Genomic DNA, 57671 nt, shown 5'->3' with positions numbered 1-57671 from the left:
GGAAAAACGCCGAACGCATTCAGAAAGAAACCGATCTTGCAAACGCAAAATTGCTTGCACTTCTGGAGGACGTAGAGAGAAAACAACGCGAGCTTGAATTGCTAAATACAGAGCTTGAAAAACTTGCCGCTCATGATGAGCTAACAGGTTTATATAATCGACGCGTTTTCCAAAAAGAACTGGCATTGGCAGTGCAGCGTGTGCAGGCGAAGGAGCTTCCAGGGTTTTCTTTGGCCATTTTGGATATTGATCATTTTAAAAAAGTGAACGATATTTACGGTCATGCCATAGGGGATAAAATGCTCGTGGAACTGACGCATAAAATGCGAACGATGATTGAAAAACCACATCTCCTTGCAAGAATTGGCGGCGAGGAGTTTACCATCATTCTCTATGAACCTGATCCTCATAAAGCTGTTGCGCTTGTAGAAAAGCTTCGCGAGCATGTCGCTGTGTCACCGTGGGAAAGTATTGCAGCAACTATCTCACTTGGCATTACGCCTTTTAGGGAAGACGACAATGCAAACAGCTTGTTCACCCGTGCGGATGATGCGCTCTATGAATCTAAGCGGAACGGCCGAGATCGCGTTACGTATTTGTAAGTTGCTTCAATGAAGGATATAGCGCATTAAAGCAATTTTCTCTACTAATTTTTTTCTGAAGCTGGAACAATAAAGTTGATACACCTCGGCTACGAGTACCACGACAACCTCCATAAAGACATGTATTCTAAACAGCAAAAAGGGAAACTCCGTAGTCGGCAGTTTCCCTTTTCTCATTAGTCCTCAATCAATTCTTCATTTAATGTCAGCAAGGCCACACACTCCACATGGACAGTGTGCGGGAACAAGTCTACTGGTTGAACGGTTTGAAGCGTGTAGCCGAACGGCAGGAGTTCTGCTACGTCTGTTGCAAATGTTTCCGGTTTGCATGATACATATACAATCCGTTTAGGCTTTGCGCGGCCAATTCTTCTCATTACTTTACCGCCCGCCCCGCAACGTGGTGGATCGATTAAGAGGATATCAGCAAATCCGAATCGCTCATGCATCTCGTCGAGTCCATGGCGTGCATCTCGAGCGAGGAATGTCGTGTTGTGTAAATCATTATCGACAGCATTTCGTTTTGCAGATTCGATTGATGTTTCAACAATTTCAATACCTGCCAATTCCTTTACGCGCGCGGCAAAAGGCAATGAAAATGTACCGACACCACAAAACAGGTCGATCATCTTTTCATCTTCTTGCGGCTTGCCCATTTCCAATGCGAGTTCAACTAGCTTTTGTGCTTGCAAAGGATTCGTTTGGAAGAACGTATCGAACCATAGACGGTAACGGTACCCTGCCATTTCATCATAGATGAAGTCACGACCAGCAAGCAGATGGGTATCTTCGGATTGCGTGCGGTCCGCCCAATCCGTATTGACGAGCCAGAGTAAACTCTTAACGTTCGGAAACTTGCTCGTAATCCGCTCCACCAAGTTTTCGACTGCGGACGCCAATTCACCATCTGGTGTTTCGGTCGCAAATAGCGCCAACATCATTTCCCCTGTGGCAAACGATTCACGTACCATCAAATGGCGCAGAAGTCCTTCATGCGCATCTTTGTCATACCCTTTCAGGCCGAACTCTTTTACCCAATCCCCCACTTCCAACATGCCATCGACCATGTTTTTTCCTGCGATAAGACACGTTTCAAGTGAAATGATTTTGCGGAAATTCCCTTGTTCGTGGAGCCCGATCTCTCCTTCAGGCGAGAAGGTGAATTCCATTTTATTGCGATAATGCCACGGATCGTCCATTCCAATTGTATCTCGAACAAGTTCAGGATCCAGCCCTTCACCGCTCAATGCGGCCTTCACCTTTGCGGTTTTGTGCTTCAATTGCCCTGCATACGACCAATGTTGCCAGACACAGCCACCACAACGTTCGAAGTGTGGACAAGGGGCATCCGTCCGGTCAGGATTGGCTTTTAGAATTTCTTGCGGCATCACTTTTCGTCTCCGCTTATCTGGATTGTCCACAACAACTTCTACAGACTCTCCAGGCAGTGTCTGTGGTATCGTCAGCTTTAATTTCCGTGGATTGTTCCCTTTATCACTTTCACGCCAGATGACAGCCTGGCCGTTTCCTTTATCATCTACATGATCAATTTCAGCAACAAGTGTTACATTTTTTATTTCAGTCAAGGAATACTTCCCCTTTCAACAATCAATTCACGCAGTATTTGTTTAAACTCCCTACAGCTTCTACTGTACATAACAAGTACACGCTTTGCTATTATAACGAAAATAATGGTCTATGAACATGCGCAGGTGAAATTCTTGAGTGGACTTTGCTTGGTGAGGACAGGTGTGGTTCTAGTTTGATGTAGGGGGCTGGATTGGACACAGATGCCCTGCTTGTAAAAATTCCAGTGAAACAAAAATATTTACAAACAATTGAAACTATATTTAGCAGATTTCGTATAGTTAACTAGACATATAATGAATGAGGAAGGGTTGTGATCGATGATGCGTTCAGCGAATCCAAGTTTAGGAGAAAACACTTTTAAGAACTTGAGTCGTAACGATGGAATGGCGATGACGATTCACGGTACGGTGAACAAAACGTTCATCTTGTTTTTGTTGCTCTGTTCAACAGCGTTGTTCACGTGGTACCAATTCTTCTCTGGCAGTTCAATTGAGTCGCTTGTTTGGATTGGAATTGGCGGAGGATTTGTCGTGGCACTCATTACAATTTTTGTGAAAAAAGTGGCTCCGTTTACCGCTCCCCTTTATGCACTCCTTGAAGGTTTTGCTGTAGGTGGAATTTCGGCCATGTTCGAGGCACAATATGCCGGTATTGCCATACAAGCAATTTTGTTAACACTTGGGACGTTGTTCACTCTCTTGCTCGTCTATCGGTTAGGCATTATAAAAGTAACGGAGAATTTCAAACTTGGTGTTGTGGCAGCGACAGGGGCAATTTTCTTCGTCTATTTAGCCGATATCATTTTGCGATTCTTTGGAATGAGTGTGCCATTCATTCATGAAACTGGTCTCATTGGCATCGGCATTTCGGTCGTCATTGTCATTGTTGCAGCTTTAAATCTTGTACTCGATTTTGATTTTATCGAAAAAGGCGCGGAGCAAAGGGCACCAAAGTATATGGAATGGTACGGTGCATTCGGTCTTATGGTCACACTCGTCTGGTTGTATTTTGAAATTCTACGGTTGCTCTCTAAGTTGCGAAGCAAGTAAGAACTACCCGCTAATACATTGTAAAAAAGATCTACAAACTTAACTATTTTACAGAAATGATCAACTTGCAAAATTTCGTTTTCATTCACAAGTTTTCTGAAGGAGGTATGTCTAAGTGGACTTCTATGCATTCGATGGTACGATGTCATCAGTCGTTCCGGTTTTCATATTTATTATTTTCGCTATCGTCATCGGCACAATCCTCGTCAAAACGGTGACAGGGGTTAGCCAGTGGTCAACAAACAACAATTCTCCCCAACTTTCGGTTTCTGCGCAAGTAATGACAAAACGGACAAATACATGGGGAGGCAGTGGTGATTCCTCTGCACGCACTGATTACTACGTCACTTTTCAAGTGGAAAGCGGTGATCGAATGGAGTTCACTGTGAAAGGAAAAGAGTACGGTTTATTGGCGGAAGGTGATGTTGGGCTATTAAACTTTCAAGGAACGCGTTACTTAGGATTTGAGCGTATGAGGGATGAATCCCTTTCGACAGAAGTTGAGTGATCAAGTGATTGCTTGTTGTCATTGACGAATCATGCAAGTCTTTGCTTCTCTAAGCATTTCTGTTTTCACCAAAAGGTTCATAGGTCTTCGTCGCTTCCAATGACGGAGAGTACTTATTCGTACGCTGATCGTTATTAAATTATATGTATTGTAGAAGAAAGAATAGTGTTCTCAAGATAAGGTTCCATCAAACCCTAAACGGATTTGATGGGACTTTTTTATTCAAATGAATCCAGCAAAACTAGTAGGTACCTCCAACATTAGCATATCAAAAGCTCAGTGAAATGGAGCTAGGTCTATGACTCTTTTACTATAATCATTTAAAATATTATTAAAAAATAATATTGATTATTTTCTGTCATTTTGGTAGATTGAACACAGACATGTGCTTCTTTGGTATTTCGACAAAATCGATTGGGGGATCTATTTTGTTTTAGACAAGGAAACAGATGAATTTTTTATAGACAAAGGAGATGGGAGTTAGTGACAGTCAAGTCGAGAGAACAGAAAAAACTTGGTAAAACGTCTGGTCCGTTACAACAGTCTGATTATGAACGGATTATTGAAACGCCCGAGTTCAAGCAGCTCGTCAAGAAGAAAAACCGCTTTTTAACACCTTATGTCATCGCATTCTTTACCATTTATCTAATGTTGCCTGTGTTAACTGGCTATACGTCGATACTCGAAACACGCGCAATCGGTTGGATGACGTGGACATGGATCTATGCATTCGGTTTATTCGTCATGGTATGGGTGTTTACACAAATTTATGTAAAGAAATCGAGACAATTCGACAAAGAAGTAGACCATGTACTTGACAAGCACGTTCGACAATAAGGGGGAATTGGACTATGAGCTTTTTTTCTGTTGCAATCTTTTTTGCGGTCATTTTGCTAACACTTTACATTACGTATTGGGCTGCCAAACAAACAAGGACAGCCAGTGATTTTTATACGGCTGGCGGTTCTCTGACCGGCTGGCAGAACGGTATGGCGATTGCTGGGGATTATTTATCGGCAGCTTCTTTCCTAGGTATTGCCGGTGCAATTTCTTTAAATGGCTTTGACGGGTTTTATTATAGTGTCGGTTTTCTAACTGCCTATTTGGTTGTTCTATTTCTAATTGCAGAACCGCTTCGTAACCTTGGGAAGTATACGATGGCCGATATGATTGGTTCTCGTTTTGGTGCGAAAAAAGTTCGTGGAGCCGCTGCACTAAATACGATTACGATTGTACTTTTCTATATGCTTGCCCAACTTGTCGGTGCTGGTGCGCTTATTAAACTACTATTCGGTATTGATTATATGCTTTCTGTACTCATTGTCGGCGTGATGATGCTCATTTACGTCTTATTTGGTGGTATGACAGCAACGAGCTGGGTACAAATTGTAAAGGCCATTTTGCTTATGATTGGGACAATCGTCATTTCATTCCTTGTGTTAATGAAATTCAACTTCAATTTCGTTGGAATGTTTGAGGTTATGCGTACTGCGACAGATCACGGAGAATCCTTCCTTCATTCCGGAGTCGTCTACAAAGATCCAATTGGACTGATCTCTGTTTTACTTGCACTCGTTCTTGGAACAGCAGGACTGCCACATATTTTAATGCGCTTCTTTACAGTGAAAGATGCAAAGACCGCTCGCTCCTCTGTCGTTTATGCAGTTTGGATTATCGGTATTTTTTACGTACTTACAATCTTCCTAGGATTCGGCGCAGCAAAGTTTGTCGGTTCGAAAGCCATCATTGCTGAAAACCCGGCCGGAAATATGGCTGCTCCTATGCTTGCAGGAGTCCTTGGCGGAGATCCACTTGAATCTTTCGTAGCTGCCGTTGCATTCGCAACAATTCTTGCCGTAGTTGCAGGGCTAGTACTTTCGGGTGCATCCGCTATTGCGCATGACATTTATGGTGAAATTATTATGAAAGGTAAAGTGTCAGAGAAACAACAAGTGTTAGCAGCCCGTATTGCGGCAATCAGTGTCAGTGTCGTTTCAATTCTTTTGGCGCTTGGTTCAGAAAAATTGAATGTCGCATTCCTTGTTTCTCTAGCGTTTTGTATAGCGGCATCCGCCAATGTTCCAACGTTATTGATGACGATTTACTGGCGATAATTCAATACAACGGGTGCAGTCGCTTCGATGCTGACCGGGTTATTTACGGCGCTTATTCTCGTATCTGTCAGTCCAAACGTCATTAACCCAGTTCCTGGAGCTGCATTCTTCGTAGGCGAACCACTCTTCCCGTTCGTCAATCCGGCAATCATTTCCATACCTGCAGGATTCATCGCTGCAGTTGTCGGTACGTATGTTGGCGCCAAACGTCACGAAGCTGAAGAAACTTCCTATGCAGAAGTGCGCTTTAAAGCAGAAACGGGCTATCGCGGTGTAGAGAGCTAACCATTCAATATTTCTATACTAATTAGCCCCTCTAGCGATTAATTCGCAGACAAGCTCTATCAACAATCAAAAATACTATACGATTATGACCTACAATGCATGAGCCGATTCGTACTGATTCGGTTCATGTATTTTCATTTTGTCCATCATCACGCTTCTGCTGTAACTGATCACCAAAATATTTCCACGTTAAGACTCACACGATTTGTAAAATCTTTTTAATGAGCAATCCACCATTCCACTCAATGAATATACCCATATCTTCAACAATTCTTTTTAATGAATTGATTCAATCGTTCAGTACATGTATGAAACCGCGAATAGAATGATAGTGTAATCTGCAGATTATAGAGCCTATTAGAAGGAGGTGTATTGAATGCCTTATACAACTGGACCGATCGAAAACGTCGGGAACTTGCCATCTAATGCAACTTCCGTTCAAATAAAAATCCTGAATCGCACAGGAGGTATGCTTACAGGTGTTGTCCGAGTTTTCCGGCTAAACGGGACAAGACAACTCATTACTTCCACAAACTTTGCCACTGCGGCTAATGCATCGACTGTTCGCAACTTGGGTTTAGGTGCAGGAACGCTTCAATATGAAGTGGAAATTGTTCCAAATCAAAACGGTGGAATCTATTCCGTTTACGGCTTAACAGCTTCAGGTGTAATCCTTCAAGCCCAAAGGGTACTGAATTCAGAATTGACGCAGATTCTCTAATTCAATAAGTTTGTGGCGAACATTTCTATATGTACTGTCATCTCCTACAAAATAATTTAAGGGGTTGTTCCTTAGACGATTGCTATCGTACTTTGGGACAACCCCCCTCTTTTTTGCTAAATCATATAAGAAATATCGGATGCAACGGTAGGATAAGCAAATGCCATTTTCTTTAGTTCTTTAATGGGCAACTCAAAACGGATCGCCGTTGCAAAGTGATTGATGAGTTCATGCGCTTCACCACTTAAAAGATGTGCCCCTAGAACAACTCCTTTTTGCGAATCCGTAATGACCTTAAACGCTGCATGCCTTTCATTTGTCCGTCGATACGTAAACCAATCAGACACTTCTTCGAAACGTATGTCTACTTCCCTTCCACATTCTTTTGCTTGTTGTTCCGTCATGCCTACTGAGGCGAGTTTTGGAGTGGTGAAAACGACAGATGCAACAGCTGGGTATTGCGCTTTTTTCTGATTGCCCCTTAGTAAATTTGCCGCAACAATATGAGATTCGGTTGTTGCAATTGGTGTCAAAGGAGGACCGTCCGTTGCAGCAACGTCACCAGCTGCATATACACGTGGATTACTCACACTTTGCAAATACTCATTGACACGGACACCATTCTTATCGCTTTCTACATTCCCCTTTTCCAAGTCCATATCTAGTGCAGGCGAGCGACCAGCTCCATGAACGACTAAATCAGCTTCCCATTCATGTCGCTTCTCCCCCGCTGCTCCGATAACGGTATATTGGTCACCTTCTCTTTCGATTTCTTCCACAGAGACGCCTAAGTGTAGGTGTACGCCAATGTCTCGCGAACGTTTCAACAATAGTTGGACAAGATCTTGATCAAACTGCTTTAAGGGATCATCTCCTCTATGGATAATATGGACTTCAGCTCCTGCGCGAGTGGCAATATGCGCAAATTCAAAGGAGATGTATCCACCACCGACGAAGACGATTTTTCTCGGCAGTTCTTCAAGCTCTAGAAAATCGTCGCTGGACGCTAAGTGCTCCTCCCCTTGAATCCCCATCTTTACAGGTTGAGCTCCTGTGGCAATCAAAATATGCTCGCCCACCAACAAGTGCTATCCAACTTGTATTTCCGTTTCACTTTGGAACACCGCTTTGCCTGTGTACATCTGAATGCCTAGTTTTTTAAACTTTTCTTCTGTTTGTTCAGGAACCGGTTGTGTAAAAGTTTGCTTGAATGCCATCAACGCTTGCCAATCAATCTGTGCATGTCCAGCAAGACCATTCCCTTGCATCCGCTCGTGCCAATCCATTAATTCTGCTGCACCTACAAGAACTTTTTTCGGATCACACCCACGGATTGCACAAGTTCCTCCAAATGGTCGGTCGTCAATGATCGCAACACTCCATCCTGCCTCTGAACATTTTTTTGCAGCAACTGCGCCTGCACTTCCTGTTCCGATGACAATTAAATCGTATTTGTTATCCATCTGACTCTCCTCCTTGTCACGAATATACACTTCTCTAATCGTACCCTCGTTTGAAAGGAGTAAATCATTTATCCGCATAAGAAAAACGCCAGCACAGAGTAAGTGTGCTGACGTTTCTCATTTCGCAGTCATACGCTTTGTGTATGGTCGTCTTGTTTATCAATTTTTGCATGATCGTCTTCAGTGCGAACAACCTGTTGCGCGACAGGAAACTGTTCACGCGCTAAAATCCCCGCAACTTTCGGGGCTGTCCAAAGCAACGGAAGTAGAAACAAGGAAACCGGAACAGCCGCCACGACAATGAATGATTGGATGGCAGTGATGCTCCCTTCTCCAATTGCTAAAAGTACAATTGCGACTGCTCCCATAATCATCGCCCAAAAGATCCGCAACATCTTTGGTGGCTTAGAATTTCCTCGAACTGCTACTGAAATTGTATAGGACATTGAATCTGCTGTTGTCACAACAAACAAAATCGTAACAATTAGAAATGCAGGTGCAATGATGACACTGAACGGTAACTGCTGCGTAATTGCGATCATTGCTGCTGGCATGCCTGCACTGTTCAGCGCATTAGAAATTACACCCGGTTGCAGTAACTCGTAGAAAATTCCTGATCCACCAACAACCGTAAACCAGAAGCACGTTACGACAGGAGCAATAATGGATATTGATACAACAAGCTCTCTAATTGTCCGTCCTCTTGAAATCGTAGAAATGAAAACGCCCATCATTGGACCGTAGCCTAAAAACCAACCCCAGAAAAAAACCGTCCATAATCCAAGCCATTCAGAATCTCCATGGTACGTACTAATGCGTAGAAATTCTTGCAAATGCACACCAGATGCAGATAAGAAATTCGTAAGAATAAACCCACCTGGCCCTAATAAAAGGACGACAACCATTAATACTAACGTTAACAAGATATTCAGATTGCTTAAAAACTGGATCCCTTTTCGGAGCCCTGTGATTGCTGAAATCATTGCAATCGCTACAACACCTAAAATAATGAGGATTTGCGTAAACATATTATTCGGTATACCGAATATCGCTTCCATGCCGTATGCCGCTTGCAAACCAAGAAATCCAATCGGTCCAATTGTTCCAGCTGCTACAGAAATGATGGCAAATGCATCGACCGCTGTCCCAAGTGCACTCTTCGTCATAATTTTCTCTCCGAATATTGGATAGAGAAGCGAGCGAGGCTTCAGCGGCATTCCTTTATGATAGTGTGCATACATTAAAACGATCGTGCTCAGTGTACCGAGGATCGACCATGCTAGAAACCCCCAGTGCAAATAACTTTGTGCAAGTGCCGGAATGACCGCTTCCTTTGTACTTGGCTCAACGCCATTAAATGTTGGCGGCGTACTAATGAAATGATACATCGGTTCCGCAGCGGCCCAGAACACACCGCCCCCCGCTAATAAGGTTGTCATAATCATTGCTAGCCATTTAAATTTCCCTATCTCAGGTTTCTCTAATTTCCCAAGACGCACGCGTCCATAACTTGATAGGGCAATACCGATTGCGACAAAAAAGACACCTAACAGAAGTGCTTGCCAAAATGCTCCAAAATATTTTACAGCAAACGCAAATGACGTATCGACTGCGTTCGTGACGAAATCTAAATTGAGTAACGATGCGACTACGAATGCAACAAGTAGTCCACCACTAATCATTAATACGGGCCAGTCCGTTTTTGGCTGGTCTAACTTCATGCCTTCACTCCTCTCAACATTACTACTAACACCGGTTGAATTTCTTCTGATGCTAATAAAGGCATTCCAAGTAAATATATTGTTTACCTAAAGTGGTTAAATTACGCTACTATCGTCTATACGTCAACTGTTTAAGTTTATTTTTACATCAAATTAAAAGGTTTTACTTTCTTAAATCACAAGATATTAATCGATATTCCCCTATGCATCTTCAACAATTTCAGGTAATACATTATTTAATTTTTACATACCTATCAGTTGTTTACGTCATTAAGTGAGAAAATTCAATAGATGAATTTATTCGCTTTATAAAAAAATACAACGCGCTAAAAAAAATGTTCATCATTTAACTTTTATATTCACATAAAAACGTTCATTTTTTCATGTAACGACGATCGTCATACTAAACGCAAACACTTCTTCTTCTATAGAATGGTTGAACACGGAAAAATCATGCTTCTTTGTCACATGAAAATAGTTGGTAATATACTAGAAAAAACACATACGGGGGAATGATGTGGGAGCGATAAATGGCAGTGATTTTCTTAAAAAGATCAATTCACTCAATAATGAAATTTGGCTTGACGGTATGCAAGTAAAAGGACCACTTTCTGACAATAGTGCCTTTAAAGGAATTCTGCGCACAAAAGCCGCTTTGTATGATGCCCAAGTATCCCCAGAGTTGTTACAAAAAATGACCTATACGTCACCAACTACAAAAGAACGCGTCGGTTTATCTTTCATGCAACCTCGCACAATCGAGGAATTATGGTTGAGAAGACGTATGATTGAACAGTGGGCTCGCCAAACTTGCGGGCTACTCGGTAGAAGTCCTGATTATTTAAATACAGTCATGATGAGTTTTGCCTCTTCGCGTTATTTATTGGAGGGAAAGGAGAATTGTTTTCCTCAACATATGCTAGCTATGTATGAAAAAGCGAGAGATAATGATCTTTCATTCACCCATACTTTCATTACACCTCAAGTGAATCGATCTCAAGCTTACTTCGAATGTAGCGACGAACCAATTGCTGCAAAAGTTGTAAAGAAAACAAATGATGGGCTTATCATTAGAGGAGCACGTCTTCTTGCGACTCAAGGTGGATTGACAGATGAAATTCTCGTATTCAGTACACCGAAACTACTTTGTGAACCTGAGGAAGCTTTCGCATTTTCCATCCCCTCAAATTCAAAGGGGTTGCGTTTCATTTGCCGAGAATCTTTTGTCGGAGGCACGTCAACGTTCAACTATCCACTCAGTTCCCGATTCGATGAGATGGATTCACTAGTCGTGTTTGATAACGTCCTAGTCCCTTGGGAACGTGTATTTTTCTACGATGCTCCCGAAGTCGCCGCAACCTTTTTCGGTGCAAGTTCCTTTCAACCTTTCACGTTTCACCAAGTCATCACGAGACAAATCGTCAAAACCGAATTCATGCTAAGTGTCGCCGAACTGCTTGTACAAACGATTAACATCAGTGAATATCAGCACATTCATGAAAAACTATCGGAAATCATCATCGGGCTTGAAACGATGAAAGCATTGCTCGCAAAATCCGAAATGGACGCAACAGTCGATACAGCAGGTTATATGCGACCAAGCCTGTTACCTTTGCAAGTTGCAAGCAACATCTTTCCGAAACTCTATCCACGATTTAGTGAAATCATTCAGCTGATCGGAGCGAGTGGAATGGTTACATTGCCTACCGAAAAAGACTTTCAATCTGAGCGCATTCCTGACCTCCACCACTATTTACAAGCTGCAAACCAGTCTGCAGAAGACCGGGTGAAAATCTTCCGTCTCGCTTGGGACCTCACCATGAGCGCATTCGGCACAAGACAAACCCAATATGAACGCTACTTTTTCGGAGATCCCGTTCGGTTAGCCAGTTACCTGTATAAGTCGTATCCGAAAGATGCACATATGGAGATGGTTGAAAAATTGATAGGGATACAAGTTGGAAAGCGGTAATTGAAGTGATTAGGAAATGCCATCTTACACGTGTTGCTTGTGTGAGGTGGTATTTTCTACTTGAAGCGAGTGTTGTGTTGTGAGCGGGTTACGTTTTGTACGAATGAGGTATGTTGTGATGCGCCATGAGTGTTGCGATGCGAGCGGGTTACGTTATAAGCCGTTATTGTAAAATCAAAGAATTCTTGTAAATTGTATTTTGTATCTAGTTATCAAGCGTGGTATTCTATACAAATAAGTAAATTCTACCTAAATAAATAGTAACTTTGGAGGCAGATAGGTTTAATGATGAAAACAAAACTGATTCATACGACTACCCGACGACTAACTTTCATTGTTCTCATTGTCGGTGTGATATTTTCTTTCTATTCTCTTTTAACCAATCCAACATCCAGATCTTCCTCCTCATTAAAACTTGGCCCTTATTATGAGATATTCCGTGATTCGTCTGCATCACTTACGATCGACGACTTATTAACCGACGATTATCATTCATCCTTCACTGCCAGTACCGAAAACTACTTAAATTTTTGGCATACAGATGATGTCGTTTGGCTTCGCTTACAAGCAGATGAATTACTGTTGGAGCACGATAAATCCTACTGGCTCGAACTAATTGATAAACTAGAGAGTATTACAATGTATCTTGTAAATGAGGACGGTTCTTATGAAATACAAACAGGTGGTTTTTCGAACTTAGAAAATCGGCCAATTCATTTCCGCTCGATTTTATTTACCATCGATAATCCATCAACTGTCTCAGAAATCTATCTGAGATTAGAGGGTTCCCTTCCATTGACAGTGATTTCTTCTCTGTATACAACGAATGAATTCATACAAAAAATTATTTCCTACAAATTTTTCACCGGAGCATTTTACGGTTTCTTAACGGCATTATCTATTTATAATTTATTCTTATACTTTTCACTACGAGAAAAAGCATATCTGTTTTACGTTTGTTACATGTGGAGCTTCATGGTATTTCAAGCTACTATGAATACATTTGACATTGAGTTATTAGGTCAACTTGTACCCGAATGGTTTTTTACGCGATCATTGGTGTTAAGTTGCAACTTATTAGTGTTGTTCATGATTCTATTCGGAAGAGAATTTCTTGAATTAAAAAAGAACTTGCCAAAGTTTTACCGTTTATTGACCATCGCCTTATGGCTAAACATTCTATTGTTTGTTGCAGCAATACTTACCCCAAATGTCAGTATGATTAATGACGTAACAACTGTTTTTACGATGATTGTCCTCGTTTTACTATGGATATCAGGATTCCAGTTGCTTAGGAAAGGCCTTAAATCCGCACGCTTTTACATGATTGGGTGGACGATTCTCTTAAGCTCCATTGTTGTACAGGGTTTAGGTTTCTTAGGGATTATCCCTCTGCACCCGCGTATATATGAAGATGTCCCTGCAATTGGGGCAATTTTTGAAGCGTTATTTTTATCGCTCGCTTTAGGCGATAAAATTAGTATTATTAAAAGTGAAAATGAACGCATGCAACAAGCGTTGACTGAAACGCTTGAGGATAAAGTGTTGGAACGGACGCAACAGTTAGAAAAAGCAAAAAGGGAACTTGAATACTTAGCGAATACGGATAGACTGACACAACTTGCCAATCGTTTTCGACTGGATTCTATGATGGATGTCGCTTTCAAGCGAGCAGCGAATGACAATCAACCGCTCTCGATTATTTTACTAGACATCGATAAGTTTAAAACGGTCAATGATACATACGGTCATCAAGTCGGAGATGCAATTTTAATTGAAACGGCAAAATTACTTACAAGGATTCAGCGAGAAAAAGATGTAATTGGCAGATGGGGTGGTGAAGAATTCCTAATCATTTGTCAAGAAACTACAGAGGGTGAAGCACTACAACTTTCCGAGAAGATTCGATCCTTTATGGAGCAACACGCATTTCCTATAAATGAACCGCTAACGGGTAGTTTCGGAATTGCTTCGTATCTTCCAGGTGACACCGTCCACACACTCATATCCAGATGTGATAAAGCTTTGTACCAAGCAAAACTGAATGGCCGAAATCGAGTGGAGGTTTTCTAGATTTCTGAGTGTTCATGTCGATTTTAATAGTATGGGGTGGCTCGAGTGTTGTGATGCGAGCAGGTTACGTTGTGATACGAGAGAGGAATGTTGCGATACGAAGCTATTACGTTGTGATGCGGCTCGAGTGTTGTGTTGCGAGCGGGTTACGTTGTGATACGAGAGAGGAATGTTGCGATACGAAGCTATTACGTTGCGATACGGCGCGAGTGTTGTGATGCAAACGGGTTACGTTGTGATACGAGAGAGGAACGTTGTGATACGGATGAAGCATGATAACGTGGCAAGTGCTTTCCCTTCCCACCGCTCGCTTTTCTTCTGCTTAGTCTTCAATATTCACCATGAAAAAGTGGCCTTAAGTTCTCAGGCCACTTTTTCACTTTTTCCGCTCTGCATTCAACTGCTCTTTGTTTTGTTTTATCAGCTTTTCAAAGTAAGAGAGTTCATTTTCTGCAGGTTCTGCTGTCACATTTGAAATTTCACTATCAACGTTGTGACTATACTCGTACGGAATACTTTTCTCTACTTCTTTATTCTCGCTTTCTTCTTCACTCATTTCTTTCGTTTCGGACACTGTTCGTTGTTCTGAAGACTCCTCTTCTATTCGCTCATTTTCATTGGCTTCTTGCTCTTTAACCTCAACACAGTTTACAGCATCCATGTCCTCTTCCCGAACTTCAGAACTATGAGAGATTTCGTTCGTAACTTCTTTAAATTCTCCATGTGCATGCTCACCCTCCGCCTCTGGAAGTTTCGAGTGTTCACTGTCCGTCTCTTCCCAATCAAACCGTTCGTTCACTTGAAGATCACCCTGTTGTTCAATACCATCTTTCACACACGCCAATTCTGACAAGGACTCAAACCATTCCATAACTTCTTCAATAACTTTTTTATAGTCAGCTGAACCCTTTACTAATCCTAAATTGGGTTTATGGTAGAAACGAATTGGATGAAAGGGATATTTTTCGTCTGTCACTTGAAGAAGAAGTGTAATTCTTTCCACTTTTCCACTCTCTGATGTTTGCTCATCACCTGTCAGCTCTGTTTGGTTTGAAGTGGACAGTACGTGGTCGTCTGCAAGGACAGAAACCGATTCGAGTAATTCAGTCTTATAACTAAATGTCTCATACGACATATTTTTCTGTGGTTTCTCCAGTAGTTCCCCTTCATGACTTAGAGCTCTCCACAAATATATCCGTTGCTTGTCCCGATCTAGTGAAACTTTCGTCAATGCATCTGCCGCAACAAATGTACGTAGTCTGGAAGAATCCATTCCATTCAGTTGCAAGGATTGGAGCTTTTTGCGAAGCACTTCTACTTGTTTATCCTCGATCCTCTGTGCTTGTGCAAACAGTCTCATCGCTATCACGTAAGCAATTACAAGCAATAAAAAAGCCTTCACTCCATAGCCATTAAAAATTGCATGAATGAATAGTCCAGCCGCACCTAATGGAAGGAAGCAGCCTAAACACCCAAAGAAATTTGAAATTCTCGTAGCGATGGTTTTCCTCCCCTTTCCATAAAATGAACTCTATTAACTGTACGGTTTGAATGGAGAGAAGTTTCATATTCCTTTCTCAAACGATACAGTCCAATTGCCAGGCACCTAACTCTTCACCGTCTAATATACTACAGTGGAAGGAGTGTCAGTCATGCATTGGCAGCAAAAAGTTCACTATTTAACGGGACAGCCAGTCGGGGTTTCATTTCAGAACGGGCAAGGTACGTCAGGTGTATTATGCGGTTTCTCGGATGGTAAATTGCTACTTATCGAATACCTATACCATACGCAATTTGCTATGAAGCAGTACGATTTACGCACGATCCAAGATATCCATGGGTTTCCGCCATGTCCACATGAACAGCGTCTATATTGAATAAATAAACGAAAAAAAGTGAGAGGAACGGGAAATTCCTACTCACTTTTTTCATTTAATTCATACCTATCCCCTTCACTAGTAGCACGTTGTGGCATCCACTTAAAATCACTTCCTGCAGGATTTTGGAATACACGAAGTCCAAATTGACCCGCTACGGCAAATAGATGGTCAAAAATATCCGCTTGCACAGCCTCGTAGATTGTCCATTGCGTACTATTCGTAAAGGCATAGATTTCTAACGGCAGACCGTTTTCACTTGGAGCCAATTGACGAACCATCAGCGTCATCTCCTGATGGATGCCAGGGTGTCGTTTCAAATATTCATGTACATACACTCGAAATACGCCTATATTTGTAAGCGCACGCCCGTTGACCGCATTGCTCCGATTAATGCTTTTGGTCGTGTTGTATGTTTCAATTTCCACTTCACGTTCCGCAATGTAGTCGCTTAGGAAGTGAATCTCTCTTAAATGATCGAGCAATTCTTTTGAGCAAAATGCAATGCTCGAGGTGTCAATATGCAAAGCACGTTTAATACGGCGCCCCCCGGATTCTTGCATCCCTCTCCAGTTAATGAACGAATCGGATATGAGCGCATAACTCGGTATCATCGTGACTGTCCGATCAAAATTACGGACCATGACCGTGTTTAATGAGATATCGATGACATCCCCATCCGCCCCATATTTCGGCATTTCAATCCAATCCCCGACTCGCACCATATCATTCGCAGACAATTGAACCCCTGCAACGAGGCCTAATAATGAATCTTTGAACACTAACATGAACACGGCTGAGAGCGCACCGATTCCACTCAGCAAGATTAGCGGACTTTCTCCTAACAAATTAGCTATGACGAGGATGGTTCCGATGATGATAATCGTGATTTTCGCTACTTGGATATAGCCTTTAATCGGCTTCGTCTTTGCAATTTCATACGTTTGGTAAATATCATTGAACACTGTTAACAAGCGATTCATCACACTAAACGCTACGATCATAATGTACGTGATTGCTAACGTTTCTATCGCCGTTCGATACGTCGGAAATGACGCAGCAAAGTAATAAATAATGATGGCAGGGACAAAATGCGATAACTTATGGAACACTTTTCGCTCTACTAATACATCATCCCATTTGTACTTATTTTTGCTGACAATATGCGTGATAAAGCGGATGACGACTTTTTTTGTAATGAAGTTTGCAATGACGCATAGAAGCGTAATGCAGGTAATAAGTATGACAAAAGCAACAGGATCAAGCCAAGGTTGCTCCACTCCAAAGCTTGAAAGCTGATTACGAATAAAAACCACTTCTATTCCTCCTAAACTGATTTGACCAATAATTTTCTCTTATAGAATTGTAGCGCAGGAATGCCGTTTTTGTCTGTACGATGACCTATTTTCAGGGTGGATTTACTTGCTTTGAGCAATGGATGAGTCGCTATGAAAATCAGGCATTCTTCTTTTCCAGAAACCCTTTCTATATACCATTAAGGATACGAGAATTTATACGATCTATTCATCTCCAAAGAAAGGACGAATGGATTCTTTTCTTGTTGCACAATGATATACATGTTTTATTCGTATCCCATAGCATAGAAAGTTCGCACGTAACTGATAATGATTTTCAATTAATAGTTGACATTCCATTTTAATCTGATAAAATCAAATTTGTAAGGTAACTGATAATGATTATCACTATTAATCAATATCAATTCCGAAAATCAGAAGATGGAAAAGGAGATAGTCAAGCATGAAAAAATGGTCTTTATTTACACTTGTTTTATCACTACTTTTTGTTCTAGCTGCATGCGGAACGAACAGTGATAAAGATTCCAATACGAATGGAGCAACAGGAACAGATGCTGACAAACCAGCAACTGAAGAAACTACACCAGTTTCCATTAAGCATGAGCTGGATGAAGAAGAAGTTGTATTCGAGAAAACACCTGAGAAAGTTGTTGTCTTCGACTTTGGTGTATTAGATACGTTAGATGAACTAAATATTCCAGTTGCGGGTCTTCCACAAGCAACGATTCCTCAGTACTTGGAAAAGTATAAGAGTGATGAATACGAGAATCTTGGAAGCTTGAAAGAGCCTGATTTCGAAGCAATTCATGCAATGCAACCTGACGTCATTTTCATCTCTGCTCGTCAATCAGATCTATATGAAGAATTCAAGAAGATTGCTCCAACTGTCTACATGGGTGTAGACTACACGAACTATATGGATTCATTTACAAGCAACATGGAAACAATCGGTAAACTTTTCGGTAAAGAAGATGAAGTGAAAGCTGAATTAGCTGAAGTGAACGCTTCTATTGAAGAGATTAAGGAACAAGCAGCAGCTAAAGATGAAAAGACGTTAATTATTATGGGGAACGAAGAGAAAGTCAGCGCTTATGGACCAAGCTCTCGTTTCGGAATTATCCATGATGTTTTTGGATTCAAGCCTGCTGACGTAAACATTGAGAAATCTACACATGGTCAAAGCATTTCATTCGAATACGTAATGGAACAAAATCCTGACATCCTTTTCGTTATTGACCGCGATTCTGCATTTGATGCGAATGCAAGTGTAAAAAATGCGATTGAAAACGACATTGTCAAGAAAACGAACGCTTATAAAAATGGTAAAATCGTTTACTTAAACGGTGGCCCTTGGTACCTTGCAGGTGGCGGATTACAATCCATTAAAATCATGATTGAAGATGTAAAAGCTGGATTGTAAGACAATCTTTCTAACACGCAAAAACTTCTGGTTGTAGAAACTAGAAGTTTTTGCTTTTTTTGCGTTTTCCCCCTTTTATCAAGTTCCCCTCACAGACTTGTGATGCTAATTTAGCACGATTCACAAAATATTGTTATAGTATAGGTAACTGGTAAATCGTTAGGAGGAAATCAATGTTTAGTAAGCAAGCGATCGGACTCTTTTTTTGTCTACTTTGCTCAGGAATGTTGCTTGCATGCTCGAATGAGTCTGCAGCCCCTTCTGAGAAACAAACTGTAGAGGCAGAAGAACCGAAAGATGATTTTGCAATAGCGGTGGAAAAGAAAAATGCTGAACTTGAAATGACACCATTAGAACTGACAAGTTATGGCAATGAAGTTGGTGCTACCCTCTCACAGCCTAGCCACACAAACTTTGCAGTGAATGAACTTGTGACGGTTGAAGGGAATGTGGAACAGTATGAACAGTTACAAGGTCAATATGTATGGATTAAGCTCCAGTATGATGGAGAGGCAAATACGGACAATACCATGGAGTATTATGCACCCATCACAGACGGGAAATTCAAACAAGATGTAACCTTATTTAATGGAGAAGGTGACTATCGGGTTACTGTACTTCTTCCTAGTAAGGACCGAGAGGATTACTATTATGATCTAGTAAAGTTCAATGTATATAATGTGAATCCTACCGTACAACGCGATATCACGTACACAGCATTCGCCCAAGATGCACATTTGACAATTGAACAACCTGCACGTGGTTACGTGGAAGAAAACGAGGTCTTTACCGTTAAGGGCACAACTGCTATTGATCATGAAACGGTTATGATCGAGCTAAAGAAAGACGGTGAAGCTTGGAAACACGTCCTCCCTGTCAAGAATGGAGAGTTCCAATACGACATTCCGTTGTTTTACGGTAAAGGTGTACACAAACTAAATGTGTATGTACCAGACAAGGAAAGAGAGAACTATTACCAGGAAGGAACCATCCTCTATATTGAAAATACGTCCGATCTTTTGACTGAACCCATCACTTATACGACAACTTATGATGAAAGAGGAGTCGCGCTTGAATTTCCTACTTATGGCGGTCAAGAAACGGATCACACGTATCGGATTAAAGGAACCATTGACAAAGATGCTCCCTTCGCAAAAGAAACAACCCATCTATATATTACAACCAAAAAAGATGGAGACGAAGCACTTGCTGTTATTCCTGTAACGGATTACAAATTTGATGACGAGTTTTATTTGCGATTTGGACCAGGAACCTATGAAGTCATTGTGAGTGTACCAGAGATAAAAGAGAAAAATAGTGCCAAGTTCTACTATTACAACGTAGCTGAATTCTCTGTTGAAAGTACCGCCACAGAAGATCAACGTGATACATTACCATCTAGGGGTGTCCAGTCAGATTCCATCGATATACTCGCACTCGCAGATGAGCTCATGAAAGAGTCGATGTCGGATCGCGAAAAAGCGAAAGCCGTATATGAATATACTGCAAAGACGATTTCTTATGACGTGAATAAGATGAAGAATAATGAGTTTGAGTGGGATGATAGTGCGTTAAAAGTACTCGATTTAAAAACTGGAATTTGCCAAGATTATACGTATCTCGCTATTGCAATTCTTCGTGCAGGTGGTATGGAAGCCAGATATATTGCAGGTACGGCGGGATCTGGTTTTAATTTTGCACGACATGCATGGGTCGAAGTGAAAGTTGACGGTGAGTGGCTAACAATGGATCCTACCTGGGGTGCTGGATACATTGACAAAGGTGAGTTTGTAGCAAATTACACAGAAGACTTTTTTGATCCGAATGAAGAATCGTTTAAAACGCACTCTCGTTCTGGAGTAGAATATTAGAATGTGTAAAGCACTACAATTATTGAGGATGTGCCAACATCGAGGGCGTTTCTCTGCACTCCTGAGTATTCACTAAATAATTGACAAAATGCATGAGGGTTAGTTGACCTTCATGCATTTTTTATGAGCTGTCCTAGGCGCCTTGCCAGTTCACTAAAACTAACTACAACTTAGCGCAAATACGGATTGTCCACCATCGGTCCAACCGTCGACATTGTTGTTAGCTGCTTTGCCATGTACGTCGGCGTATGCGGCATATCATTTTTTAACCACCAAATGATGACACCTAAATAAGCAGACGTAATGTAGGCAATTGAAATTTCCATCGGCACTTTAAATATATGCTGATCATTAATCATATATTGAGCACCTTCTCTCACGAACGTCTCAATAATCCGTTTCACCGAGTCAATGAAATAGGGCACTTTCTCATGCGCCAGCATGATTTGATAAAACTGATTCCGTTCAATCATCTTCTCAAAAAGCCTCACAAATATTGGATGAGGATTATCACTGTCGTATTTGTACTCATAATCATTCACTTGAACACTTTTACGTAAATCCGCTAGCGCTTCATCCATCAGTTGCTCCAGCAATTGTTCCTTGTCGTAATAATGTAAATAAAACGTAGCACGATTTAATCGGGAACGTTCGGAAATTTCCCTTACCGTAATTTTTTTGTAATCCTTTTCTTCCAATAACGCCAATAGTGCTTCCTGAAACATCGCTTTCGTTCGTTGTACCCGTGGATCCACCTTTGTAGACACTTCTGCTCCCCCTGTCGATTATCCTTTCACTACTAGACATTTCCCATCAATTTGCCGACAACACAACATTAATCTGAAAAATGTTTATTGTCATAAAAGTATTGTTAGCTATAATTATACCTAACGACACGGTGTCAATAAAGTAAATTAATAAAATAGTCTTAGTTTTACACAGTTATTTTGTTGTTGGTTTCTTCAAACGATTTCCAAATGAATATGGGGGGTATTAAGTTGGTAATTAGAAAAAACGTAAAGTGGGACGTCGAAACAGATGTTGTTGTGTTAGGAAGTGGCGGCGCAGCGTTAACGAGTGCGATTCTTGCACATGATCAAGGTGCTGAAGTACTCATTCTTGAGAAAGCGGACCAAATCGGGGGGACAACTGCTTTTTCTGGAGGGATTCCATGGATTCCGAACAATCGCTACATGAAAGAACTCGGTCTTGGTGATTCACATGAAGAAGCAAAAACGTACATTACGAAGTTAACAGGTGGTAAAGAGCCCGATCCTGAGCTCATTGATGTGTTCATCGAAAACGGCGCGAAAATGATCGACTATTTACATGAGCATACACCTGTGAAGTTTGCGGTGCCTAAAGGATATGGAGACTACTACGCAGATTTGCCCGGTGGAAAGCAAGAAGGGAGATCGCTTGACCCTCTCCCGTTTCCATTAAACGATCTCGGCGAGTGGGCAGATAAAATTAGAAGAAATCCGATTTTCCCACCTCTTACATTGGCAGAAGGCGGCGCAGTCGATCCAGCTGACATTGACTTCAATCTTGTCGCAACACGAATGGAAAACAACATTACAACGATGGGAAGAGCGTTGGCGGGTAGTCTCTTTAAAGGCGTGCTAGATCGTGGCATTCCTGCACTAACCAAAACTCCTGGGAAAGAACTTGTGATGGATGACGAAGGTGCGGTCATTGGTGTTCGTGCAGAGACTGAAGAAGGTACTGATTTATTCATCGCTGCAAAGAAAGGTGTCGTCATTGCTTCAGGTGGTTTTGAATGGAACAAAGAACTTGTCCGTTCCTTCTTGAAAGGTGCCATTACACACCCTCAGTCCCCTTCTTATAATGAAGGCGACGGACTCATTATGGCGATGGAGGCGGGCGCAGCGCTCGGCAACATGAGTGAAGCGTGGTGGTCACCTGCCTATGTGGATCCTACGATTGAATACGAAGGAAAAGTATACAACCAAATAGACAGTCAAGCGCGTGCAATGGCAAATTGCATCATGGTCAATAAACAAGCAAAGCGGTTTGTGAATGAAGGATCGACCTATATGGATCTTCCAAAATCATTTTACACATATGATCAAAACTCACAGTCACATCCGAACGACTCATCTGTCTGGATGATCTTTGACCAACAATTGAAAGATCGCACACTCATCGTCACGATGGCACCTGGAGAAGACGCTCCTGACTGGGTACCACAAGCAGCTAGCATCCGAGAGCTTGCAGAGAAAATCCAACTCGATCCCGACCAATTGGAAGCGACTGTTGAGCGATACAATCAACATGCCGTCAATCATGTAGATCCGGACTTTAACCGTGGCAGTCTCCATTTTGAGAAGTTTGCAACCGGCTTTAAAGGACCTGAAGCGATGATCGGACCCATTGAAAAAGGACCATTTTATGCGATTCCAGTACATGCGGGGTCACTAGGAACAAATGGAGGGCCACGTATTAATGAACATGGACAAGTGATTAGCCTCCGCGGAAATGTTATTCCAGGCTTGTATGCAGCTGGTAACGCAGCGATGGGTGTCCTTGGAGGTGCATATCCTGGTGCAGGCGGGACGATAGGACCAGCTTTAACGTTCGGATATTTAGCCGGAAAGCACGTGGGTAATGTTGAAAGTAGAAGCATACACATTGAAGAGATCGTTTTAGCATAATAGAGGAGGAATTTAGAAATGCCTAGTGGTACACACGCACTTGAATTGGATTTACCGATTGAGAAGATATGGAACTTTGTCAGTGATATGAATCGATGGGCGCCGCTCGTTCCCGGCTACATTGAGCATGAAATTTTAAGTGACACGCAATCGACTTGGACGTTCAAAGGCGATATCGGCATCATGCAAAAAACCGTTAAGCTGAAGATCGACATTACAGAGTGGCAAGAGCCTTCGCTCGTAACGTTCAATTTGACAGGACTGAACGAAAACTTTGCAGGCAATGGTTTTTTTAAAGCAATTGCAGTATCTGAATTCAAAACCGAAATGGTCGGAAACTTGGATATTACAGCAAAAGGCATGATGGGACCGATGATCAATACAATCTTGAAAAACTTTGTGCCTAAAACTGCTGAAGACCTGACAAAAGCGATTGCAGAGGAAATTGAAAACATTGAACTGAAAAAAGTATAAGGCAGAACAAACCGGCAGCCCTCATTAAGAAGGCTGCCGGTTTGTTTACATTTTAATTCTCACTCATTGGTTGCTAATATACTTACAATTAGCTCTTCACGACTTCATCTCTCAAGAATATTTTTTCGTCAATTTTGAAGAAGTTTCTTGATCAACCTTCCACATTCTATCGGCTTCTTCCATGTTCGTCATTTCTTCTGTATGACTAAATTGCTCTTTGTACATGATTCTCGCCGCTTTTGGTGCTGCCCAAAATGTTGGTAATAGTATTAATGAAACTGGGATTGCTGTAACAACTATAAAAGATTGGATTGCATTAATCCCACCTTCACTGATCATTAATAGTACAATCGCTACCGCTCCCATGATGACCGCCCAAAATACTCGCATGCTTTTAGGTGGATGGCCATCTCCTGTAATGGCAACTGAAATGGTATAGGCCATCGAATCACCTGTTGTTACAACGAATAGAATGGTCACTAACAGGAAAAGAGGCGCAATTAAGGCATCTAGCGGGAGTTGTTGAGTGATGGCTACCATTGCTGCCGGCATACCACCTGTACTTAATGCATTTGACACAACACCTGGATTACCCAATTCATAAAAGATACCTGTTCCACCAACGACAGTGAACCAAAATGCCGTGACAATTGGTGCTGTAACGGATACTGCCAAAACCAACTCTCGGATTGTACGTCCACGCGTAATGGTGGAGATAAAAATTGCCATCATTGGTCCATATCCGAGGAACCAGCCCCAAAAGAAGATTGTCCAGGAACCAAGCCAAGCAGAATCACCACGAAATGTACTCATTGCAAGAAACTCCTGGAGATGAACACCACTTGCAGAGATAAATGTATCAATAATAAATCCACCAGGTCCGATTACTAAAATGGCAACCATTAAAATAAGTGTTATGATGACATTTAAATTACTCAGGAATTGGATACCTTTCCGCAAACCAGTGACTGCTGAAATCGTAGCAATGGCAACAACACTACTAATGATAAGGACTTGGGTTGTCAAGTTATTCGGCACTCCATATAGCGCTTCCATCCCATATGCAGCCTGCAGACCAAGGAAACCAATTGGACCGATCGTCCCTGCCGCAACGGCAATTATTGAAAACGCATCAATAATTGTGCCTAATGCACTTTTTCTCATAATCCTTTCACCTAGTAAAGGATAGAGCAAGGTACGCGGTTTTAATGGCATTCCTTTTTGATAATGTGCATACATCAATACAATCGTTCCTAATGTCCCAAGAATTGACCATGCAAGAAAGCCCCAATGTAAATACGATTGTGCAAACGCAGGAATTACTGCTTCTCTAGTTCCTGATTCAACACCTTCGAAAAGAGGTGGACGATCAAGGAAGTGATACATCGGTTCTGCTGCCGCCCAAAAAACACCTCCACCCGCTAGCAATGTAGTCATAATCATAGCCAGCCACTTAAAGTAGCCAATTTCAGGTTTTTGTGCAGCCCCTAGACGTATCTTTCCATACTTCGAAAACGCTAAGAAAAGCGCAATGAGAAACGTACCTAACAACAATATCTGCCAAAATGCACCGAAATATTTTATTGAAAAAGCGAACGATTGATTCACCATGTTCGATACAAAATCAAGATTAATAAATGAAGCAATTACAAAAGCAACTAAAAGTCCCCCACTTATGAGCAGAACGGGCCGATCCGTTTTAGGTTCGTATTTATTCAATGTAAAACCTCCTCGTCCACCATTTTGTAAACGCTTACCTTTTACGAAAGTGTGGAGAAATTATGCCACTTCCACAATGACATCAATTTCTACAGCTGCTCCGCGCGGCAACATCATACCTACCGCAGTTCGAGCGTGCGATCCAACTTCTTCACCAAACACCTCTACTAATAAATCAGAAGCACCATTCATCACTTTTGCCTGTCCCGTAAATTCAAATGCCGTGTTAATCATACCAAGCAATTTTACAAACTTCTTAACTTTTGATAGTTCTCCAACTTCTTCTTTAATGGTCGATAATGCAAATAGAATCGCCTGTCTGGAAGCCGCATAACCTTCTTCAATCGTTAGTGTATCGCCTACCTTACCAATTACGTCATATGAAAGGGATCCTGATAAAAACAATAGATTACCTGTACGCACACAGGAAATATAATTTCCTCCTTTTGCTCGTTTTTCTGGCAACTCTAAGCCAAGTTCCTTTAACTTATCCTCTGGTCTCATTGCTATCATCCTTATCATTAGAATAGTGAGTGTTGAATTTCATTTGTCGCATTCAACAGCTCAGATACATACGATTCCATCGTCTTCCGGTTCCATCTAAACAATGGTCCTGAGATAGATAATGAACCGATTACTCGTCCTTGTTGATCAAATACTGGAGCAGATAATGCCGCCACATTAGGCGTAATCTCTTCTTCGTTTGTTGCGTAACCAAGAATTCTAGTCTCTTCAAGTAATTCCTGTAAACGGCTACGTTCATCCTTTGGCAATGTGAGCAGAAGTCTCTCCTGCAATTCAGCTGACTGGAATGCCAAAATTGCTCGGCCACTTGCACCAACATGGAGTGGCATGCGCTTACCAATTCCAACAGATCGCTTAATTTCTTGTAAACTTTCATATTCTAGTACACAAATACGCATTTGGCCTGTCGGCATATAGAACCCAACTGTTTCTCCTGTGTCATGCCGTAACGACATAAGCCAAGGCTCAATGATTGGCGCAATTGGCATTTCACTCATGATTTTATTGGCATAATCCAAAAAGACTGTGCCTAATGAATACAATTTTGAACGCGGATCTTGAAATACCATACCTTCCATCTTCAACGTAGTGAGTAATCGATGAACGATTGTTGTAGACAATCCTAATCCTTTACTGATTTCACTAACGCCTTGTGGTCCTGACACATCATTTAAATAATTTATGACGGAAATTGCCCGTACAACCGTCGCTGAAACTTCTGGTGTTTTTTTCAAATGAATTTGCTCCTCTACAAATAATATAGATACTCGATTCTTTTTGAATATACTAACATATGCAGATTAGCAGAAAGAAGGGGAAAGACCAAGCTATCCCCTCTATTGAACTTAGTTACTGTTGATATAACGTGTTTTGTTCTGGCAATAGAAATCAACTGCTTCGCTTCCTAGTTCTTTGTACGTGCCCGTACTTGACTGCTTATATCCGCCAAACGGCGCTTGGAAGAATGTCCCTGTCGTTGTCATATTCACTTTCACAATTCCAGCTTGAATATCGTTTAACGCCCTGTTCATATATGTTAGATTTCTAGTACAAATAGCAGCCGACAAACCGTATGCCACATCATTTGCCACATCAATCGCCTCATCAATTGAGGAAATTTCAATAATGCTAATAACTGGACCAAATACTTCTTCCTGTGCAATTGTCATTGATGACTTCACGTTGCCGATTACTGTTGGTTCAACAAAGTATCCTTTTTCTGAACCTTCAAATTCAGGAATCCCGCCGCCAATCAGTAGCTCTCCACCCTCGTCCACTGCTTTTTTAATTAAATCCAATGTAGATTGACGCTCACCTTCACTTACTTGAGGTCCCATCGTTACATCTTTATCCATGCCATTACCGACCTTAATCTCTTTCGATTTAGCCACTAATTTCTCTGTGAATTCTTGACGAATATCTTTATGGACTAGTACTCTGCTCGTAGCGGTACATGCTTGACCAGTTTGTCCGTATCCTCCCGCAATCGCAAGTCCGACTGCCGCATCCACATCGGCGTCTTCCATCACGATTAATGGGTTTTTCCCGCCCATTTCAAGCAATACACGCTTCATACCCTTTGAAGCTTCTGTATAAATTAAGTTGCCTACACGATTGGATCCTGTAAATGTAATTGCTTTTACCGCAGGATGATGAATCATCTCCGTAACAAGGCGTCCAGGTCCAACCAATTGGTTCACAACACCTGCTGGAACGCCTGCCCTCTCAATAATTTCCACAAATTTTTGTGCTGTTAAAGGGGTTTCAGACGATGCTTTCAGGACGACCGTATTACCACTTAAAATGGCAGGAGCAATCTTCCAAGCGGGAATTGATAACGGGAAATTCCAAGGGGTGACGACTAACACCACGCCTAGTGCTTCCTTATGTAATTCAATCTGAACACCCGGCATATCAGATTCAATAATCCTACCCGTCATTCGGCGTCCTTCACCAGCGTAAAACTTTACAATACCGGCTGCATAGTTAACTTCTTTTAATGCATCGGTAAATGTCTTGCCTTCTTCCTGTACAATAATTCGAGCAATGTCCTCCGCTTCTTCTTCCATAATTGCTGCTATTTTAAATAAGTATTCGCCTCTAGCAGGCGATGGCGTCTTACTCCATTCAGGAAATGCCTGTTCAGCTGCTTCAATCGCTGCTTGCGCGTCCTTTTCAGTTGATTGTCGAACCGTCACGATTAGTTCATCATGATTAGCAGGATTTCTAATTTCAAGAATATCTGACCCTGATGTTTCCACCCATTCACCATTAATGAAGTTCTTTAACACTTTTACATCACTTTTAACTGTCATCATTTTCAATCTCCTCCAGTTAGTAAATTCTCTTGTTACGCCATTTCTCCCGCTCCACGCAAACGTGATTGGTCTGTTGATTCTACAAGCATCCGCTTGCCTGTTTCATTTAGTTCAATCCAAAGTTCTTTATTAATTTCAGCTCCATTTTCCCAAGATGACTGCCATTTCTGTTCAAAATCATCACTCGTTGTGATGATGTAAGAGGGATCTATTGTTTGCTGAAAATTTTCTAGCAACTCATCGATTACACCAATAGAAGTAGTACCGAAAATACAAAACTCCGTATATTCATGTGGGAGATTCAGGGATTCATCACCCCGCAAACCTAGTTGTCTATTTATCCAATCCACGACATCTTCATTGTTCCGTTTATGAATCATGATCGGAAATGCATAGCTAGGAGATGAGAGTATCAACGATGAATGGCTTGGCAATTGATATAGAATGATACTTCCAATCTTTTTCTTAGCTAGATAAATCGCTTGCTGTGTCAGCACACGTGACGGTCTTGTATCAGTTACACAAACAGCAGCAACGTGTTGATCTTGCAATTGTGCGACTAAATAATCTGCACAAGCTTTGCCAAGTAGCATACCACTTTGCTTACCACCATCTATTTTCGTAACATGATTCCGTTCCGCCACAATTTTCAATTCATCCAACTGACTTTGCAAGTGCGACAATTCATCAGCTAATTGTTGTAAACCATATAATCCGAGGAATTCAGCATTTGCTACGGTTTCTGCACCTTCTTCTGCATACCCATACGGAACCCCACAAGCCTGGAAGATTTTTTTACAATGGGTGTATAGTTCTAAGTGAGAGACACGCATTTCGCCAACTCCTTCTCCGCCTTAAATCCTTCCGAAAAGAAACGGTACCAATTCCCTCCCATAATTTTCGAAACTTCATCATAGGTCATACCACGCGCGGCTAAACCTTGTGCGATATTCGGGAAATCCACTGGCGTTTGAAACCATGCCGGCCACTCCGGCCAACCTGGACTCGATTTAGAACCCGCACCATAATCAATTTCATGAGTCCATCTTCCCATTCGCATCCAAGCAAGGAAGTCAACCGACATATTATGTGTTAAATCGGTGCCTATTCCGACGTGATCGACCCCCATAAATTCTACAGTTTGGGCAATCATGTCGCAGAATTCTTCTAATGTTGTACTTGCTCCGTTGATTAAGTGAGGGTACGCGCACACCCCTAGTACCCCTTTATTTTCACGTAAGGCAGCTAACACTTCTGCTGATTTGTTACGTTTCGTTGGATAGATCCAGTCTGGATTCGCATGCGTAATTGCAACAGGACGACTAGATAATGCTAATGTGTCTAATGAAGTCTTTGTACCGACATGCGACAAGTCAATGACCATTCCTACGCGGTTCATTTCCCTAATGACATTCTTACCGTATCTAGAGAGTCCTGGATCTACCTCTTCATAGCAGCTGCTTCCGATTAAGTTTTGATTGTTATAGGTAAGTTGCATGATTTTCACACCGAGTTCGTTAAACACCGAAACTAAACCTAATTCATCCTCTAAGGCAGATGTATTCTGTGCGCCTAAAATAATACCGAGTTTCCCAACTGCTTTAGCCGTTTCAATGTCTTCTCCTGTCTTAACAGGCATGACTAAATCTTGATGTTCTTCAAAGAAGCGATGCCAGCCTGCCACTTTACTTAATGTCTCACGCGCATTTTCCCATAATCCACAACAAGCGTGTACACAAGTCACACCACCCTTTTGTAGCATAAGGACAAAATCGCGGTCCCAATTACTTAATTCTAATGCATCAATAATCATCATATCTTTCGTATCTATCATCATTTGACCTCCTCTAAATTTGGTAAATTTGGATAGAACCAATCATCTGTAAAAGTCGAGCTACCTATTTCTTCTACTAATGGAGCCCCCTGAAATAGTGTAATTCTAACCCATCGATTCGATTTAGGATCAAACCGCTCCGCCCCAAAAATAGCTAACTTGCAGCGCAATAAATAGACTGGCAATAAATCTGCTCCCGTTAAATTCGTTTGAACCTCACTGTAAGTTAAGCCCTCCAATGATTGAATACGTCTTACAATCCCTCTTAACTCGGGCTTTTTCAGCAAGAATGAAGCTACGGATTGCTCACCATGACAAGATTCAATCTCAACAGCAAGTTGTTGCACTTGCTCAGCTATGTTCATGGGCATTGCAAGTTCATCGCCTGGGTCTATCCCCCGTTCTCCGATACGAGGTTCCTCTTTCTCTACTGATCGATACCAAAAGTAATGTCGAGCCTCTGGAGTATTAAAGTCATATTGAAAAGCCCAACCATATTGCTTTTTTAGTATTGATTGCAAACGATTAATCGACATTTCAGGCACTAAAAAGATTTGATCATCCGCATTTGTTTGGCTTTCCAAATCTTCAATCACTTTTGGATACAGTTCAATTAGTTGAGAGTTTACAAGTTCTTGCGCTTCAACCGAAAAATGATTTTGTACCTCCTCAACAAACTTTCTCCAGCTTTGACTTGTTCCCTGTCCAGCTTGTAGAACCCTTACAAAAATTTGTTCTGCAAGTTTCGAAATCTGTTTGACTTCTTTCGCTAAGTCCCGTGGATTTTCAAACAGCTCCAGCTCAGGGATAGGTGCATTGATTAAATAAGAATAGGTACGTTTTAGGTTATCGATAAAGCGTTTACAATCTTCTGAGGAAGGCTGTTGTTGCTTCGCACGTGCCAATGCAACTTCTCGAATCCCAATCCACTGATGCAGCAATTTAGGGTGTGAAATTAAAAATGGCACCATGCCTAAACCTGTCGCATTACCCGTTCCTAACAGTTTCTTTACTTCAGGCTGCAATTTAACAGCACGCGGATTTCGCTTACTTGCGATGTGTTCGACCATTTCAAAACTAAAGTGCCGTAGCATATAAACCGCAAACATCTGGGCTTGAAACGCTCCACTAAACGTATGATTGTCTTTCAATTTTTCATAAGGAGCAATTCCGAATTTGCCATTTCCATATACTGCAGTTGTCCTGAAGAGATAGCCAATTTCATAAATAAAATTCAAGTCAGGTTGCTCACCATTTGAGAGCGCTTCCACGACATGGTTAAAAACTCGTTCACTTTTATTCGCTCTTGACCAGACGAGATCTGTCACATCTCCTCGTCCCATTTCTTGCTTGGGTAGTTCCTGTCTCATTTTTTTCAGTTTTATTTCAGAAATAGTTCCTTCACAAAGGGCAAAAGTTACGTCCCATTTTTCGGAAATGACACGATCGCTTCGATTTTCATCACTAATTTCCCGCGACAATGCAACAAACGTATAATGGCCTTGTGGGGTAGTAATTGTATAAAGTGCTTCACCATAACCATCGTTATCTAAATTAAATGCCGTGCGTTCTATTTTCCAATTTTCTCTCATCAATTTGCGTAGCATAATACGTAAAAAGCTGAGACTAGATGAGCGCATTGCTCCAAGTCTTTGGATTTGCATTACTTCAGAAGCGGATCTTAGTACATCACAATCGTTTATCGCATGGTTGACCATCCTAAACATCCTCCATTCTTCTACCCCAACATTATTACGATTATCGGAAAGCGTTTCCGAATTTATAGTTTTATCTTAAACCCGTAAAAATTCTCTGTCAATAGATTTGTTTAGAAAAAACAAAACCCATTAAACCTTCTAAATTTTTGTAGGTTTTTGTAGTTTCGAATAATACACCTAATTAGCCATCACTCTCTACTCGTTGAAGTACTGTATGAACGCATTTGACAAAAAAATCGGAAGCTCTCTGTTAAGAGGGCTTCCGGTTGTAGACACTATTCACCTAGCCTTAATACGGTGCAATGAAAACCGCATTTTCAGAGAAACGGGAAACGTGTGCCTCCCCCTCCTCTACCCATTTTTCGCTATACGGGATGGGAGCATCTGGATCATCCGGTTTTTGGAACTGATCCAACCCAACAGCTGCCAGTACAGGGCTATCATCATCATCCAAGCCAATGTTCAACACATGTCGAATGATGAACGGTTTCCCAAACTCAATCATGGCTGAATCTTCGTCAAGCATCCCATCAATGACGTCAAACGGTACACGTAAATAGATGGAGTCATCTCCATCTTGATGAAGAATTGTATCAAAATAGCCTTTGTCAAAATCCCAGTTCCCACCCATTTGTAAACCATGCTCCCCTAACACGGTGCACGCGTCACCAAACAATGCTTTTTTCCCTGGCATGGATGTTTTCAGTTCAATCATGTTCATTCCTCATTTCTGTTATTTTGTTACTGCCATTTGAAGTCATCACTAAGTTACAAGAAGGTTCTTTCTTCAAATTTCAAATAACGAATAGCTGCCAGCCTCATCGAAATCCGTCACTTGCATCACTCGATCTGAGAATCCCTCAACGGCAGTTGACGTTGTTCCCATTAGAAGTGACAACACTTGAACATTCTTTTCACTTTTCCTATCAATAAAACGTTGTAAAAATTCCTCACTTACATCGTTTTCCCCATCCGTTACGAAAAGAATATCTGCACGTGAAAATTCACTTTCTGCAAGAACTGCTAGTGCATGCTCAAGTGCTAATGAATAATCCGTACCGCCTCCTAGATACGTTTCTGCCATATGAATTAACTGTCGGGCGGTCATCCGGCCTTTTTTGAAAGTAAATCTTTGGACCTCAGTTGAAAACAAGAGGACACATAAATCACGGTTCTGTTTTTTAGCAATCGATAAGAGAGCAATGACGAATCCCTTCGCCTGTGTATCCAACTCACTCATACTGCCAGACTGATCGAAACAAAAAACAATGGGACCTCTCCCCGTATAATCTCGTTTTTTTTGGTCGTATTGCATCGTCTCTCCTTCAGCAAACTTCCGGAGAAACGCTTTTTTCGCCACGGGATGTTTATACATGCCGAGTTCTGCTGGAAGTAATCGTTCCACGTCTTTGCCTTGTACGACCCCTCTCCGTTCTGCAGCATCGATATACGTTGTATGGCTTTTCTTTTGTGCAATGCGCGTAAAATGGCCAGCCCATTCTGCAATGTTTTTCATTTGCAGATCGGTTGCAATTTTTTCAGCAATCATCAGCTTTTCACGAAGTGGCACTTTTTTTAGCTCCGCATCACCTTTGCCAACACCGGTTCCGCCCATTAAAGAAACAAGACTTTCTTTTGTATGGAGCGCTTCATCCATTGCTTCTCCAATTCGATTCGCAAATCGTTGAGGGTTCAGTTCGATAGCCAATTCCAGTTGTTCATTCAAAACAATCGTTTCCTCTTCAAATCCATCTTCTATTTCTTCTATTTCTGATTCAGTTTCGTCCGATACTTCGGCTTGTCCATTTTTTACAGATACACCTTGCAAGCCACCTTCTCTATTTGCCGCCAGTTCTTCCGCCAACCACTGATTAAGTTTTTCTCCCATGATTTCCGTAAAGATAGCAGCCGTAAGAATATTCAATCTCGTATACGTTCTAAAACGTTCAAACTGTTCATGACGCATTACTTGTTTCATAATTGTACGGTTAATATCTAAATCTCTATCCAACCTGCTTCGAACCATCATCGGTTTCATCTTATAGAAGGAAGCCCAAATGTCTTGCAACAAAGACTCAATCGTCGGCAAGTCTGATGCATCCCGAATTCGTTGTAAACCTTCGGACATTTCAAAAACGCCTTGGAAACGCCTTTTTTCAAATGTATCCGTCTTTAGGACCGAGCGCTGATCTCGAATGATTTTGCTAGTTCGCATGCAGCTCGCCTCCTTTTACATTCTAAAGAACACACCCTCTGTCTCATTTTGCTCACTTGTACTGTCAACTGTCCCATCAGTATACTGTTCATCCACTCTGCTATTTTCAACTTCCTTCGATAAGCTTGTCAGCTTGTTCGATAACTCGATAATCTTAGTTGCTTCAGCTGGTTCATCCTCTTTTAATTGTTCTAAATCCCCAACGAGCACTTTCAACTTTTCCATCGCTTCCATCCCCGCTTCAGCTGAATGGTCCCTCACTGCCATGTCATAAATTTCTTCCGCTTCCCTTTCAATAGTTGCGAGCGTCCGTTCTACTGAATGAGTTGTATAACGCCGAATCACGTTACAGACCGTTTCTTTCTGATCGAGCGTCTCCCACAATGCATTTTCTAAAACAGACAAGTCACCTAGTTGGACATGATTCCGCTGATGAAGAACCGCTTTCGCTTTTAACACACAGAGCGCTTGCTTGAATCGTCGATCAGAAGGTCGAATTCCTTCGTCAAACAACGCCTGCCGAATCGTGACTAACGTTTCAAACACTTTGTCAGGCACGTGAACATTGTCTGTAAGCTCTTGCAGCTCGTACAACTCCTTCAAATTCATCGAAGGCAATTCCTCCATCTTCCCCTCGCTTTTCAGCATCGAAAGGAAATTCTGTTCATCTTCAATGTAGGAGATTTCATAGCGTAGAAAAAACCGATCGAACAACGCTTCTAGCCCTTCCCCTTCTTCCGGGTACTCATTGGAAGCACCAATGACAGAAATGAGTGGCGTCTCCACAGGGGCGTCACCGTTGTAGAAAAGACGTTCATTGATGAGTGTCAATAAACTGTTTAAGATTGCTGAATTCGCCTTGAAAATTTCATCCAAAAAGACAATTTCTGCTTCTGGCATTTTATTAGCCGTATTGCGTTTGTAAACACCCACTTCCAGCTCCTTTAACGACAACGGTCCAAATACTTCTTCAGGTGTACTAAACGGCGTTAGTAGCCATTGAAAATAGTTCGTCCCGTCTATGATTTTCGCAAGCTCTGTCGATAAAGCAGATTTCGCTGTTCCGGCAGGTCCAATCATTAATAGATGCTGTCGTGCTAACAATGCCAATAAAATCCCTTCCACTTCATGTTCCCGTTCATAAAACTTGGCATTCAGTGACTGTTTTATCTCTTCCAACTTCCTTAAATTTGGATCCATGTCACACAACCTTTCTTAAATACCAACTCTTTTATACCAAGCGTGCATCACTATACTTCAAGCAAAGAGTGTCTGTTTGTTCTTTCGTACCCTCTTTCGGCTTGTTTCACTCTTAATCGTTCAATGTTTTTGAATTTAAATTAGACAAAGGTAGTACAAGCGTGTCATATCGTTTATCAAACAAAAAACCCTTTCCCTGATGTAGGAAAGAGTTTATCTGTTTACTATGCAATTAAAACACTATTTACACGAGCAACCTTCCACGAAAACCTCTTGCAGCATAATAAGAATCTGCGCCATTATGGTAGACAAAAACCGTTTCGTAACGGTAATCGCAAAACAATGCACCACCAAGTTTACGAATATCCGGTGGAGTCTGAATCCAACTGGACGTCTTTTTGTCGACATGCTCGATTTGTTGCAACATCCGATACTGTTGCTCATCGACTACTTCAATCCCCATCTCAGCCGCCATCGCCATTGCGCTATTTTCCGGCTTGTTTTTCTTCCGCTTTTCAAGCGCTTCTTGATCGTAACAAACACTTCTCCGTCCTGCTGGGCTTTCAGGTGAACAGTCACAGAAAATATATGCGTCTTGGACTTTGTCGAACCCTATCACATCAGGTTCTCCACCGGTTCTCTCCATTTCATGTAGCGACCATAGTTTTTCAGGCATGTTCTCTAACTTAGTTTGAACATCTGCCCATAACAAGTCTTGGTGGCGGTGCATATTAGTTTCGAAACGGTCTTGCAGAGTAGTCAATAGTTCATCACGTTGTTCAGTAGATAGTGTTTGACCAGCCGCTTTATTCGCCATATGAATGACCCCTTTTGTAAATTGTATTTCTTAGAGTATACATCATGAACAGGATGAATAATAAGTATCACACTGAGCACCTCGGTAATTAAAAGGAACGTATGATTAGTATGTAGTTAAACTTTGTTCAATAACTTGCAAATAAGCTATGGTATGATGGAATGAAATGATTACATTGTTCGGAGGAAATTATGAAAAAAGTCGCTATCATCCAAGACCTGTCTTCGTTTGGTAAATGCTCCTTAACTGCCGCGATTCCTGTACTATCCGTGATGGGGGTACAAGCCGTGCCTTTACCGACAGCGATATTCACAGCACAAACAGGTTATCCTAGTTATTTCAGTGAAGACTTAACAACGAAAATGCCATATTTTCAACAAGAGTGGGACAAGCTTCAAGTGACATTTGACGGGATACATACAGGCTATATAACAGGGAAAGATCAAGTACAACATATCCTTCAATTTCTCGATCGGTTTAAGAGTGAAAATACACTTTTACTCGTGGATCCAGTCATGGGAGATATGGGAGAAGCATATACAAACTTTGATGAAGAATTGTTGCAACAAATGCGCGAACTTGTCACTCGTGCAGACGTGATTACACCGAATCTAACAGAGTGCTGCTTGCTAACAGGCTACTCCTATGAAAGACTCAACCGATACGCCGACAAATTGGACTATTTACAAGCTGTCCAAGAAGCAGGCCATCAATTGCAACAGATGACGGATGCACACATTATCATTACAGGCGTCAATGCCCCGAACGCAAAGCACGCAGAAGCAAGCATCGGGAACATGTACATGAACGGCGAGTCGTCCACCTTCACTCTCGTTCCCTATAACGGCAAAAGCTATTCAGGCACCGGAGATTTGTTTGCTTCTGTGATAATGGGGAGTCTGATGAGAGGAGAAGACATGACAACAGCAATCGAGCATGCTGAAACGTTTTTGTCTGCAGCGATACGAGATACGGATATGGAGGGCGTCCCGACTGTTGAAGGGATTAACTTTGAAAGGTATTTGCGGATGTTGTTGTGAGTATCTGATTGTCTTCGATGATAAAAACACATCTCGATGCCATCGCTAAGTAAAGCGGTGGCATTTTTTATTATACTAAGTATAAAATGACCGTGCTTATAATTAATTTATAACTATATATAACTTGTAATATAAATTACGGTATAGAGTAATTTAGTATTGATTTTATCTGTAATTTAAATTACTATATAAAGTAATAGGAGGTGTGTTTAGTTGAGTGATGACAATTTACGCTTAAATGTTTCTCTACTTAGAAGGAGAGTACCAAATCTAACAAGCGCCGCGAAAGCGATTGGCTTGCGAGCAGCAACGGTGTCTAACCTTTGCACAGGGAAGATTTCTGTCGGCAAATCCGAAGTACGTACGCTTGTTGCGTTAGCTGATTTAGCAGGTTGCAGTTTGGATGAATTGATTATCAGAGGGGAGAAGATGGAAATGATCGAAACGAAGATTAAGACGTTGGATTTGTTTGCACCATTAGCAAAAGGCGGTACAGTTGGTTTAGTCGCACGCAAAAACATGGGGCAACTTGTCGTGCTGAGTGAATTGTTCTTTAGACTAAAGAATGAAGGATTTACTACCATCTTGCTACTGCCTAAAGGTGACTATCCCGAGCTGTCAGATGTCCTAGAGAACACGGAAATGACAACACAATCGATTGAAGAAACGTACGAAAAGATTGCTTCGTTGGGTGTCGAAAATGAAATCGCCTTCGCAGCGGATAGAAGTCATGTCGTGTCTGGACAAATCTATGAAATGCAAGAACGGCTACAACAAATTGGAATGGATTCTATCACAACGTTTTTACTGGATTTGACTGGAGATGTTATGGATGAAGATCTTCCGTTTGGTCCACTTGAAACTCTTTGGCAGTTCGATGCAGATTTATCCGCTCGTCATTGCTACCCTGCGGTAGATCCAATCAGTTCAACTTCTTCCGTACTGGAAGGCGCACATATGGATCAAAATCACTTTTTCATCCAACAAAGAGCTCAAAAACTACTTCGACGATACAGAGAATTACGCTCCTTAGTAAACGTAAACGGCATTGAGAAACTACCCGCCGCTGAATTACAAACATATAAACGTGGAGAACGTTTAGAAGCCTACATGACTCAACCCTTTTATGTAGCAGAAGAATTCACAGGAAAAAAAGGTGAGTCAGTTTCATTACAAGAAACGTTAAAAGGTGTGCAAGCGATTTTGGATGGAGCCATGGATACGAAAGATGTTGAAGAGTTGTTGTATGTAGGGAAATGATAGTTAATGCTTGAGAGTTTTATTCGGAAACTCAATCAGCTTAATGAAAATAGACCTTCTAATAACACAAGATGAAAACTATATTATCGTGTTCACAAGCAGCCATTCATTGAAATTAATGTGGTTGCTTTTTTTCCATTAGAATTCTACTAGCATGTTAAAGAAGAGATTTAATAATCTGTGCTTGGACAGGTAAATAGCTCACTTTTTATATCATTTATGTGGTCCTCTCATACACAAGCTTGACTCCTGCGTGTGGTGCATTAACTTCAGCTTCCCCTACCTAGATTCAACTTAATAATTTTCTCAACTTAGTTTCCCCTTAATAGACTAACGTATTTTACTAGTTGTATCGCTTCTCACGCCAAACCGTTTCCCTCCATCAAAAGTCGTAGAAAAGTTCAAGCTTTTCTACGAGGTGAACCCGAATTCTCGTCGATATACTTTAGATAGCAAGAGATAAAGGAGAGTATATCATATGAAAAATAAAGTAGTACTGATTACAGGAGCATCTAGAGGTTTAGGAAGGGCGTTAACAATCGCGTTTGCAAAGGAAGGCGCAAAACTCGCAATTTGTGCGAGATCTGAGGAAAGTTTGCAGATGGTAAAAAAAGAAGCCGAGGCTTTCGGTGTAGATGTGTTGGCCATTACGGCTGATGTATCGAATGCTAGGGATGTGGAACGGTTTGTCGCAACAACAGAGAGTGCCTTCGGTCAGATTGATGTATTGATTAATAACGCTTCGATTCTAGGGCCAAGTCCGATGCCTATGCTTCTTGACTATCCTGAAGAAGATTTTGCAGAGGTAGTAAAGGTGAATGTCAATTCCACTTTTTTAGTAACGAGAAGAGTGATTCCAGGCATGCTTGAGCGAAACAACGGGTCAATTATTAATGTAACTTCCGAAGCGGGCAATACGGGTTATGCGGGCTGGGGAGCCTATGGTATCTCGAAATTCGCGATTGAAGGTCTTACCGAAACATGGGCAGATGAGTTAAGCGAGACAAATGTACGGGTAAACATGGTAGACCCTGGAGAGATGAATACAGAAATGCATCGTTTAGCGGTGCCTGATTGCGATTATCCTTTAGCAGAACCAGAAGATGTCGTGGATGTTTTTCTATACTTGGCATCCGCTACTTCTGAAGGAATTAGTGGAAAACGATTTGAAGCACAGTCAGAAGGTGAATCTTGATGGCCGTTCAGTCACTAGACTTCCACCTTCCTGATGAATTAAATGCCTCTCATCCCCCTGAAAAAAGGGGGATGAGAAGAGATCATGTAAGGATGATGGTACTCGATCGGACAACAGGTGAAGTTCGCCATGACCGATTCAATCATTTACCGAACTATCTTCAATCTGGTGATCTAGTCATTCTAAATAATAGCCGCACGATACCTGCCGTGTTAAAAGGAACGTGGATAAGGAACTCAACAGAACTGGCAGCACAAATTGAAGTTCGTTTGGCAAGACGTCGGACTGAAGATACATGGGATGCGTTACTCATCGCAAACTCCGTTAACATAGGCGATAACATACAGTTTTCATCTGAGTTATCGGCCACCGTTGTCGCCAACAAGGAGCATTCGCCATTAAAAACCATTCAGTTTTCAAAGAAAGGAACGGATTTATTCCATGATATCTATTTTCTCGGCGAACCGATACGCTACGAATATATTAACGAGCCATGGGCATTAGATTGCTATCAAACCGTATTTGGCAGTCATCCGGGCTCCGTCGAAATGCCATCCGCTGGTAGAGCCTTTAGCTGGGAACTCCTCTTTGCGTTAATGCAAGGTGGAGTCCAGATTGATTATATCCAACTGCATACTGGATTGAGCTACTTACTCGATGACGAGTACGAATCAACACCAGAAGATCAACCTGAAGAATATTACATTTCCGAACGCACAATGCAAAGGATTCTCGAAACGAAAGCCTCTGGAAAACGAATTGTTGCAGTAGGTACAACGGTCGTTCGTGCTCTTGAGACTGTTGCGCATAATAACGTACTTTCCGGCACAACAAATCTTTACATCAATCACCATACTCCGTTGAAAATAGTGGACGGAATGATTACGGGTCTCCACGAGCCAAAAGCTAGTCACTTAGAAATGCTCACTGCTTTTGTATCGGAACAGCATTTACGATGTGCCTATAACGAAGCGATAACATCTCGCTACCTCTGGCATGAATTCGGGGATATGAATTTGATTATTTGATTGAACTTAGAAGGAGGCGCCTATGCGTTTTCATCATGTCGGGTTAGAAGTTACGAATCTCGAAAAATCTATGGCATTTTATCAACAGCTTCTCAATCTTGAAATTGAAACCCGCTTCTCTTTTATGAATGAGGACATTGTTTTTCTAGGCTCGAAGGATTACAGGCTAGAGTTAATTGAATCGCAAGAAGACGTGAGAACAGTTCATATTTGTTTTGAGGTACCCAATCTTCACGAAGTAATGAACCAATTTCATCGTACTCAAAAGCTGGAAGGTCCTTATGAGCTGGAAAACGGGTGGCAAACTGTCTTTTACGAGGGACCAAATCGAGAAATCATCGAGTTCATTCAAATTGGAAATACGCTATAATAACTTATAAGTAAACAATGCTGGAGGGACTTGAGATGTCCGGAGATGCTAAGTATGAAGAGTTAACCATTTTAAAAGAAATTGCAGAACTATTAAATGAAGGTACGGATACGACAACGATTCTCTCTGGCGTTTTAAAAAAACTTCTTCACGTAACAGGACTACAGACAGGTTGGATTTTTTTAGTAAATGAACATGGTATGCAACAACTTGTAGCGGATGTTGCTCTACCACCTGCTTTAGCCAACAACAACAAACAAAGAATGTGTCAGGGTGATTGCTGGTGTGTAAGCAAATACAACAATCACACATTGAAGAAAGCTACTAATATTATCGAATGTAAACGAATTGAGGATGCCTTAGCAGATGAGGCTGGCAACACTTGCGGGCTTACCCATCATGCAACTGTTCCGCTACGAGCTGGAGAGGAACAGTTTGGCATCTTAAATGTCGCTTCTCCTAACAAAACACATTTTCAAAAGAATGAGCTTGCTTTACTTGAAGCGGTCGCTTTCCAAATAGGGACCGCTTTAAAGCGCATAAAGCTTACAAACCGAGAACAAGAGATTGCCTTGATTTCCGAGCGGAACCGATTGGCAAGAGATCTCCATGATTCCGTTAATCAGCTTCTATTCTCCCTTAGCCTTACTGCAAGAGCGGGTGTTGAAATGACAACAGTGGATGAGGTAAAGCAAACATTCAGCTACATACAAGATTTAAGCCAAGAGGCACTAGGGGAAATGCGAGCGCTAATCTGGCAATTAAAACCACAAGGACTTGAAAATGGCTTAGTAAGTGCGCTGAGTAGTTATGCAGAAATGATTGGCCTGTCCATTCAAGCAAAAATGTCAGGAGCAGTGAGTCTTCCTAGTAAAGTTGAAGAAGCACTGTGGCGAATCGGACAAGAGGCACTAGCAAACTGTAAAAAACATGCTAATACAAATGACGTAGCTCTTTCTTTATATGTTGATGAAAATCAAGTGATGATGAGCATTAAAGATGCAGGATGCGGCTTCCGTTATGAGGAAAACTCTTTTATTCTATCATTAGGCTTACGAAATATGAAAACCCGTACTGAAGCATTAAATGGCCGTTTCCAGTTAACAAGCAGGCTCGGGAGCGGGACAGAAATTCAAATTGTGATTCCGCTTTAAGTGAAAGATTCTCTGATTTCGTCTGAAGGAGGTAAAACTAGTGAGTATACGTGTATTGATCGTTGATGACCATCATGTCGTCCGAAAAGGACTTGTATTCTTTTTTCGAACTCAACAGGATCTCGACATTGTAGGTGAAGCCTCCAATGGAAAAGAAGCCGTACAACTTGCCAATTCATTAAAACCGGACATTATTTTAATGGATTTAGTCATGCCCGAGATGGATGGAATTGAGGCAACAAAAATCATCAAACAAGAACATCCTGAGATAAAAATTATGATGTTAACGAGTTTTTCCGATCAAGATCATGTCATCCTTGCACTGGAAGCTGGTGCCGCTGGGTTCCAATTAAAAGATATTCAACCTGATGAGCTCGTAACTGTTTTGAAAAAAATGATGAACGGGGAAAATCAATTGCACCCGAAAGCGACATCACATGTCGTTAATAACTTCTCCAATAAAATAGTAGTGGATGCTTTAACCAAAAGAGAGCTGGATGTATTAAAAGAAATTGCAAAGGGAAAAAGTAACAAAGAAATCGCCTCTTCCCTGTTCATTACCGAAAAAACCGTCAAAACTCATGTCTCTAGCATATTGGCTAAACTGGGACTTGCCGATAGGACCCAAGCAGCGCTATATGCGGTTAAACATAGGTTACAATGAGATTGATAATGTAATTAGAACATACACGATGCAACAATGTTAAGACTGCTTTCGATAGCTCACGTAACTATACGAAATGAAAGGGGGAAAAGGCATTGTCTTTACTAACTGCAAACTCCCAATACATAAGATCCGTACAATTAAAACGAGAACAGATTAAGCATGGGAAATTCCCGTTCACCCTTCCCTTCATCAAGAACATGCACGAACTACCCCTTCATCCGAACATCACCTATATTATCGGAGAAAATGGCATGGGCAAGTCAACACTTCTTGAAGGGATCGCAATTGCATATGGTTTCAACCCTGAAGGCGGAACGATGAATTTCAATTTTTCTAGTTATGACTCACATTCGGAGCTAGATGAGCACCTTCGTCTTGTAAAGGGGACGGAACGTGCAAGGGATCATTTTTTCTTCAGAGCCGAGACGTTTTATAATGTAGCAACTTCCATCGAAGAACTGGACAAAGAGCCAGTACGTGGTCCCAAAATTATCGATTCTTTTGGAGGCTTGTCACTGCACGAGCAATCCCATGGAGAATCGTTCTTCGCTGTATTCAGAGAGCGTTTTAGAGGGAAAGGACTGTATATTTTGGACGAACCGGAAGCAGCACTTTCCCCACTGCGCCAACTGTCATTACTCTCCCGTATCGACCAGCTTGTAAAGGATGGATCTCAGTTCATCATCTCCACCCACTCACCAATCGTCATGGCACATCCGCTTTCCACCATTATGCAAATCACCGAAGATGGAGTGTACGAAACAACATTGGAAGAAACGGAACACTACTCGATTATGAAGCAATTCTTTGAGAACCGCGATCGAATGTTGCATCATCTTTTTGAAGAATAAATCATCACTATCTCACTCACAATAATATATATTTGTTACAATATATGTAATACTACAAATAACAATAGAGTGGAGTGTGAATACTATAGAAAAACGTTTTGAGGTGAGTTTAAAAAATCCCGTACTTCAAACATGGCTAATTATTATGCTTCCTTCGTTCGTAGTTGCCTCTTTACTTTTGTTTTTGACCGATATTCCTGGGGTCTATATTAGTTTGACGTACACTACAGGGACTTGGCTGGTTTTCTTTACTTGGCTTACCTTTTATAAGAGTAAAATCAAAAGATTGAATGCTAAGCAAGTATCTTGAAAGAAATGCCTAGCAAAATTGAAAAAGAACGGATCCCTATACAGACATTGGATCCGTTCTTTTTTATTCATGTAAAACGTCTTACGCTTGTCAGGATTGACCAAGCGCTTCCGCTTTGTGTGAAGGTGCCTGTGCCAGAAACATTCATGTTAATTCAATTAATTTGTATGTATATGCAATTGTAGTGAATTAACTGAATTCAACCTTGCACAGGCACTGATTTTAATGACTAAGTTCATTTGCAATTATCATTGATTGTAAGAGGTTATGGAGTGAGCACAAAAGATGTCAGCTTCTCAGCCCACGGCCTTTTTCAATCAGATACCAATTGATTGCATAAAGAGAAATGATAAAGACAAATGAAATGAGAACAGAGAATACAATCGGAACGTCGGTTACACCAAGAATCCCAAATCGGAATCCTGATATCATATAAACAATCGGGTTGAACTGTGATACTAGCTGCCAAAACGGAGGAAGCATCGAGATTGCAAAAAACACGCCGCCTAAATAGGTCAACGGCTGAAGAATAAACGTAGGAACAATCGACACGTCGTCAAATGATTTTGCAAAAATACCGTTTAACAGTCCTGCCAAAGAGAACAAAATAGAAGTCATCAAAAGCGTCAAGACGACAATGCCCCATGAGTAGACTTGCAACGGAACAAAAAACAGAGAAATAATCGTGACCAGTATACCCACCAAAATACTTCTTCCCATTCCTCCAATCACAAAGCCCCAGATAATAATATGAGTCGGTACAGGGGCAACTAATAGTTCTTCAATGTTCTTTTGAAACTTTTGTGAAAAAAATGAGGACGAGACATTTGAGTAGGAACTCGTGATGACTGACATCATAATCAATCCCGGGACTATAAACTCCATGTAGGAGAATCCTTCCATCTCGCCAATCCGTTTACCAATCAAATTCCCGAAAATGATAAAGTACAAGGAAGTTGTAATGACCGGTGGGACCAATGTTTGGACCCATATCCTAAGATAGCGGTTCGTTTCTTTGACTGACAAGCCTTTTAATGCTGTAAAATATAGTTTAAACATGTGTATCCCCCACTGCTGTTTCTTCTGTAAGTTTTAAAAATAACTCTTCTAATCGATTAGACTTGTTGCGCATGGACAATACTTTAATTCCTTGTTCTGTCAATTGGCTAAATACTTCGTTGATCCCTTGATCACGCGCTACCTCCACAGAAAGCGATCCTTCGTCCAAGAGTTCACTTTTATAGCCTTTGATTACCGGCACCCGTCCGGAAGATTCGATATCTAAAATAATGGTTTCATACTGGAGTTTAGCCAGCAATGATTTCATACTGGTATCTTCAATCAGCTGTCCATTTTGAATAATACCAATGTTGCGGCACAACATCTCCGCTTCTTCCAAGTAATGCGTTGTCAGAATAATCGTCGTGCCGTTTTCATTCAACTCTTTCAAAAACGTCCACATTTCTCGTCTCAATTCAATGTCCACACCAGCCGTCGGCTCATCCAGAATGAGTAGACGCGGTTCATGCATCAAGGCGCGTGAAATCATTAGACGACGTTTCATCCCTCCAGAAAGCATCCGTGATTGTACATTTCTTTTCTCCCATAAATCTGACTGCTTCAAGTACTTTTCGCTGCGCTTCAATGCCTCTTTCCTTGGCACGCCATAATATCCCGCCTGGTTCAACACAATCTGCTGGACCGTTTCAAAAGGACTAAAGTTGAACTCTTGAGGAACCAGACCGATCTGCAGCTTGACCTGCATTAAGTGCGTGTCCATATCATAGCCGAAGACATGAACTTTTCCTGATGTCTTATTGACGAGGGATGTCACAATCCCGATCGTCGTAGATTTGCCGGCTCCGTTAGGCCCCAAGAGAGCGTAGAAGTCTCCTTCCGCTACTTTCAAATCGATGCCACGCAAAGCCTCGACACCGCCCGTATAGACTTTTTTTAGTTCTTTTATTTCTATTGCGTATGTCATTCCTTTTATCTCCTAACCATCTTTTTAATCAGCTGCATGTAAATAGCTATTTGCTAGTATACCACTCCTCTCATTAGTAAGGCTTTATGTATACATTTTCTACATATTAACTTCCCTGTCTCATCAGAAAAAAACCATTCATTGATGCACCTCTCTATTCTGTTTAATACGGAACAATAAAAAAGGAATCTTCCCTACTATAAGAATAAATTTGGAAAATATAATGATCAAACTAAACAACTCTGCCAAACAAGACGTTCTTTAGAATTCAGTTCAATTACTATTTACTAGAAAAAGGCCTTTCACCAATTCAATGAATTAATGAAAGACCTTCTTGATTTTGAGTGATTTATTTGGTGTTGATGAATAGTTCTCTACACCTTGATAGTACAAGGGGGTAGAGAATTTATTACATCATTCCACCCATTCCGCCCATATCAGGCATTCCGCCACCTGCGCCAGCTGGTTCTGGGATGTCTGCAACTACTGCTTCTGTTGATAGGAACATTGCTGCAACAGATGCTGCGTTTTGGAGTGCAGAGCGTGTTACTTTTGTTGGATCTACGATACCCGCTTGAACCATGTTGACCCACTCGCCGTTTGCTGCGTTGAAGCCGATGCCAACTTCTTCGCGCTTGAGGCGATCGACAACGATTGAGCCTTCAAGACCAGCATTTGTTGCGATTTGGCGAACTGGTTCTTCAAGTGCACGAAGAACGATTTTCACGCCTGTTGCGACGTCGCCTTCTACACCTTCAAGAAGTGTTTCAACTTTTGTATAAACGTTAACAAGCGCTGTACCACCACCGGATACGATTCCTTCTTCAACAGCCGCGCGTGTAGAGTTCAATGCGTCTTCAATGCGAAGTTTACGCTCTTTCAATTCTGTTTCAGTTGCTGCGCCGACTTTGATAACTGCTACGCCGCCAGCCAATTTCGCAAGGCGCTCTTGTAGCTTCTCTTTGTCGAATTCAGACGTTGACTCTTCAAGTTGTGCACGGATTTGGCCAACACGTGATGCGATTGCATCTGCATCGCCATTTCCTTCAACGATTGTCGTGTTGTCTTTTGTGACAACGACTTTCGCAGCGCGACCAAGTTGCGTGATATCAGCAGATTTCAAGTCTAGACCTAAATCTTCTGTAATCACTTCTCCGCCTGTTAGGATTGCGATGTCTTCAAGCATAGCTTTACGACGGTCACCGAAGCCTGGTGCTTTAACAGCAACAGCGTTGAACGTACCACGAAGTTTGTTTACAACAAGTGTTGCAAGTGCTTCACCTTCTACGTCTTCCGCAATCATCAACAACGGCTTACCTTGTTGAACGACTTGCTCAAGAACTGGAAGGATTTCTTGGATATTTGAAATCTTCTTATCTGTAATTAGAATGTAAGGGTTGTCGAGAACCGCTTCCATTTTGTCTGTATCTGTCGCCATGTATGCAGAAGCATAACCACGGTCGAATTGCATACCTTCTACGACGTCAAGCTCAGTCGTGAAGCCTTTTGATTCTTCAAGCGTAATGACACCGTCGTTGCCAACGCGCTCCATTGCCTCAGCGATCAATTCTCCAACTTCTTCGTCACCAGAAGAAATAGCCGCAACTTGTGCGATTTCTTGTTTGCTTTCGATTTCATCGGAAATGCCTTTTAGTTCTTCCACTGCAGTCGCAACCGCTTGCTCGATCCCTTTACGGATACCGACAGGGTTCGCACCAGCTGTTACGTTTTTCAATCCTTCACGGATCATCGCTTGCGCTAGAACCGTCGCAGTCGTTGTACCGTCACCAGCGATTTCGTTTGTTTTAGAAGCAACTTCTGCAACAAGTTTTGCACCCATGTTTTCGAATGCATCTTCAAGTTCGATTTCTTTTGCAATCGTTACACCGTCATTTGTAATGAGCGGTGAACCGAATTTTCTTTCAAGAACAACGTTACGTCCTTTTGGTCCAAGTGTTACTTTAACAGCATCTGCAAGTGTATCTACACCACGAAGCATTGCGCTACGTGCGTCTTCATTAAATTTAATTTCTTTAGCCATTTATGAATTCCCTCCTGATTTTTCGTGTTTTCTTTTATAAGCGTATGACTTAGCCGATAATTGCTAGAACGTCGCTTTCACGCAGGATTAAATATTCATTGCCTTCATATTTCACTTCAGTTCCAGCATATTTTGAGAAGATGATGCGGTCGCCTTCTTTCACTTCCAGCTCAACGCGCTGTCCGTTTTCAAGAACTCGTCCAGTACCTGCCGCAACTACTTTACCTTCTTGCGGTTTTTCTTTCGCAGAATCCGGTAGTACAATACCGCTTGACGTTTTTTCTTCTGCTTCGATCAGTTCGATTACGATACGGTCACCTAATGGTTTCAACAAGTGAAACACCCTCCTCGATATGTTATCTTCTTTTTAGCACTCAGTAAGCACGAGTGCTAATACATTTATTATCATAATCAAGTTGCCCACTAATTGCAAGTGAAATACTTGCTGTTTTTTAGATAATTTTTCCGCTCGTGAACTTTCTTTACACCTCGCCTGTCCAATATAAATGAAACCTTATCTTGGCTATGTTTTCTCTTTGCTAAACTAGTATGAAACCGCTAAAATGGACATCAGAAGAAAGGAAGTTGCACATGAAAAACTGGAAAATCAATGTATGGATCATCCTCTTATATATCGCCATGCAACTCGTCAGTATCCCAATTAGTAAAAGTTTCTTCACCTATTTTCATACGACAGCTGGGCAAGAGATTGAGCTAGCAAGATTAAATGCGGTCGCGTGGGCACTTTTCATCTCCAATATGATAGCTGCCCCATTCATCTTGTTCATGACAACACGAAACAAACGTTTCTGGAACATCTTCAAGAAAGGCAAGCAAGCGTCAATCGGTAAATCAATCCTTTGGGGAGTCCTCGGCTTTTTCATGGCAATGGCAGGGCAAATGATTGCCGGAGCAATTGAGTTTGGTCTTGGCATAGAGCCGGGTTCTGATAATACCGCCATGCTAAGCACAATTGCAAAAGCTTCCTCCATTATCATAATCCCGATCGTCATCTTCGCACCGCTACTAGAAGAGCTTGTGTTCAGAAGAGTCATTTTCGGAAGCATTTATACAAAAACGAACTTTTGGATTGCGGCCATCCTTAGTGGTGTGATCTTCGCGCTCGTTCATGGAGAACCAGAACACACGCTCATCTATATGGCACCAGGCATCGTCTTTTCGTTTATTTATTACCATACAAAACGGATCTGGACGCCGATGATTGCCCATTTCCTCATGAACGGCTTTGTCATGATTGTTCAATTAAATGCCGATAAACTCTTACAGCTGCAAAATACGAAACAAGCACTAGCGATATTCTTTCACTAATAAAACCGAGCAACCAACTATAACGGGTTGCTCGGTTTTTACTCACCAACATTTATCGTTAAATGATTGAAAACAGCATCGCCGAGAAAGCGAACGCCAATACGATCGCCAGAAGCACTCCAATAGCGATGATAATAAGAATGACGCCAAATCCACGCATTGCCGAGAATCCGTGAACAAGGCCAATTCCCTTACACGTTATGACCACACCATAAATTCCAATTGCTAACGTTACAACGTTCGTTAACAAATACACACCAATCGGTAAATTCGTAAAGGCAAATTGAGAGGTCGGTGTATCAAACAGTTCTGGTCCATACATAACGACCATCGCTAAATGCATCGGTGCGAGCCAAATCATGAGTAATGAAAAGGCAGGAAATAAACGCGCCATATCCGAAAACGTCCCTTTTCCACCAAGCCATTTCCCTACCCACGTATACATTGCCGCACCGATCAACCACCCGATGATTGAGCCGATAAAGGTGCTCACAATCCCTAACAGGACAATGATTCCTAATGGAAGTCCCGAAAATAACCCTGTACCTGCCGAGGAAACCATTCCTGCACTTATCGAATAAAGTGCAAAAATGAGAAATCCATACCCGATTGTCTTATGCTCTAAAATATACGCCAACGTCTTCGTCGGTTGAGTCCAAATCGACATGATAGGATTCATACAAACGCCTCCTTTTCCATCTTATGTATATGATTGGATGTCTTTAAAAGACCATCCGTTTATTCATTCATTACTACTTACGTTTATCCTTGCGTATTTGTTTCATGTCAGCTAATTTTTGAGCGCTAAAAAACCGCCCTCGTAAATAGCAGAGGACGGATGAAAGGAGTTTATTTTTCTAAGTTCCCCATGACTTCATCGATTTGTCGCTGTTGTTCCGCTTTAATTTCTTCTAGCTTCCGCTTCTTTTCGGCTTTCAAATACTTCTTGTACCCGACACGGCAAATCAGAATACTAATTTCATACAGCGCGAACAATGGCACAGTTACTAATAAATGCGACATAATATCGGGCGGTGTAATGAACGCAGCAATAACGAACAAGGTAAAGTACGCCACTTTCCTTATTTTCACCAAATGTACGGGATCCAAAATGCCGAGCCTCGACAAGAACAGTAATACGATCGGCAATTGAAAGACAATCCCGAACGGAATAAGAATCTGGAACAGGAACGTAAAGTATTCATTAATACCAATTGTTTGTGTAATGCCTAGGTCAGCCGCCAAATTACTCATGAAGTTCATAACAAACGGCATCAGAACGAAATAGGAAAAACCGATACCAATTAGGAACAATGCAAAAGCAAATGGAATATAGCTTAATGTCACTTTTCGTTCCGTTTCATGAAGTCCTGGCGATATGAACGCCCAAAACTGATACATAATAATCGGAGAAATGATAATGATGGCTAAAAAGATGATCACCTTTAAGTAAATGGCAATCGGATCGATGACAGTGAAGGCGTGAAAGCTGTTTTCCGTCAAATGGCCGCTATCTTCGGCATTGAATTGCACAAACTGGATAATCGGTTTGGCGAGAAAGAAGCTTCCAATCACTGCAATAACAAAGAAAACGACGATTACCATCAGCCGTTTTCTAATTTCATCTATATGTTCAATGACTGTTAAATTTTTTTCGTTCATCGGACAGACATCCTTACTTATTGCACGTCTTTTTTCTTGTCTTCTACTTTTTTGACGGAATCGTCATCATCAGATACAAGTCCTTTTGTTGCTGATTTGAATTCGCGTAATGAAGAGCCGAATGCTTTTCCGATTTCTGGCAACTTCTTCGGTCCAAAAATGAGCAAAGCAATGATTGCGATAATGATTAAACTAGTTACTCCTGGAGCCATTTCGGACACCTCCTTCATATGTGTCTATTCTACATGAAAAACGCCAGTATTACTATTAACAAACCAATTATAATTGTGAATCTTTTACGTCATTTTTAATGAAGTAAATCAGCGATTGGAGCTCTACAGATAAATCAATTGTATGGACATGCATCCACCGCGGGACATCCAACCGAACTGGCGTAAAGTTTAGGATACCCTTCACACCGATCTTCACTAATCGATCCGCCATCTCTTGAGCAGCCCTAGAAGGCAATGTTAAGATCACAAGATTAATGCCTAATTCTTTAATTTTTTCCTCAATCATATCAGGATGGAATACAGGGATGTCGCTTATCAACTTCCCGTCATTCGGCGCTTTCGAATCAAAAGCAATGACGATGCGTGTATTATGGTTTTTTTGGAAGTTGTATTTAAGCAATGCATTCCCTAGACTTCCTACACCAATCAAGGCAACATCCGTCTCTTCATCTTGATCAAGTGTCTGACGGAAAAATGTAAGCAGATGATGGACATCATACCCATATCCTTTGCGGCCAAGCGCGCCAAAATGGGAGAAGTCACGACGTATGGTCGCCGCATCAATTTTCATCGCTTCACTTAATTCGCTAGAAGAAACGCGTTTCTTCCCTGCATTTGCGAAATTTTGCAGGAATCTATAATACAATGGCAACCGTTTCGACGTTGCCTGTGGGATTTTCGGGGTGACTTCAGACATTTTCTTCCTCCTGTGCATACATTCAACCGATTCTATCGTACAGCACAAGCCCGCTCCTGTAAAGTCGACCGTTGCACCGCCTTGTCCATTCGATTACACTTAAAGAGAATAGAGGTGTGAGAGATGATTGTTTTACAAGTGAATGGTGTAACGAAATCCTTTTCAGGAACTGACATATTAGAAAACGTACGACTTGAAGTGCAACATCGTGACCGTGTAGCACTTGTCGGAAGAAATGGTGCCGGCAAGTCGACGTTATTAAAAATCATCGCTGGTGAAATGTCCGCTGATTCGGGCGAATTGAACATGCCGAAAGGAATTCAAGTCGGTTACCTCGAACAACATGCCGGTATTGACTCACCGCTGACGATTTGGGAAGAAATGTTGACCGTGTTTAAACCCCTTCAAGAGATGGAAACGAGACTGCGCAAACTTGAAATGCAAATGGCCGACCCTGCCGTTTATGAGAACAGCATGGAATACGACCGCGTCATGAAAGAGTACGATGCCCTCCAAATCGAATTCAAAGATTGCGGAGGCTATCAATACGAATCGGATATGCGCTCTGTGCTGCACGGCATGCGTTTCTATCCGGAAGACTATGAGAAAGCTGTAAATTTATTGTCCGGTGGGCAAAAGACACGACTCGCTCTTGCTAAGATGTTGTTAACGAAACCGGATTTGCTTATTTTGGACGAGCCGACGAACCATTTGGACATCGAGACATTAGGCTGGTTGGAAAAATACCTTGTTTCTTATGAAGGGGCCATCCTAATTGTTTCGCATGACCGGTACTTCCTCGATCAAATCGTGACAATTGTCTATGAAGTTTCCAGACGTAAAGTGACGAAGTATACAGGGAACTATAGTGCATACTTGGATGAAAAAGCGAAGAATTATGAGCGGGATAAAAAACTGTTTGAGCGTGAATCGAGTGAACGGGCCAAGTTGGAAGATTTCATTCAACGGAACATCGCTCGTGCCTCTACGTCTAAAATGGCAAAAAGCCGACGTAAACTTTTGGAGCGGACCGAATGGATGGATTCGCCTGACGGAGACGAAAAGTCCGCCAGTTTTTCCTTCTCGATCGATCGACCAAGCGGAAATGATGTTTTGACGTTGGAAAACATTGCGGTTGGCTATAATGGAAATCCTGTGTCACAGCACATTCACATGCATGCGTATAAAGGCGATCGAATTGCGATTATTGGTCCAAACGGAATCGGAAAGTCGACATTGTTGAAAACAATTGTCAAAAAACATGAACCACTTGCCGGTTCAATCCGTTATGGAACGAACGTGCAGTTTGGCTATTATGACCAGAACCAAGCGACCATTATTGGGTCCGGTACTGTTCTATCCGAACTTTGGGATGAATGGCCAATGATGAACGAAAAGGATGTGCGCTCCGTACTCGGTCGTTTCCTCTTCACAGGCGAAGATGTGGATAAACCCGTCACTTCATTATCCGGTGGAGAAAAAGCACGACTTTCATTAGCAAAACTGATGTTGTTAAAATCCAATACACTCGTCCTCGATGAACCGACAAACCACTTGGACCTCGACAGCAAAGAAGTATTGGAAAACGCACTTGATGATTTTCCTGGAACCATTTTGTTCGTCTCCCATGACAGGTATTTCATAAACCGCATAGCAACCAAAGTCGTGGATGTAGGACCGAGTGGTGTAACGGAATACCTCGGTGATTATGACTACTTCATTGAAAAGAAAAACGAACTTGAAGAATTGAAAGCAGAAAAAGCAATCGCAGAGCAATCAACCGCTGCAAAAAACCGACGACATGATGAAGATAAAGAAGTCAAACGACAAGAACGTCGGTTAACACGAGCAATCGCGGAAGTGGAAGCCTCACTTGCCACGATGGATGAAGAAATCAGTAAGCTCCAAGACGAATTACTCAATCCTGACTATGCGGATGATCATGTAAAGTTGATGGACATCCAACAACAAATCGATACGTTACAGACCGAACACGACAACCAATCCGAGAAATGGTTGAACTTGCAAGAAGAACTCGAAACATTATTAGCATAATAATTTGCTGTTGAAGGAGAAATTCCTTTCGACAGCATTTTTCTTTTTCGACAACGCCCCAATTTTTATTCCACAATCTTATCAACATGATTAGCATTGATAGAATCGGATATGAACATAGTTATCCACATTATCCACAGAAAGATGTTTTTTAATCCACAAAGTTATCCCATCAGTTGCGCAAGTATACACATATATCGAAAAACTATCCACAACTTATAAACAAATGTGCATAAGTACGAACGTTCCCTATTGACAAATGAATACCGCCTCATACCAAATAAAAACGGAAATCGTCATATTTCGACGATTTCCACCAATTATTCACTCCATGAAGTTAACTGCATACCAGGCTTCCCGTTCATATCCATTGCACCTCTTTTGCCTTCAATAAACATGGCTGTTCCTGCAGCTGCAATCATTGCCGCGTTATCGGTACATAGCGATATAGGCGGGACGTAAAACGGAATCCCTGCATCTTTAAATGTCGCTTCCAATGAAGTGCGCAATCCTTTGTTTGCTGCAACTCCACCAGCTGCAATGACTTGCTTTACACCGTACTCTTTTGCAGCTCTTACGGTTTTAGCTGTCAACACGTCCACAACGCTCTGTTGAAAACCTGCCGCCACGTGAGAAGGTATAACCGAGCCACCTTTTTGTTCTACATTATGTTTATAATTAATGACCGCGGACTTTAATCCACTAAAACTGAAATCATAAGAATCTGCTTCTAGCCAAGCACGAGGAAATTCAATTGCCTCTTCGCTTTCCAATGCCAGTTTATCAATTTGTGGACCTCCTGGATACGGTAAGCCAAGTACACGTGCGACCTTATCATATGCTTCTCCTGCCGCATCGTCACGCGTTTCTCCAATTAACTTAAAGGAACCGTGCTTCTCCATGACGACTAGCTCCGTATGCCCACCAGAAACGATGAGGGCTAATAACGGAAACTCCATCGGTTGCATTAACTGGTTGGCATAAATATGGCCAGCAATATGGTGCACTCCGATAATCGGTAAGCCATTTGCAAACGCAAACGCTTTTGCCGCATTAATCCCAATCAATAGCGCACCGACTAGTCCTGGTCCTTCTGTTACCGCCACCGCATCCAAGTCCGCTGGCATCATCTTTGCGACTTTCAATGCCTCTTCAATGACAAGCGTAATTTGCTCGACATGATGACGTGATGCAATTTCTGGCACGACCCCTCCAAAACGTTGCTGACTTTGGATTTGGGATGCGACGACATTCGAGACGATTTCACGACCATTTTTCACAATGGAAGCGGCCGTCTCATCACAACTCGTTTCAATACCTAATACATAGACATCTTTGTTCATTACAATTCCACCCACATGACGAGCGCATCTTCATGGTCGTCCGTATAATAGTTTTTCCGTATGCCACCGTCTTGAAAACCTAACTTTCGATAGAGGTTTTTTGCAGTCTCATTCGAAACACGTACTTCAAGTGTCATTAACCGAACCTCATTCACTTTGCACAGTTCAATGGCCTTCCGCATTAACGCTTCCCCAATGCCATTTCCACGCATATGTTTGCGAACCGCAACATTCGTAATATGGCATTCATCGAGCACAACCCACATGCCACAATGCCCGATCACCTCATCTTCTTGTACGGCCACAATATAGTGTGCATAATCATTACCATTCATTTCGTGCGCAAACACTTCTTCCGTCCAAGGCGTCGCGAATGACTCCTCTTCAATTCCTACGACAGCTGGAATGTCTTCTACACGCATTTTTCTATACTCAATCGTCGTATTCACAAGCCTTTTTCCTTCCGTTGTTGCTGTATCCAATTCGCCTCTGCCTCCGCAATCCGGCGATACTCCGGTGTAAATGTGTGTGTATCTGCTTTTTCTTCAGATTGCTGCGCCATGTAAATAAGTGACGACGCACGTGGAAGGTGCATCGAAAAAGGCGCAATGACAGCCAAATCGGCCAGTCGTTCTTTAATTTTTTCTTCATACATTGCAACGTCTTTTCCAATGAACAGTACTCGTTGGCCTCTACCTGCTAAAGCATCCAGCAACTCATCAATCGCAAAATGCCCATCCTCTTGTACAGAGGTTATCAAACCATCCACTTCTTCATAAAGACCAGCATATACATGATTCCGCCGCGCATCAAATAGCGGACAGATGACACCAGGGAAGTAGGAAGCGTTCGCTGCTAAAGCCTTCAAGCTCGATACGCCGACAAGCGGTACTTGCAACGTCCAAGCCAATGTCTTCGCAATCGTCACACCGATTCGCACGCCTGTATACGATCCCGGGCCTTCTGAAACAGCAATCGCGTCCAATTGTTTCGGCTCCATTTGCACTGTCCTAAAAAGTTCCTCTATAACTGGCATCGCACGCAATGAATGATTGAGCGCCATTGAAGAATTCACTTCTGTTAAGACGTTTCCATCCTTCACAATTGCAACGGACAATGGCGTATTGGCCGTATCAATTCCTAACCATATCATTTCGTCATCGCCTCACATATCTTCATATAACGCTCACCAAGCGGCGTAAAAATTATTTTACGGGACGTCTCTCCCGTATGGAATAGTTGAATCCCCAAACGTTCCTTTGGTAAATCTTCTTCAATTAAATGCGCCCATTCAACAATACTAATTGCATCCCCGAAAAACAACTCGTCCCAACCAAGGTCCTCGTCACTTTCAGCAAGGCGATACACATCCAAATGGTTAAGAGGGTGTTTTCCCTCATATTGCTTAATGATCGTAAAGGTCGGACTATTCACCGTCCGTGTAATCCCTAACCCTTTCGCAAGCGCTTTTGTAAATGTAGTTTTTCCAGCACCTAAATCTCCCTCCAATGTCAGGACATCAGGAGGTGCCAACAAATTTGAAAGCTTCTCAGCAAGCTGTTCTGTTTCCTGCAAAGAGGAAACATTCATTTCAATCCTCATTAGTTGATCCTTTCCTCTCCACTTTGTTCTAGTGTACCGAAAATATCGTCATTCTAAAAGCTTTGCGAATTGATGGCGAACAATTGAATCCGTTTGGTGAATCGCGTTCAATTTCCTGCAGGTCGCGGTTATTGTTTAATGCAGCCAATGAACAGAAACATGGTGTGATCAGTATCTGCCTTGAACACTACTTATTCAACCGCGCCTTTAACAGGCCATCCCGCGGTATTTAGATCAATCCGGCCCCATAAACTATCCGTCCATCCACTTGCTTTTCTTCTTTACGAATACATGATTCAGTAATACAAAGTTTTTATTTTTAGAAACCAATCAGTTGTAAACAAACAATTTTCTACGTTTTCATTACAAACAAATTCAAAGCATTTGATCAATCTCAGAAATATGTACATACAAAAAAACCGACCCTGGAGTAAATCCACAATCGGTTGGAAGTTTAAATTAAATGGCGGTCCCGACCGGGATCGAACCGGCGATCTCCTGCGTGACAGGCAGGCATGTTAACCGCTACACCACGGGACCTTATTAAATATGTATACCTTTTGATAGAATGTGAGGTTCTTTAACTGCAAATAGTAGTAAATGATCAATTCTAACCAACTAACAGTTCTATCAAAAAGTGATGTGCCCGGCGACGTCCTACTCTCACAGGGGGAAGCCCCCTACTACCATCGGCGCTGAAGAGCTTAACTTCCGTGTTCGGTATGGGAACGGGTGTGACCTCTTCGCCATCGTCACCAGACAATTGAACGATG

Annotated in this window: 50 protein-coding genes, 1 tRNA gene, 1 rRNA gene and 2 pseudogenes (1 of these 54 running past the window's edge); 23 read left to right on the top strand and 31 right to left on the bottom strand. The window is 41.8% G+C overall.

Features of this window, described 5'->3' with window-relative positions; genetic code table 11:
- Positions 1 to 602, top strand: the 3' portion of a protein-coding gene (locus tag NRI27_RS09880; RefSeq protein WP_371390536.1) for a GGDEF domain-containing protein. The gene continues 340 nt to the left of window position 1, outside the view; the window shows 602 of its 942 coding nt (coding positions 341-942); its start codon lies off the left edge, out of view; its stop codon occupies positions 600 to 602.
- Positions 603 to 778: 176 nt separating this feature from the next.
- Here NRI27_RS09880 and rlmD read toward each other — a convergent pair whose 3' ends face one another.
- Positions 779 to 2188, bottom strand: coding sequence for a 23S rRNA (uracil(1939)-C(5))-methyltransferase RlmD (rlmD, locus tag NRI27_RS09875; protein ID WP_371390535.1), 1410 nt, complete (start codon positions 2186 to 2188; stop codon positions 779 to 781).
- Positions 2189 to 2512: 324 nt separating this feature from the next.
- On the opposite strand from rlmD, the gene NRI27_RS09870 reads away from it, so the two are divergent.
- From NRI27_RS09870 to NRI27_RS09850, 5 genes and pseudogenes are all read left to right on the top strand, one after another.
- The gene (locus NRI27_RS09870; protein WP_317944240.1) at positions 2513 to 3241 is read left to right on the top strand and encodes a Bax inhibitor-1/YccA family protein; all 729 of its coding nucleotides are present in this window, start codon (positions 2513 to 2515) and stop codon (positions 3239 to 3241) included.
- Positions 3242 to 3356: 115 nt separating this feature from the next.
- Positions 3357 to 3749: a DUF2500 domain-containing protein gene (locus NRI27_RS09865; protein ID WP_371390534.1), complete on the top strand. Its 393-nt coding sequence runs from the start codon at positions 3357 to 3359 to the stop codon at positions 3747 to 3749.
- 483 nt (positions 3750 to 4232) lie between these two features.
- Positions 4233 to 4586, top strand: a complete 354-nt coding sequence (locus tag NRI27_RS09860) for a DUF485 domain-containing protein (protein ID WP_371390533.1) — start codon at positions 4233 to 4235, stop codon at positions 4584 to 4586.
- A 14-nt stretch (positions 4587 to 4600) separates the two neighbouring features.
- Positions 4601 to 6148 (top strand): annotated as a pseudogene (locus tag NRI27_RS09855) (solute symporter family protein).
- A gap of 376 nt (positions 6149 to 6524) precedes the next feature.
- The gene (locus tag NRI27_RS09850; RefSeq protein WP_371390532.1) at positions 6525 to 6869 is read left to right on the top strand and encodes an ATPase; all 345 of its coding nucleotides are present in this window, start codon (positions 6525 to 6527) and stop codon (positions 6867 to 6869) included.
- Positions 6870 to 6985: 116 nt separating this feature from the next.
- On the opposite strand, the pseudogene NRI27_RS09845 reads toward NRI27_RS09850, so the two are convergent.
- A pseudogene (locus tag NRI27_RS09845) lies at positions 6986 to 8332 on the bottom strand (dihydrolipoyl dehydrogenase family protein).
- 128 nt (positions 8333 to 8460) lie between these two features.
- Positions 8461 to 10053: a BCCT family transporter gene (locus tag NRI27_RS09840; protein WP_371390531.1), complete on the bottom strand. Its 1593-nt coding sequence runs from the start codon at positions 10051 to 10053 to the stop codon at positions 8461 to 8463.
- Between the two features lie 517 nt (positions 10054 to 10570).
- Here NRI27_RS09840 and hpaB point away from each other — a divergent pair.
- Both hpaB and NRI27_RS09830 read left to right on the top strand, forming a co-directional pair.
- Positions 10571 to 12025, top strand: a complete 1455-nt coding sequence (gene hpaB / locus NRI27_RS09835) for a 4-hydroxyphenylacetate 3-monooxygenase, oxygenase component (protein ID WP_371390530.1) — start codon at positions 10571 to 10573, stop codon at positions 12023 to 12025.
- Positions 12026 to 12310: 285 nt separating this feature from the next.
- Positions 12311 to 14098: a sensor domain-containing diguanylate cyclase gene (locus NRI27_RS09830; RefSeq protein WP_371390529.1), complete on the top strand. Its 1788-nt coding sequence runs from the start codon at positions 12311 to 12313 to the stop codon at positions 14096 to 14098.
- 376 nt (positions 14099 to 14474) lie between these two features.
- On the opposite strand, the gene NRI27_RS09825 is transcribed toward NRI27_RS09830, so the two are convergent.
- Positions 14475 to 15485 (bottom strand): hypothetical protein, encoded by a 1011-nt coding sequence (locus NRI27_RS09825; RefSeq protein WP_371390528.1) that lies wholly within the window; start codon positions 15483 to 15485, stop codon positions 14475 to 14477.
- Positions 15486 to 15750: 265 nt separating this feature from the next.
- Between NRI27_RS09825 and NRI27_RS09820 the strand changes: the two genes are divergently transcribed.
- On the top strand, positions 15751 to 15975 hold the full coding sequence (locus NRI27_RS09820; RefSeq protein WP_317944178.1) for a hypothetical protein: 225 nt from the start codon (positions 15751 to 15753) through the stop codon (positions 15973 to 15975).
- Between the two features lie 38 nt (positions 15976 to 16013).
- On the opposite strand, the gene NRI27_RS09815 is transcribed toward NRI27_RS09820, so the two are convergent.
- Complete coding sequence (locus NRI27_RS09815; RefSeq protein ID WP_371390527.1) at positions 16014 to 17291, bottom strand: mechanosensitive ion channel family protein; 1278 nt, start codon at positions 17289 to 17291, stop codon at positions 16014 to 16016.
- Positions 17292 to 17733: 442 nt separating this feature from the next.
- Here NRI27_RS09815 and NRI27_RS09810 point away from each other — a divergent pair, with 442 nt between their 5' ends.
- Both NRI27_RS09810 and NRI27_RS09805 read left to right on the top strand, forming a co-directional pair.
- Complete coding sequence (locus NRI27_RS09810) at positions 17734 to 18711, top strand: siderophore ABC transporter substrate-binding protein (protein ID WP_371390525.1); 978 nt, start codon at positions 17734 to 17736, stop codon at positions 18709 to 18711.
- Positions 18712 to 18884: 173 nt separating this feature from the next.
- A complete protein-coding gene (locus NRI27_RS09805; protein ID WP_371390523.1) occupies positions 18885 to 20582 on the top strand; it encodes a transglutaminase domain-containing protein in 1698 nt (565 codons plus the stop codon).
- Between the two features lie 170 nt (positions 20583 to 20752).
- Here NRI27_RS09805 and NRI27_RS09800 read toward each other — a convergent pair whose 3' ends face one another.
- Entirely contained in the window at positions 20753 to 21349 is a 597-nt protein-coding gene (locus tag NRI27_RS09800) for a TetR/AcrR family transcriptional regulator (RefSeq protein WP_371390522.1), read from the bottom strand.
- Between the two features lie 231 nt (positions 21350 to 21580).
- On the opposite strand from NRI27_RS09800, the gene NRI27_RS09795 reads away from it, so the two are divergent.
- Entirely contained in the window at positions 21581 to 23257 is a 1677-nt protein-coding gene (locus tag NRI27_RS09795) for an FAD-dependent oxidoreductase (protein WP_371390521.1), read from the top strand.
- Positions 23258 to 23275: 18 nt separating this feature from the next.
- Entirely contained in the window at positions 23276 to 23731 is a 456-nt protein-coding gene (locus tag NRI27_RS09790; protein WP_371390520.1) for an SRPBCC family protein, read from the top strand.
- A gap of 111 nt (positions 23732 to 23842) precedes the next feature.
- On the opposite strand, the gene NRI27_RS09785 is transcribed toward NRI27_RS09790, so the two are convergent.
- From NRI27_RS09785 to NRI27_RS09735, 11 genes are all read right to left on the bottom strand, one after another.
- The gene (locus NRI27_RS09785) at positions 23843 to 25450 is read right to left on the bottom strand and encodes a BCCT family transporter (protein ID WP_371390519.1); all 1608 of its coding nucleotides are present in this window, start codon (positions 25448 to 25450) and stop codon (positions 23843 to 23845) included.
- Positions 25451 to 25510: 60 nt separating this feature from the next.
- A complete protein-coding gene (locus NRI27_RS09780) occupies positions 25511 to 25954 on the bottom strand; it encodes a RidA family protein (protein WP_317944193.1) in 444 nt (147 codons plus the stop codon).
- A 17-nt stretch (positions 25955 to 25971) separates the two neighbouring features.
- Entirely contained in the window at positions 25972 to 26709 is a 738-nt protein-coding gene (locus NRI27_RS09775) for an IclR family transcriptional regulator (RefSeq protein WP_371390518.1), read from the bottom strand.
- Positions 26710 to 26820: 111 nt separating this feature from the next.
- Positions 26821 to 28293: an aldehyde dehydrogenase family protein gene (locus NRI27_RS09770; RefSeq protein WP_371390517.1), complete on the bottom strand. Its 1473-nt coding sequence runs from the start codon at positions 28291 to 28293 to the stop codon at positions 26821 to 26823.
- 32 nt (positions 28294 to 28325) lie between these two features.
- Positions 28326 to 29126, bottom strand: a complete 801-nt coding sequence (locus NRI27_RS09765) for a DUF3726 domain-containing protein (RefSeq protein ID WP_317944197.1) — start codon at positions 29124 to 29126, stop codon at positions 28326 to 28328.
- The gene (locus NRI27_RS09760) at positions 29108 to 30127 is read right to left on the bottom strand and encodes a membrane dipeptidase (RefSeq protein ID WP_371390516.1); all 1020 of its coding nucleotides are present in this window, start codon (positions 30125 to 30127) and stop codon (positions 29108 to 29110) included. Before NRI27_RS09760 ends, NRI27_RS09765 begins: the two co-directional genes overlap by 19 nt.
- A complete protein-coding gene (locus NRI27_RS09755) occupies positions 30127 to 31845 on the bottom strand; it encodes a hypothetical protein (protein WP_371390515.1) in 1719 nt (572 codons plus the stop codon). The genes NRI27_RS09760 and NRI27_RS09755 overlap by 1 nt, the downstream gene beginning before the upstream one ends.
- A 289-nt stretch (positions 31846 to 32134) precedes the next feature.
- Complete coding sequence (locus NRI27_RS09750) at positions 32135 to 32560, bottom strand: YugN family protein (protein WP_371390514.1); 426 nt, start codon at positions 32558 to 32560, stop codon at positions 32135 to 32137.
- Between the two features lie 72 nt (positions 32561 to 32632).
- Entirely contained in the window at positions 32633 to 34060 is a 1428-nt protein-coding gene (locus NRI27_RS09745) for a vWA domain-containing protein (protein ID WP_371390513.1), read from the bottom strand.
- Between the two features lie 15 nt (positions 34061 to 34075).
- Positions 34076 to 35260 (bottom strand): AAA family ATPase, encoded by a 1185-nt coding sequence (locus NRI27_RS09740; protein WP_371390512.1) that lies wholly within the window; start codon positions 35258 to 35260, stop codon positions 34076 to 34078.
- 244 nt (positions 35261 to 35504) lie between these two features.
- Complete coding sequence (locus NRI27_RS09735) at positions 35505 to 36077, bottom strand: DUF4256 domain-containing protein (RefSeq protein ID WP_371390511.1); 573 nt, start codon at positions 36075 to 36077, stop codon at positions 35505 to 35507.
- A gap of 191 nt (positions 36078 to 36268) precedes the next feature.
- Between NRI27_RS09735 and NRI27_RS09730 the strand changes: the two genes are divergently transcribed.
- The 8 genes from NRI27_RS09730 (at position 36269) to NRI27_RS09695 (ending at position 43642) form a co-directional block, all read left to right on the top strand.
- Complete coding sequence (locus NRI27_RS09730; protein WP_371390510.1) at positions 36269 to 37117, top strand: pyridoxamine kinase; 849 nt, start codon at positions 36269 to 36271, stop codon at positions 37115 to 37117.
- Between the two features lie 213 nt (positions 37118 to 37330).
- A complete protein-coding gene (locus tag NRI27_RS09725) occupies positions 37331 to 38377 on the top strand; it encodes an ATP synthase beta subunit C-terminal domain-containing protein (protein WP_371390509.1) in 1047 nt (348 codons plus the stop codon).
- Positions 38378 to 38855: 478 nt separating this feature from the next.
- On the top strand, positions 38856 to 39572 hold the full coding sequence (locus NRI27_RS09720) for an SDR family NAD(P)-dependent oxidoreductase (protein ID WP_371390507.1): 717 nt from the start codon (positions 38856 to 38858) through the stop codon (positions 39570 to 39572).
- Positions 39572 to 40600 carry an S-adenosylmethionine:tRNA ribosyltransferase-isomerase gene (locus tag NRI27_RS09715; protein ID WP_371390506.1) on the top strand — a complete coding sequence of 343 codons (1029 nt, stop codon included), beginning with the start codon at positions 39572 to 39574 and terminating at the stop codon, positions 40598 to 40600. Before NRI27_RS09720 ends, NRI27_RS09715 begins: the two co-directional genes overlap by 1 nt.
- A 22-nt stretch (positions 40601 to 40622) precedes the next feature.
- Positions 40623 to 40970: a VOC family protein gene (locus tag NRI27_RS09710; RefSeq protein WP_317944217.1), complete on the top strand. Its 348-nt coding sequence runs from the start codon at positions 40623 to 40625 to the stop codon at positions 40968 to 40970.
- A gap of 35 nt (positions 40971 to 41005) precedes the next feature.
- On the top strand, positions 41006 to 42124 hold the full coding sequence (locus NRI27_RS09705; protein WP_371390505.1) for a GAF domain-containing sensor histidine kinase: 1119 nt from the start codon (positions 41006 to 41008) through the stop codon (positions 42122 to 42124).
- Between the two features lie 40 nt (positions 42125 to 42164).
- The gene (locus NRI27_RS09700; RefSeq protein ID WP_371390504.1) at positions 42165 to 42788 is read left to right on the top strand and encodes a response regulator; all 624 of its coding nucleotides are present in this window, start codon (positions 42165 to 42167) and stop codon (positions 42786 to 42788) included.
- 95 nt (positions 42789 to 42883) lie between these two features.
- On the top strand, positions 42884 to 43642 hold the full coding sequence (locus NRI27_RS09695; RefSeq protein WP_371390503.1) for an AAA family ATPase: 759 nt from the start codon (positions 42884 to 42886) through the stop codon (positions 43640 to 43642).
- Positions 43643 to 44240: 598 nt separating this feature from the next.
- Here the strand turns inward: NRI27_RS09695 and NRI27_RS09690 are convergent.
- The 4 genes from NRI27_RS09690 to groES all read right to left on the bottom strand — a co-directional run bounded on the left by NRI27_RS09690 (position 44241) and on the right by groES (position 48311).
- On the bottom strand, positions 44241 to 45011 hold the full coding sequence (locus NRI27_RS09690; RefSeq protein WP_371390502.1) for an ABC transporter permease: 771 nt from the start codon (positions 45009 to 45011) through the stop codon (positions 44241 to 44243).
- Positions 45004 to 45936 (bottom strand): ABC transporter ATP-binding protein, encoded by a 933-nt coding sequence (locus tag NRI27_RS09685; RefSeq protein WP_371390501.1) that lies wholly within the window; start codon positions 45934 to 45936, stop codon positions 45004 to 45006. The genes NRI27_RS09690 and NRI27_RS09685 overlap by 8 nt, the downstream gene beginning before the upstream one ends.
- 409 nt (positions 45937 to 46345) lie before the next feature.
- Entirely contained in the window at positions 46346 to 47977 is a 1632-nt protein-coding gene (gene groL / locus NRI27_RS09680; protein ID WP_317944226.1) for a chaperonin GroEL, read from the bottom strand.
- Positions 47978 to 48026: 49 nt separating this feature from the next.
- Positions 48027 to 48311, bottom strand: a complete 285-nt coding sequence (gene groES / locus NRI27_RS09675; RefSeq protein WP_371390500.1) for a co-chaperone GroES — start codon at positions 48309 to 48311, stop codon at positions 48027 to 48029.
- Positions 48312 to 48568: 257 nt separating this feature from the next.
- Between groES and NRI27_RS09670 the strand changes: the two genes are divergently transcribed.
- On the top strand, positions 48569 to 49306 hold the full coding sequence (locus tag NRI27_RS09670; RefSeq protein ID WP_371390498.1) for a CPBP family intramembrane glutamic endopeptidase: 738 nt from the start codon (positions 48569 to 48571) through the stop codon (positions 49304 to 49306).
- Positions 49307 to 49364: 58 nt separating this feature from the next.
- On the opposite strand, the gene NRI27_RS09665 is transcribed toward NRI27_RS09670, so the two are convergent.
- The 4 genes from NRI27_RS09665 to NRI27_RS09650 form a co-directional block, all read right to left on the bottom strand.
- On the bottom strand, positions 49365 to 49985 hold the full coding sequence (locus NRI27_RS09665) for a YIP1 family protein (protein ID WP_371390497.1): 621 nt from the start codon (positions 49983 to 49985) through the stop codon (positions 49365 to 49367).
- Between the two features lie 170 nt (positions 49986 to 50155).
- The gene (tatC, locus tag NRI27_RS09660; protein ID WP_371390496.1) at positions 50156 to 50968 is read right to left on the bottom strand and encodes a twin-arginine translocase subunit TatC; all 813 of its coding nucleotides are present in this window, start codon (positions 50966 to 50968) and stop codon (positions 50156 to 50158) included.
- Positions 50969 to 50985: 17 nt separating this feature from the next.
- The gene (tatA, locus tag NRI27_RS09655; RefSeq protein WP_371390495.1) at positions 50986 to 51180 is read right to left on the bottom strand and encodes a twin-arginine translocase TatA/TatE family subunit; all 195 of its coding nucleotides are present in this window, start codon (positions 51178 to 51180) and stop codon (positions 50986 to 50988) included.
- Between the two features lie 67 nt (positions 51181 to 51247).
- Entirely contained in the window at positions 51248 to 51898 is a 651-nt protein-coding gene (locus tag NRI27_RS09650) for a redox-sensing transcriptional repressor Rex (protein ID WP_371390494.1), read from the bottom strand.
- Between the two features lie 123 nt (positions 51899 to 52021).
- Between NRI27_RS09650 and NRI27_RS09645 the strand changes: the two genes are divergently transcribed.
- On the top strand, positions 52022 to 53953 hold the full coding sequence (locus NRI27_RS09645) for an ABC-F family ATP-binding cassette domain-containing protein (RefSeq protein WP_371390493.1): 1932 nt from the start codon (positions 52022 to 52024) through the stop codon (positions 53951 to 53953).
- Between the two features lie 320 nt (positions 53954 to 54273).
- Here the strand turns inward: NRI27_RS09645 and tsaD are convergent, their stop codons facing one another.
- The 6 genes from tsaD to rrf form a co-directional block, all read right to left on the bottom strand.
- Complete coding sequence (gene tsaD, locus NRI27_RS09640) at positions 54274 to 55296, bottom strand: tRNA (adenosine(37)-N6)-threonylcarbamoyltransferase complex transferase subunit TsaD (RefSeq protein WP_371390492.1); 1023 nt, start codon at positions 55294 to 55296, stop codon at positions 54274 to 54276.
- Positions 55296 to 55778, bottom strand: coding sequence for a ribosomal protein S18-alanine N-acetyltransferase (gene rimI / locus NRI27_RS09635; protein WP_371390491.1), 483 nt, complete (start codon positions 55776 to 55778; stop codon positions 55296 to 55298). Before rimI ends, tsaD begins: the two co-directional genes overlap by 1 nt.
- On the bottom strand, positions 55742 to 56449 hold the full coding sequence (gene tsaB / locus NRI27_RS09630; protein WP_371390490.1) for a tRNA (adenosine(37)-N6)-threonylcarbamoyltransferase complex dimerization subunit type 1 TsaB: 708 nt from the start codon (positions 56447 to 56449) through the stop codon (positions 55742 to 55744). Before tsaB ends, rimI begins: the two co-directional genes overlap by 37 nt.
- A complete protein-coding gene (gene tsaE, locus NRI27_RS09625; RefSeq protein WP_371390489.1) occupies positions 56446 to 56898 on the bottom strand; it encodes a tRNA (adenosine(37)-N6)-threonylcarbamoyltransferase complex ATPase subunit type 1 TsaE in 453 nt (150 codons plus the stop codon). Before tsaE ends, tsaB begins: the two co-directional genes overlap by 4 nt.
- A gap of 464 nt (positions 56899 to 57362) precedes the next feature.
- Positions 57363 to 57438: transfer RNA gene (locus tag NRI27_RS09620), tRNA-Asp, on the bottom strand.
- 104 nt (positions 57439 to 57542) lie between these two features.
- Positions 57543 to 57658, bottom strand: a 5S ribosomal RNA gene (gene rrf, locus NRI27_RS09615).
- Positions 57659 to 57671 lie beyond the last annotated feature (13 nt).

The organism is Sporosarcina sp. OR05 (assembly GCF_041414805.1).
Lineage (GTDB): Bacteria > Bacillota > Bacilli > Bacillales_A > Planococcaceae > Sporosarcina > Sporosarcina saromensis.
The sequence above is the reverse complement of the archived record's forward strand: the minus strand, read 5'-3'. Positions and strand labels throughout refer to the sequence as shown.

Bases quoted from the DNA above. Each gene is read 5' to 3' on its own strand.
- NRI27_RS09870 (WP_317944240.1), top strand. From the start codon at position 2,513: ATGCGTTCAGCGAATCCAAGTTTAGGAGAAAACACTTTTAAGAACTTG.
- NRI27_RS09760 (WP_371390516.1), bottom strand. From the start codon at position 30,127: ATGATAGATACGAAAGATATGATGATTATTGATGCATTAGAATTAAGT.
- NRI27_RS09665 (WP_371390497.1), bottom strand. From the start codon at position 49,985: ATGAATCCTATCATGTCGATTTGGACTCAACCGACGAAGACGTTGGCG.
- tsaE (WP_371390489.1), bottom strand. From the start codon at position 56,898: ATGAGGATTGAAATGAATGTTTCCTCTTTGCAGGAAACAGAACAGCTT.
- NRI27_RS09720 (WP_371390507.1), top strand. From the start codon at position 38,856: ATGAAAAATAAAGTAGTACTGATTACAGGAGCATCTAGAGGTTTAGGA.
- NRI27_RS09650 (WP_371390494.1), bottom strand. From the start codon at position 51,898: ATGTCTGAAGTCACCCCGAAAATCCCACAGGCAACGTCGAAACGGTTG.
- tatC (WP_371390496.1), bottom strand. From the start codon at position 50,968: ATGAACGAAAAAAATTTAACAGTCATTGAACATATAGATGAAATTAGA.
- NRI27_RS09690 (WP_371390502.1), bottom strand. From the start codon at position 45,011: ATGTTTAAACTATATTTTACAGCATTAAAAGGCTTGTCAGTCAAAGAA.
- NRI27_RS09670 (WP_371390498.1), top strand. From the start codon at position 48,569: ATGAAAAACTGGAAAATCAATGTATGGATCATCCTCTTATATATCGCC.
- NRI27_RS09730 (WP_371390510.1), top strand. From the start codon at position 36,269: ATGAAAAAAGTCGCTATCATCCAAGACCTGTCTTCGTTTGGTAAATGC.
- NRI27_RS09750 (WP_371390514.1), bottom strand. From the start codon at position 32,560: ATGATTGAACTGAAAACATCCATGCCAGGGAAAAAAGCATTGTTTGGT.
- NRI27_RS09790 (WP_371390520.1), top strand. From the start codon at position 23,276: ATGCCTAGTGGTACACACGCACTTGAATTGGATTTACCGATTGAGAAG.
- NRI27_RS09745 (WP_371390513.1), bottom strand. From the start codon at position 34,060: ATGCGAACTAGCAAAATCATTCGAGATCAGCGCTCGGTCCTAAAGACG.
- NRI27_RS09705 (WP_371390505.1), top strand. From the start codon at position 41,006: ATGTCCGGAGATGCTAAGTATGAAGAGTTAACCATTTTAAAAGAAATT.
- tsaB (WP_371390490.1), bottom strand. From the start codon at position 56,449: ATGATATGGTTAGGAATTGATACGGCCAATACGCCATTGTCCGTTGCA.
- NRI27_RS09685 (WP_371390501.1), bottom strand. From the start codon at position 45,936: ATGACATACGCAATAGAAATAAAAGAACTAAAAAAAGTCTATACGGGC.
- NRI27_RS09740 (WP_371390512.1), bottom strand. From the start codon at position 35,260: ATGGATCCAAATTTAAGGAAGTTGGAAGAGATAAAACAGTCACTGAAT.
- NRI27_RS09755 (WP_371390515.1), bottom strand. From the start codon at position 31,845: ATGGTCAACCATGCGATAAACGATTGTGATGTACTAAGATCCGCTTCT.
- NRI27_RS09735 (WP_371390511.1), bottom strand. From the start codon at position 36,077: ATGGCGAATAAAGCGGCTGGTCAAACACTATCTACTGAACAACGTGAT.
- groL (WP_317944226.1), bottom strand. From the start codon at position 47,977: ATGGCTAAAGAAATTAAATTTAATGAAGACGCACGTAGCGCAATGCTT.
- NRI27_RS09850 (WP_371390532.1), top strand. From the start codon at position 6,525: ATGCCTTATACAACTGGACCGATCGAAAACGTCGGGAACTTGCCATCT.
- NRI27_RS09645 (WP_371390493.1), top strand. From the start codon at position 52,022: ATGATTGTTTTACAAGTGAATGGTGTAACGAAATCCTTTTCAGGAACT.
- NRI27_RS09840 (WP_371390531.1), bottom strand. From the start codon at position 10,053: ATGAAGTTAGACCAGCCAAAAACGGACTGGCCCGTATTAATGATTAGT.
- NRI27_RS09765 (WP_317944197.1), bottom strand. From the start codon at position 29,126: ATGCGTGTCTCTCACTTAGAACTATACACCCATTGTAAAAAAATCTTC.
- tsaD (WP_371390492.1), bottom strand. From the start codon at position 55,296: ATGAACAAAGATGTCTATGTATTAGGTATTGAAACGAGTTGTGATGAG.
- NRI27_RS09810 (WP_371390525.1), top strand. From the start codon at position 17,734: ATGAAAAAATGGTCTTTATTTACACTTGTTTTATCACTACTTTTTGTT.
- NRI27_RS09710 (WP_317944217.1), top strand. From the start codon at position 40,623: ATGCGTTTTCATCATGTCGGGTTAGAAGTTACGAATCTCGAAAAATCT.
- NRI27_RS09830 (WP_371390529.1), top strand. From the start codon at position 12,311: ATGATGAAAACAAAACTGATTCATACGACTACCCGACGACTAACTTTC.
- NRI27_RS09780 (WP_317944193.1), bottom strand. From the start codon at position 25,954: ATGAGACCAGAGGATAAGTTAAAGGAACTTGGCTTAGAGTTGCCAGAA.
- NRI27_RS09820 (WP_317944178.1), top strand. From the start codon at position 15,751: ATGCATTGGCAGCAAAAAGTTCACTATTTAACGGGACAGCCAGTCGGG.
- tatA (WP_371390495.1), bottom strand. From the start codon at position 51,180: ATGGCTCCAGGAGTAACTAGTTTAATCATTATCGCAATCATTGCTTTG.
- NRI27_RS09805 (WP_371390523.1), top strand. From the start codon at position 18,885: ATGTTTAGTAAGCAAGCGATCGGACTCTTTTTTTGTCTACTTTGCTCA.
- NRI27_RS09770 (WP_371390517.1), bottom strand. From the start codon at position 28,293: ATGATGACAGTTAAAAGTGATGTAAAAGTGTTAAAGAACTTCATTAAT.
- NRI27_RS09715 (WP_371390506.1), top strand. From the start codon at position 39,572: ATGGCCGTTCAGTCACTAGACTTCCACCTTCCTGATGAATTAAATGCC.